This is a genomic window from Luteolibacter pohnpeiensis, from assembly GCF_016595435.1.
Taxonomy (GTDB): Bacteria; Verrucomicrobiota; Verrucomicrobiia; order Verrucomicrobiales; family Akkermansiaceae; genus Luteolibacter; species Luteolibacter pohnpeiensis.
In genome coordinates this window covers 57,066-97,641 of record NZ_JAENIJ010000018.1, presented here as the reverse complement: position 1 = coordinate 97,641, position 40,576 = coordinate 57,066, and the positions used below count along the sequence as shown (strand labels likewise).

The window sequence follows — 40,576 nt, the reverse complement described above, 5'->3', positions numbered from 1 at the left end:
GGCGGGCTTCAATTTCGTCGGCTCCACCACCATGTATGCCTTCATGCAAGCGGTCGGCATGGTGGAGGATCACACGGCAGATTGTTTCCGCAAAGTACAGCTAAACCAATGATCGGGCGGTCTGAAGGGTATCAATTTCCGCCGGTGCCTTATCGCGCCGGATCGCTTTGATTCGCGGAAACCGCAGCGCCAATCCGGAATCGTGTCGCGCAGAAGAACGGATGGCATCAAATGCGATTTCAAGAACCAGGTTCGGTTCGACGAAATGCTTGCGTCGCTCTTTGCGCAGGGTGAAGCGGCGGAAGTGATCGGTTAGATCTTCGATCTCGTCATCGGTCAGCCCGGAATAGGCTTTGCCGAGAATTTTGAGATCGCCGGTTTCCTCGTCACGAAGCGCGAAGGTGTAGTCGGAAAGCACGTCGGAGCGCTTGCCGTGGCCTTGTTCGGCCGCGACGACCACGCAGTCGAGCGTTGGCATGACTCCTTTCAGTTTGATCCAGGATTTGCCACGCCGCCCGGGTGAATAAGCGCTTTCCGGATCTTTGGCGATGAGCCCCTCGTGGCCATCCTGAATGGATTGCTTGAACAAGGATTCGATTTCGCCCGTGCTGGCTGCCGCTTGCACCTGGATCGCGGAAAATGGTTGCGATAGCTGCATTTGATCCAGCCTTTCGCGCCGTTCCCGGAGGGGGAGTGCGAGCAATTCATCGCCGTTTCGCCAAAGCAAATCGAACGCAATGAATCGGAGTGGCACCGAAAAATCGTGGCCTTGGTCGGTTAGAAAAAGATCGGAGCCTGCCATTTGCCGACCCAGCCGTTTTTGCAAATCCGCGAATCCGAGCTTGCGGCCTTCCGCATAGGCGATGAGCTCGCCATCCATCACGAAGTCGCCATCAAGACTGCGCGCAGCTTCTAACAAATCGGGGAATTCGCTATCGAGTGGTCGCAGGTCGCGCGAGAACAATCCGACCCAATCGCCCTGTTTGTGGAGCTGAGCGCGGATGCCGTCATACTTGGGTTCCAGCCAGATCGGTGCGGAAAATGGCAGCGACTCAAATAACGGCAGATCATCCTCCTCACCGCGCTCCAAGGGTGAGGCAAGCATGCATTTGATCGGGACCAGTGGACGCAAGCTGGCTTCATGAAGCCGTTTTTGGCGGGCGAGAATCGCGGTTTCTCCGATGTTCCCGGTCAGCATGTGCGCATGGCGGACTTCAGCAGCGTCAGCGCCGAATGCCTCGGCGATGGCGTCTTCGACCAATCCCTCCTTGAGTCCGATCCTCAGATCGCCGGTTAACAATTTCACCACGGTCTCGCCCTCCGCCGGGTGCAGGCTGGTCAGCCTTTCCGACAAACGGTTGATCCGCTCGATGGATCCGCTGGATTGGCTGAGCGCGATGAAAAACGCCTCCAGTCCGGGCAGGTCAAGCGGTTCCGGCCTGAGCGGGATTTCCTGAAGTACGAGACGTGCCGTACGAGCGGAGTCATTTTGTGAAAGGGAAATTTCCCGGTAGCGTTCTTCGCGAACGGCGGGGATTTCCAGCAACGCACGGCGAATGGTCGCCGAGCCAGCATGAAGCGGGCGGCGGCCGTTGTGGCGTGGCAGCGCTTCCCCTGTCAGCCAAACTGCGGCAAGTCCCAGGTCCTGTTCGGTTTCCAGATTTTTCAGGTAGTTCGAAAGGAACTCGGTCTTGGCAACGCGGCTGTTGGTTTCTCCAACCAGTCGGCAAAGGTCGCTGAAATCGGCGAGCGAGCAGATCGCCCGGTTGTGACGCGGAACCGTCTGGGTGATCAGGCGTTGTGCGGATTGAGCGATGGAAAGTTCGAGCTGGTCTCCGCCCATCGCGCACCAGGCATCGATGTTTCGCCCGCGCAACTCGGCGGCGAATTCCTTGGCAAATCCGTGCACGGTGAGCACCCGTTTGGGCCGGACACGCTGGATGCACTCCATCAGCCCGGGGTGGTCCGCATGATCGGACAGCGGGATGACCTCATCGACGCGGTAGCGGAATTTCGCGCCCGGCTGCATCGCCCAACCCGTCAGCATCGCCGTGCGTTTTGACTTCAAGCTGCGCATCAGCTTGGATCGTCCGGTGTTTGGCGGAGCAATGATGACGTGCCCCTCCACCGGGTGGCCTTCGAACTCAATCGGTTCCGGCAATCCACTGACTCCGGCCTCGCGGCAGGCCGCGGTCATTGCAGCCACGTTCGGGTGCAACAGAGCGGGAATCCCGTGCTCGGTCAGCAAGGCGAGCGCTTCCTGGGCTTTGCCGAGGGAATAGCCGAAAAGCACCGGCGTTTCACCATCGGCGAAGGTATCGTGAACAAACCGCAGAATGGAGGATTCGATCTCCATCGCATTCGGAAAAACGTAGCTGGGCAAACCGAACGTCGTCTCCGTGATCAGCGTATCGGCTGCCATGAAATTGACAGCTTCTGCCGTGCGGCCGCGCCGGGCTTTGAAATCACCGGTGTAGAGCAGTGAGGCGTTGTCCTTGATGCGGGTGACGTGGAGCATCGCCGATCCAGCGATGTGTCCTGCAGGCAAAAGCTTGATTCTGAATCCGTCGCGAATGATCGGGATTTGAAAGGGAACCGACTCGATGCGGTTTTCTCCGAGGTGAAAACGTTTTTGCACCAACGCAGCAGTGACTTCCGAACACAGGGCCGATTCGTGGCGGGCGAAATGGTCCGCGTGCGCGTGGGAAACAAAGGCACACGGCTTTGCATCCCAAGGGTCGAGCCACAGGTCGAGCTCGGGAAGGTAAAGTCCGCGGTTGAATTGAACGTCGATCAATCGGCGGGAAACTTAGCCAAGCTTAGAGATTTCGCCAACCGAATCACCCGATTCTGGATAAATCCCGAACATTTTTTCGCCCTTCAGAAACTGCGATGAGCTTCTGAATATGAGTGAGCGGCAAAATTGGAATCAGTGTTGGGCCAGGCGATTGCCAAAAGCCGTTCCGATTTTCTGCCAAAGCAGTATCAAGCACTGCCGAGGGCTAGCTTAATAAACCGGAGCGCCGTATTGCTGATCGCTTTGACCGGAACCTTGGATTTTCGATTTCGTCCAATTGTAGCCCTGCTTGATGTCACGGCCGACCCCGATGGTGGTGTTGCATGAAGTCAAGCAGGCGAAGGCCACCAACACGATGAGGAGTTTCATTGGCCTCTCATAGTGCCGGATTATGATTCGGGAAAGTTTAAAATCAGGGATGCTTGGCTAAAATTTCACCCCATCGGGTAAGGGATTTCGCGGCTGACTTGATCGATCGATTCCATGACTTCCGATTCGAGCTTCAAGTCCGCGGCGGCGAAAATCGGGTCGAGTTGATCCTCGCTGGTGGCACCGACGATGGTGCTGGCGACGAAGTCATGTTGCTTGCTCCAGGCAACGGCCAGGGTGACTGGGTGCAGGCCGGCATCGGCAGCGATTTTCATGAACCGCTTGGTCGATTCCTCACTGCGTGGATTGAAAAAGCGGTTGGCCATCGCTTTCTGGCGTGGTCCGCCGTTGGCGATGTAGTCGGAGAAGCGTGCGCCGGCTGGAAGTGCGCCATCGTTGTATTTTCCGGCAAGAACGCCCCCGGCGATCGGGCTGTAGGGCAGCAAGCTGACATTCTCGCGGCGGCAAACTTCAGCGGCCTCGTCCTCGAAGCGGCGGTTGTTGAGCGAGAAGTTGTTCTGGATGGTATCAATCCGGGTGAGGTTCTTTCGATCGGAGGTCCAGAGCGATTTCATCACCCCGTAGGCGTTGTCGTTGCTGGTGCCGATGGCGCGGATTTTGCCTTCGCGGACGAGCTCATCCAGTGCTTCGAGCGTGTCTTCGGGCCGCATTCCGTGGTCCGGCCAGTGGATTTGATAAAGGTCGATGTAGTCGGTTTGCAGGCGGCGCAGGCTGCCTTCTACCGCGATCCGGATGTGGCGGCGATCGAGCGCGGCCTTGCCATTGCGGACCGGTGGGTTGAACCAGCCGTGGGCGGCACCTGCGATTTTGGTGGCGATGATGACGCCGTCGCGCGGTTGGTTTTTCTTGATCCAGCGACCGACGATTTTCTCGGTATTTCCAGCAAGCTCGGCGGTTGGTGGAACCGGGTAAACCTCCGCGGTATCAAAGAAATCGATCCCGGCATCGATCGAGCGATCCATGATGCGGAACGCGGTTTTTTCATCTGCCTGCTGGCCGAAGGTCATCGTGCCCATGCAGATTTCGCTGACGACGATCCCGCTTGTTCCAAGTCTACGCTGTTCCATGCGCCAAGTCTCAGGCGTCAGACTTCCACTTTCCAAGTGAAATCCGTGCCTTTGCTGAATGCGTGGAGTGACTTGCCGTTCAGACCGATGTGGCTGAGGTAGAGCCGGTCTTCTTTAAACGAGAGATGGCTGAATCCGTGTTCGGATTTGGCAACTGCGCCTTTGCGCGGTTTGTCGATGCGGTAAATGCCTGCGCCACCGGCCCCGGAAATCACGAATGAGGTCCGCAGGCCCTCCAGCTCAAGATGCTGCATGTCATGATCGTGCCCGCCGAGGTAGAGATGGACGCCCGCTTTTTCCAGCAACGGACCAATGTCCTTGATCAGCTCGGGCGTATCACCGTGATTGCCATCGGAATAAAGCGGGTGGTGGCCGATGACGACCGTGAATGGAGCGCGTTTGGATTCCAGTTGCTGCTTCAGCCAAACCAGTTGCTCGGCCTGCTTTTCCGCGGAAATCCAGCATGGCGGATTGGCTCCGTGGGTGCGCCGGTTGATGGGTTCCCAGTTGGTATCAATCATCAGGAAAGTGACTTTGGGATCTTTTGCCGGGAGATCGACACGGTAGAAATTGTCAGGCATCGTCCAGCGCGTTTTTCCTTTGCGGAACGCGTTGTAATCCAACTGCATCTGGGCGCCGCCGATGGTGTCGTGATAATCGTGGTTTCCCAGAACCGCCCAGCATGGGTTCGGGAACCGCCGGGATGGATAGAGATCGGAAAATCCGGTTTTCCAGCGTTCGGATTTCACCCCATCGTGAACCGCACCGTAAAAGTTATCTCCCAGCAGGAACATGCCATCAGCTTTTTTGCCCAGGCGGCGCGCATACACGTCCATCGCCTCTGCCACCTTCTTCTGGTCGTTGTTTCCTGCGCCGAAATCTCCCAGCACCATGAAATCCAGATCGCCATTGCGCACCATTTCCGCCGATGCGGTGGAGTTCAGGTTGAGCTGCATCGCCAGGCTTGAGCAGAAAAGCGTCTTGATCAGGCGGCGGCGGGTGAATGTTGGTTCCAGAGGACTCATAGGGTTGGCCACGTATAGGAAATCGAACTTATCGGGTAAATCCGCAATTCCACAGAATGGTTTGAATTTCCGGTCAGCCAACTCAGTCTCTTATTCTTGATGAAATTGAGGATTTACGGATTGGCGGTCGTGATGGGTTGTTTTCTGGCTCCAGCCTCGGTCCGTGCTGAATCTTCGGATGCAATGATCCATTCGGATGATCCGTTCGCCGAGTCTCCGGCGAAGAATGTGGAGTCACGGAGGAACGAAACTCGGCAGGCCTTTCAACTTAGGCTCGAAGTTTGGGAGATGAATGCAAAACAGTTCGTTCGGCAACTTGATCGCATGGAGCAGGGCGCGGACTTCGCTGGATGGCGGCGTGAACTCCTGAAAGATGATTCAGTCTCGTTGGTTCAGGTTTATGCGATGTCCGCGACAGAAAAGTCAGAAAATACTTCATCCTCCCTGCTGGAGCTACTTTATCCGACGGAACACGAATCAGTTGAGATTCCAAGAAAATCCAAACCCTCACCGGGCGATCAAGGCGAGGCTGTTAAGAAATCGCCGTTGGATTGGGTCATGGCACCAAAAGATTTCGAGTGCCGCTCGTTGGGTACGACCTTCGAGGCAGAGGTCAAAGGCGAAAGCGCTGAGACTGGAGTTTGGCGTTTGCGTGTTAGTATGGATGAAACCCGATTGACCGGATACACCAAGTTTGGCGGGAAGGAGTTCGCCATGAAAATGCCAGAATTTTCAGACTTCAGAGCAGGCGGTCTGATTTGCCTCCCAGAAGGTCAATGGTGCTTGCTCACTGCTCAACCAACTCCACCCAAGTTGAAACATGAATCCTTAGATAAAGTTCGCCTGGTTTTGGTGCGCTTGGATCGGTTGAGGTAAACTTTTTTTAAATGGTTGAATAGATTTGATAGAAATGCGTCAGAGCCAATTAACATGAAAACCTATATCTCGCTTATTACGGTTGCAGTTGGATTATTATCTCCATGCACGAACCTCCTGGCTCAAGAGGAGGAAAAACCAAATGAGTCCACTCCCACGGAAGTTGTATCCGATCCGTTTGCGCCCACCCAGATGAGGTCCAATGATGAGCAAACGCAAAAAATACTCGATCAACGCTCTTCCGAGAAGCCGGTGGCATTCCGGCTGAGGCTCGAAATTTGGGAACTCGATACCAAGCAGTTTGCCCTACAATTGGACGATGTGAAGCCTGGTTCGAACTTCAACGCTTGGCGTGATGCCAGTTTGGCGAGTGATGCTGCTGCTCTTTTAAATACACCCGCTGTGAGGGTAGAAACGGGAACTAAGTCCACCGTAGAGTCGATTCTTGAGCACATTTATCCGACGGAATATGAACCGCCAGTCGGTGATAAAAATGAATCGTCCCCAGCGGCTGATACGCTCCCGATGCCACAATGGGCAGCGGTTCCTACGGCATTTGAGACTCGAAATACCGGCACTACTTTGGAAGCCGTAGTGCGTAGCGTTTCCGGTGAGACTAAAACGTGGGATATCTGGCTGTCATTGGAATCGGTGAAACTGGAGGGAGATTCTGAATATGGTTTTCCTCTGATGGGGATTAAGATGCCGGATTTCAGCTCATATCGCGCAGGTGGCATCTTGCGTCTGCAAGAAGGCGCCTGGCAACTGCTCTCAGCCCAATCAGCACCGCCCAACGTAGACGGCTCGCCGACCGGCAAAACACGGGTGTCGATAGTTCGTTTGGATCGGGTTCGGTGAACTTGCGATAGGTTGGCTCTTCGACAAAGAGCCAACCCAAATCGACCGGAGTGCCCAGGTCATGATATTAATTCGGTAAATAAAGGCGAACCCTCGAACCATCTAACACCTGAATATCTCCTCCATGGCTTCTGACAATGGAGCGGGCTATGGATAATCCGAGCCCGGCTCCGCCGGTGCTGCGGTTTCGGGAATTTTCCAAGCGAACGAATGGCTCGAAGACCCTTTCACGATCCTCCAGCGCGATGCCCGGGCCATCATCTGCAATGATGACCTGAAGTCGTTCGGGGGTTGTGATCAAGCTGACTCTTGCCCGCTTTCCATAGCGGATGGAGTTTTCGATCACATTGCGGAACGCCCGCCGCAACGCACCGGGACGGCAGCGATATACCACGCGTTCCACTTCGGTGAAATCAACCTGCCAGCCGAGTTCAACCAAATCCGCGCAAAGGCTGCCTAGCAAGGCATTCATATCAGTTGCTCGCGTCTCTTCCTGGGTGGCGTCCTCGCGTGCGAATGCCAGTGTTGATTCGGCCATGGCTTTCATTTCATCCAGTGCTGAAATGAATTGTTTCCGCATTTCCTCGTCCTCAATGAACTCTGCCCGGAGACGCATGGAAGTGATCGGTGTTCTTAAATCGTGACTGATGGCGGCAATCATTCTGGTACGATCTTCGACGAAACGGCGTAGCCGGGATTGCATGCGGTTGAAGGCGGTCGAAAGTCGGCGAATGTCATCCGGTCCGCTTTCTGGAAGCTTTGGTATTTCCTCGCCCCGACCTAACGATTCCGCCGCTTCTGTTAGACGACGAAGTGGTAGGCCGACTCTCCGTGCGGCCAGAATCGAGACCAAGGAAAGCAACAGGATGGTGATGGCGAGGGATCCATAATAGTCCGCTGCAGGCTGTGCGATCGCTTGTGGCTTTGCCGTTACCGCATTCAGCCAAGCTCCATCCGATACGGGAACCGTTAGGCCAAAGCCATTCCAGGGTTTTAATTGCATCAATCGGACATTGGCGGAGCCAAACTGGGAGGTGTTGGCCAGCATTTCCCATTTGATTTCAGGCTGAATCTGAACCTCTTTAGGTTCCGGCGGTCGCCATGACTCAAGCAAGTGGACGCGTGCGATTTTCTGCCATTCGATCGGGCTATCAAGAGGTTCGCTGCTGACCCAATAGCGCGTCAAACCGGTGCTGGTTGCCCGCAATATTTCCGCATGCAATTCCGGGGAGACCGTCTTGACCAAGCGTCCTACGGATGCCGATCGCGCTAGAAATTCATCGCGCCGGAGCTCGAACATCGATCTCTCCTGCTCTGCTCGGAAAATGAATGAATACAGAATTTGCGAGATCAAAAGGGCGAGCAGGATCAACGCCACCCACTGGCCTGTCAGGCTGCGCATCCAGAATCGTTTCATGCGCGCGAAACAGTTCCGGTGAAACAGTATCCATCGCCCCAAAAAGTTTTGATCAGGGACGGACTTTTCGGGTCCAGCTCGATTTTTTTTCGAAGTCGGCTCACCTGATTGTCGATGCTTCTGTCCCATACATCGGCTTCGCGGCCGCTGGTTAGATCCAGAAGTTCATCGCGGCTCAAGACTTTGCCGGGATGTTCCAGGAAGACACTTAATAGCCGGAATTCCGCGGAGCTGAGAGGTATCGAAACTCCATCGTCACCGGTTACTTCCTGGCGTGTGACATCCAGCACGCGATCTTCAAATCGGAGCTTGGTTCCATGTTCGACGGTGATTCGGTTCTCTTGTGATCCCGCTTGGGAGCGGCGGAGCACCGCGCGGATCCGCGCTAGCAGCTCACGAGGATTGAAAGGTTTTGTTAGATAGTCGTCAGCGCCGATTTCAAGGCCGATGATTCGATCCGCGTCCTCTGCCACCGCTGTCAGGAAAATCACGGGCAGCTGGGTGAATTGCCTCAACTCCCGGCATAGAGAAAAGCCGTCTTTTCCCGGCATCATGATATCGAGGACCACCAGATCGAATACTTCCGTCTCTAACAATTTTAGGAATGCTGCGGCGCTCTCTCCCTCCGTGACTTGGTATCCATGCTGTTCCAAATAGCGGGCGACCAGTTCGCGAATTTCCTGATGATCATCGACGACGGCGATGTGGGGAAGGGTATCCATGAAGCAATCGGTGGCAATTTAACAAGCTGTCCGTCAAACAGCCCGATTAATATTGTAGCAAAGTGTGTCAAGGTGGGGCCGTATGACTACAATTTGCGACAATAAATCCGCAGGACCGGCACGCATTCCACTCCGACCCATGTTAGAAATCGCGCGTCACGGTTCTTCCCGGAATTTGACGCGACTTGCTTGGTTTCCGCCTTACTGATCGATCATGAAAAAACGTTGGATATTGGTTGTCTTGCTACTCATTGCTATCGCCGCTGGCGTGTTTCTGCTGCCAGAGCCGACTGGTGGCAAAAGCCCCAAGAAGGCCGGAGCAAATGGGCCGATCGCAGTGGTGCTGAAGGATGCGGAGTTACGGGATGTGCCGGTTTGGCTATCGGGCATTGGCACGGCGCAGGCCTCTAACACGGTGGTGGTTCGCCCTCGTGTCAGCGGATCGCTGGAAAAGGTCAATTTTGTCGAAGGCGCCATGGTTCAAAAAGGGGACATTCTGGCGGAGATTGATCCACGCCCTTACCAATCGGCTCTAGCACAGGCGAAAGCCCAAAAAGCGCAGGATGAGGCGCGGCTCAACAATGCAAAACTGGATGCCGCGCGGATCAAGGGCCTGGCTCGGCAAGACGCAGCCAGCCAGCAACAGCTTGAGCTGGCGGAAGCGAACGTGCTGGAACTGTCTGCTGCGGTGCAGTCGGATGATGCCGCGATTCAAGCGGCCCAGCTGAATTTGGATTTCACCACGGTTCGAGCACCTATCAGCGGGCGGACCGGGGTGCGGTTGGTCGATGCTGGAAACATTGTCACCGCAAATCAAGAGGCGGGTCTGGTGGTTCTAACCGAACTCCAGCCGTTGACGGTGATTTTCACATTGCCGCAAAAATACCTCTCGTCGCTCGGCAAGAACATCCAGCCTGACGCCGCACCCTTGAAAGTCGAAGCTCTCAGTGAGTCCGGAGATCTTCTCGATGAGGGCAAGCTTGAGCTGATCGATAACCAGATCGACGCCAGTACGGGAACTCTCCGACTGAAGGCCACCTTCAAGAATGAACAGCTCACCTTATGGCCCGGCCAATTTGTGACGGCGCGGGTTTTGATCGAAACTCGCAAGGATTGTGTGGTAGTCCCCTCCGAGGCGGTGCAACCCGGGATTGATGGCGATTTCATCTATGTCGTGAAATCAGACCAGACGGTTGAAGCTCGCGGAGTGACTGCGGGCATCGCTGCGGATGACGACACGGTCATCGAGGTGGGATTGAATGCTGGCGAAAAAGTCGTGGTTGTCGGCCAAAGCAAACTGAAACCAGGCTCGAAAGTTTCACCGAAGGAGGAGGAACAGCCATGAGCATGTCGGCGCCTTTCATCAAACGTCCGATCGCTACCGCATTGATGACGGTGGCCATACTGTTAGTCGGGATGGTGGCATTTCCGCGGTTATCCATCGCGCCTTTGCCACAGGTTGAATTTCCCACCATTCAAGTTTCCGCCAATTTGCCGGGGGCAAGCCCTGAGACGATGGCGTCGTCAGTGGCGACTCCGCTTGAAAACCAATTTGCTAAAATTCCGGGCATCACTCAGATGTCTTCTTCCAGTGGACTTGGCAGCACGTCGATCACCGTTCAATTCGATCTCGGGGTCGATATCGATGGCGCCGCTCAAGAAATCCAGTCCGCGATCAGCGCGGCAGCAGGTCAGTTGCCGACGAATTTGCCGAGCCCGCCAAACTATCGCAAAGTGAATCCGGCTGATTCGCCGATTCTCATTTTGGGACTGAGTTCGGATGTACTACCACTCACCGAGGTCAGTGACTACGGCAATAATGTGATCGCCCAGCAGATTTCGCAAATCGCGGGTGTCGCCCAAGTCGATGTGATGGGGGAGCAAAAGCCATCGGTCCGCGTGCAAGTGGATCCGGGGAAACTCGCTTCACTCGGCCTTTCCATGGATGATGTGCGCGGCGTGATTGCTTCGGCGACCGTGAATTCACCGAAGGGCAGCCTCAACGGCTCAAAGCAGACCTTTTCCATTTATGCGAATGATCAAATTCTCAAGGCCGAGCCTTACAATGATCTGATTCTGGCCTATCGAAAAGGAGCGCCGATACGGGTGAGGGATGTCGGTCGCGCGGTGGACGGGCCTGAGCAGTTGAGATCCGGAGCACTGGTTCGCAACAAACGTGGCGTTGGCTTGATCATCCGCAAGCAAGCGGACGCAAACGTTATTGAAACCATTTCCCGTATTAAGGAAATGCTGCCGCAATTGCAGGCGGCGATTCCCCCTGCGATGAAGGTGGAGTTGCTCAGTGATCGCAGCCGCACCATTCGTTCATCGGTGGAAGAGGTGGAATTCCACCTGGTGCTGACCGTTTTCCTAGTCACGTTGGTGGTCTTTCTGTTCCTGCGAAATATCCGGGCGACCTTGATCGCCAGCGCGGTGGTGCCGATTTCGATCATTGCGACCTTCGCGATCATGTATGTTCTGGATTTCAGCCTGAACAATCTTTCACTGATGGCGCTCACCATCTCGGTGGGATTTGTGATCGATGATGCGATTGTGATGTTGGAAAACATTTATCGTTACATCGAGGAAGGAATGTCGCCGATGCAGGCTGCATTGAAAGGCGCGGGTGAAATCGGATTCACCATCCTTTCCATCACATTCTCACTCATCGCGGTGTTCATTCCGGTTCTGTTGATGGGCGGGATTGTCGGGCGCTTGTTCCGTGAGTTCGCCGTGACGGTGACGGTGGCGGTTTTGGTCTCTGGATTTGTATCGCTCACATTCGTTCCCATGATGTGCGGCAAATTCCTGACGCATCACTACGCTCCAGATCGTAAAAGCATCCGAGGATGGTTTGACCAACTTTGTGAACGATTTTTCCAGAGCATCGAGAAGATCTATGAACGGTGTTTGCGTGTGGTGTTTCGCCATCAACGAATCACCTTGTTCACGCTCCTGCTCGCGATCGGGTTTACCGGATATGCATTTGTCAAAATGCCGAAAGGCTTTTTCCCCCAACAAGATACCGGCTTGATGGATGTTACGATCGAAGCGGCTCCAGACACGTCATACGACCGCATGTTCAAATACACCCAGCAGGTCGGTCAAATCATTGAGGCGGACCCTGGAGTGATGGCCTTTCAGTGTCGTATTGGCGGCGGCGGGCGAGGTGGTGGCGGAAGTAACGCCAGCCGATATTTCGTGACCTTGAAAGAGCGGGGAGATCGCGATTCCGTCACGGAAATCATGGGGAGACTTCGCAAGAAAACTCAGGAAATTCCGGGTCTAACCGCTTATTTCCAAGCCAGACAGGATTTGAACGTCGGCGGATTGATTTCGAAAACTCAGTATCAATACACACTTCGTAGCGCGGACAGCAATGAGCTGAATACCTGGGCACCGAAAATATTGGAGCGCATGAAAAAGCTGCCTGAGTTGCGCGATGCTGCGTCTGATCAGGAGTCGGCAGCACCAGCATTAAATATCGATATCGATCGCCAGGCTGCAGCGCGTTTTGGCATCGAAACCAGTGCGATCAATGATGCTTTGTATAATGCATTCGGTGAGCGGCAGGTGACGCAGTTTTACACCGACATCAATCAATACAAAGTCATCATCGAGGTTCCGCCGGAGATGCAGGAGAACACGTCTGTGTTTGATAAGATATTCCTGACCTCGCCACTTACGAACGGCCAAGTGCCGCTCTCATCGTTGATACGTTTTGACAAAGGAGTGCCAAAGCCACTGTCCGTGAATCATCTTGGGCAATATCCGGCGGTCACCATTTCGTTCAACCTCGCACCCGGTGTGTCATTGGGTGAAGCAGTTGCAGCCGTCGACCGGGCGGAAGCTGAAATGGGGCTTCCCGCGAGTCTAACAGGTTCGTTCCAGGGAAGCGCGGAAGCATTCCAATCCTCGCTGAAATCACAGCCTTACCTCATTCTCGCTGCGATCATTGCGATCTACATCATTCTCGGCATGCTTTATGAAAGCTTCATCCATCCGTTGACGATCCTGTCGACTTTGCCATCCGCAGGATTGGGGGCACTGCTCACCCTCTGGATCTCAGGTCATGATGTTGGAGTGATTGCAATCATCGGAATTCTCCTGCTGATCGGAATCGTGAAAAAGAATGCGATCATGATGATCGACTTCGCGATCGAGGCGGAACGTGAACGCGGACTTGCACCCCATGAGGCGATATTTGAAGCGTGCATCAAACGTTTCCGACCGATCACCATGACAACGATAGCCGCCATGATCGGTGGTATTCCGCTCGCGCTCGGTCATGGTGACGGCTCGGAACTGCGGCAGCCGCTTGGTTTTGCCATCGTCGGCGGGCTGGTGCTCAGCCAGGCGCTGACCCTGTTTACCACACCTGTGGTTTATTTGTTCTTTGACCGTCTGACGAAACGGCAGAAAGCACAAGATTCCCAGACCGAGGCGCTGCCGGAGTTGGCATGATTTCGATCCAATAAAAAGCGGCAGTCCGATGGGTGAACATCGAACTGCCGCTGCAGTTTGTTAGGGATTGTTAGATGATCGGGTGATCACCAATCCGGTTTGGATTTGTCAGGCTTCGGCGGCGCTTGCGGCATCGGCCTCGGATCTTCGGCGATGCGTTGGTTGAGGTAATCCACTGCTGCATTCAACTGGGCATCGTTACCCTGGAACGTATCGTGCGGAAGATTGTCCACTTTCATGTCAGGCTCAACTCCGGTGCCTTCGATCAACCAATCTCCGTCAGGGCCATAGACACCGATTTCAGCTGCGGTGCACATGCCGTTATCGACGAGCCAGCGTTGCGAGTTCAGCCAGATTTGGCCTCCCCAAGTGCGGGTGCCGATGACCTTGCCGAGTCCGAGTCGTTTGACCCCTTCGGAGAAAGCCTCGCCATCGCTTGCGGTCCATTCGTTGCAGAGAACGGCCACATGACCGCGGAAAGCAAACTGCATGTTCGAGTAGGATTGCCCAGCCCGTGGGGACCAGTAGAACCACGCTTTTCTCATCAGTCGGCTGAGAATCCATGAGTCGGTATTTCCTCCGTGATTATTGCGAACATCGATGATCAAGCCCTGGCGGTTGAACACGGGGTAGAAGTCTCGTGCCCACTCAAGGATACTGCCACTGCCCATATCACGCAGGTGCACATAACCGATTTTTCCGTCGCTCTTTTGCTCAGTTTCCTGGCGGCGTGTGTATTCCCATTCGTTGTAGCGAAGATCGGCAGCTGAGCGCGGATCAAGTGGCTCGACGATGAAATTCCTGCGCGCTGCGCCCTGGCCCGCTTCGACTTCGAGCAGGACTTTCTGTCCGGCCTTCTGTTCTAACAGCTCTTCAGGGTGTTCGACGCCCGACAGATCGCGGCCATTGATGGCGGTGATGATGTCACCTTCGGAAATCTCAATTCCCGGGCTTGCCAAGGGGCTCGTCTCACCTGGGTAGTCTGGATCGGTTTTGAAAATGTGATCCACTTTCCAGCCACCGGTTGCCACGTCCTTGGAGAGACGCGCACCCAGGGAGGACGGCTGAATGTTATCCTCACCGTGGCGGGTGTCGCCGTAGCGGACAAAGATGTGCAGCGCGCTGAGTTCGCCGGCCATCTCGTATAGGATTTCGGAAAGATCGGAACGATCCGCCACACGATCTACGAGTGGCTCATACTTTTCCCGGATCGCCTGCCAATCCACCCCGTGCATCTTGGGATCGTAGAAATAGTCGCGCAACATGCGCCAGGATTCCTGATAGATTTGGTGCCATTCTTCTTTCGGATCGACAGCAAGTGACCAGGCATTGAGCGACACGGGCTGGTCCAATTTCGCTGGCGCTTCGGCTTCAGTTTTCGCAACGAATAGGCCGTTGCCCTTGTTGATGACGATCTGCTTGTGGTCGGTGGAGAACTCATAGTTCCGGTATCCGTCGGCGAAGACTTTGGCCTTCGGCGAGTCGGATGAAATATCAAGCCGCATCAGCCTGCGGTCGCCGCGGCTGCCGGTAGAGCGGGTTTGATAGAACAGGAATTTGCCGACTGCCTGCAGATCGGAGAGGTTGCCGGAAACGCCCGGGACTTCAAACAACCGGGTCGCCAGGCCATCGAGGTCGATGTCAATGGATGGTGCCTCATCCTGATCCGGTTTCTTTTCATCGTCCGGTTTATGATCCCGTTTTTCCTTGCTGTCCGCTGGATGCAGTTCATCGGGTGGAGTGAATGGAAAGCGTTCACCTGCCTTTAATGAGAGGGCGTAAATGCGGGTGCTCTCCGTGAAATATGGCTCCGGTTGACGCGGCCCCCATGGCGATTGCACCAAGGACCTGAGTTCCCGATCGCTCAGGAAGTAGAGCCATTTGCCGTCGCCCGACCAAGTCGGTGAACTGCTCATCACCCGATCCGAGGTGGCGTCGACGAGTGTTCCGTCTGCCGGACGATAAATGCGGATTTTCGGGAATGTGTTTTCAGCCGGCTCAACAAAGGCGAGCCACTTGCTGTCCGGTGACCAGCTCAGATCGCTGAATCCGCGTGATGGTGAAGTGCTGACCTTGGTGGATGTGCGCGCCGTGAGATCGCGGACCCACAGCTCCAGGTTTTTGTCTTCCCAGGCAATCCAGCGGCCATCTGGTGATACGACAGGCGCGAAACGGAAGATGGTGCCGTCATTGGTGAGCAGTTCTGGCTTGCCGATTCCATTTGCGGGAAGGCGCACCATTTCGATCTCACCGGTTTCGTCGGTTTGCGCGATCAAGGATTTGCCGTCCGGCATGAAGGTCGCCTCACGATAACGGCCACGATCCGGATGGGTGATTTCAACAAAACGGCCGCCAGGTTTTACCGGTGCGACGAAAACGGAGCCACGAGCTGTTAGAACAACCCGATCCCCATTGGGGGAAACGCTGAAGCGGGTCAGGTAGTCCATCGGTTTATCAACCCAGTTCAGCCGGGTTTGATCGAAATCCGACGGCAGTGTGATGGGGATTTCCGTGTCTTTGCCATCGACCAAAGTCAGCAAATGCAAGCTTCCGGCGTACTGATAGATCAATCGTCCACCGTCGAGATCGGCATTGCGGACTGCGAAATCGGTGTATTTCGTGATTTGCTTCAGATCGCTGCCATTATCGGCCATCGACCAGACATTCATCGATCCCGAGCGATCGGTTAGAAAATAAAGCCGATCGTTAGACCAGAGTGGATTTTCCGAGGTGCCGGTGAAATCTGCGGTCAAGGCAACCGCTTCGCTGCCGCCGGGATCATAGCGCCAAAGATTGCGGGCGGTTCCTCCGTGGTAGCGTTTGGTGCTGCTCGACTGGTTGCCGAGGCGGGTGAAGAACAAGCGGCCGGTTTCGTCCATCACCCCTTGGCTTGCCTGGGCCAAAGGCAGCAGGGATTCCTCGGCATTTTGAGGGTTGATCGCAACGAGTTGCTCGTTCGGCAGGGTGGAATAGGCGGTCGTCGAGCACAGGACTTTGCCATCAGCGGTCCAGGAAACTGGAATCGAACCTTCGCCGCTCCAAGTGAGCCGTTTGGGCAAGCCGCCGTCGATCGGCATCACGTAGACTTCAGTTGGACCTTCGTATTGGCCCGAAAAGGCGATCCATTTCCCGTCGGCGGAAATTTTAGCATTGGATTCAGTGCCGGGGTGGGAGGTCAGCCGCATTGCTTGGCCGCCATCGACGGGAACCTTCCAGAGGTCGCCTTCCGCCGTGAAAACCACTTGATCGCCATGAAGCGCCGGTGTTCGGAAAAAGCTCGGGTTCGCACCCCAGGCCGTAGCCGTGAGCGCTCCACTGAGCAGGAGCCATGTTTTTCGCATGGGTGAAAAAGGCATAGATGGCTCTTTAGGACAATGCGCGAAGTGGTGGCGATCGTTAAGCGCTGAGAATGAGCATGATGGGTGCTTGTTTTATGGGGTTTTCTTCCAGTCGGCATCAGCGAATCTCCGGTGTAGGCTGGAAAATCAGCCCCGACTCGTCAGCTGACCCTAGGCTTGTTTTTTGTCGCCATTGGACAGATGGTCGCCCGCAAGTAACCTGAATGATGGATTTTTTGAAATGGGCAATCGCCGTGACCGGAGCCTGTGTGGTGTCGGCCTCCGGGCAAGCGGTCAAGGTTTTGGCAATTGGGGACAGTTTGACCGAAGAATACCGGTTTGAGACGGTTTTCAGTGGCCCGACCTCGAATCCGGTGGATTCCAACACGAAAAACTGGGTGGAGCTATTGGCGGAAAATCGAAGAGCGGATCTAACCTTTGGGTCCTATGAAGCCAACCTTTTGTCCTACCCGGATTTTCGCGATGCCGGCTACAAATACAACTACGGTGTGCCGGGATTTACGACGGAGAACTGGATCGACGTCATCCAAAGTTCTTTTTTTGACACCTTGAGTGGCGATGCATACGCCATCGGCTGCTATGCCACCAAAACCGCGCTTGTCCGGCATTTGGAAGACGACGGCATCGGCGTGGTGGTGATTTTGTTAGGTGGAAATGACCTGAAATCCGATTACGACGGCATTTTCAACGATGATCAGCCGCCTGCACTTCTTACCGAGGCAGTTCAGAACATCCGCACGATCTATCAATTCGTTCGCTCGGAAAATTCGAGCGTCCCGGTGGTCATCTGCACCTTTCCGGATATTGGGGCAACGCCGGAGGTTTCAGAAAAATATACCGAACCGGATTTACGCGTGCGGGCCAGGCAGCGCATCGCGGACGCAAATGCGTCACTCATGGCAACCGCGACGTCATTAGGCGCCGAAGTGGCGAGAATCGATTCCGTGACAGCCAGGGTTTTCGATGAAGTGCCATTTTATCTGAATGGTACGCTCATGACTTATGAGCCGGACCCGGAAAATGCACCTGATCGCCTGTTCTGTCACGATGGCTTCCACCCCGCGACCATTGGCCAGGCGTTGATTGCGAACCAGATTGTCGATGCCATCAACCGGGCCTTGGGAACCACGGTGGAACCATTCGCCAATCGGGTGATTTTAGGGGACCTGCTGGGCTTGGACCCGGACCAGCCTTATCTCGACTGGGCAGGGAGTGCGGGTGCAATGGATGCCAATCCCGATGGCGATGCGAGTCCGAATCTGGTGGAGTATATGCTTGGTAGCGAGCCGCTTATGCCGGATTCTCCTTTCATTTTCGGGGCTGACGGCGAGTTGTCCTTTTTAACGTTGGAGGATCGATTTCGGTTTGCCAGTTTGCAGGTCCTGGAATCCGAGACCCTTGGCGACGATTGGCAGCCGGTGCCAGAAAATCGCATCCAGATCGACGCAAGCGGGCGCTGGCAAATCGAGCCGAGTGGCGATGCTAAAAATTTCTACCGCTTACAGGTCGTGCCCAATCCGTGAACTTTGGAGGAGGAATGGTGGGATGGGCTGAAGGCTTCTCATTTCACCGGAGAGCCTACTTGGATGCTGAGCTAATGAGCCAGCTGTCAGAATATGACAAAAATAGATTAAGAAAAAGATGGTACACGAGGACGGGATCGAACCGCCGACCGACCCGGTGTAAACGGGTTGCTCTACCGCTGAGCTACTCGTGCACGGCAGGGCGCGAAGTTGGAGGATTTCTGCAGAGTGATCAAGCCTTGAGTTGCAATTAAAGTTGTGGACTTGCCCGGACGAGGGGGCAGTGGTTTGTTTGCGGCACGAAATGCATTTACGTTTATCCGATCAGGAACTGGCGACGCTGGTGGAAATGGTGAGCCTCGCGGCCAATGTTTCCTCTTGGAATCAGAAGGAAGAAGCGAGGGATCAGGTGGCAGCATTCGAATCGCTGGAAAGCAAGATTCTGGAAAAAGCCGGCCACTCGGGATTCGGCGATTGGATTGAGTTCGATGAGGAAACCCAGCGATTCCGGGTGAAGCAGGAAGTCGAGGAAAAGCTGTTCTACCACGAATGCTACGACGAATTCCGCAATGAAAGTTTCTGGGACGAGCTAGCGGTCCGGCTTTCCGATCGGGATCTGGCCCGTGCAATCGGTTTTGAGGCCTGGGAGCGCCTGACTGAGGAACAACGGAGAGCCAGGACTGGCGCTTGGGAAAAACGCTACTGGGAGGAATTTTCCAAGCGCGGGGTCGAGCGGCTGGCGGTTATTTCCCCACCGAGCGAGGGTTAAAAAAGTGCTGCCAGGAAACCGCGACAAATCCGGACAAACTACCGTTGCTCCGATCAAGGCCTGGCGGGGTTCGTCTGCCGAACCTTCACGGCCCCTGACAGCGGCGTTAGGAAAGTCCAGCTGCGGCGTTCCTGCAATGTCTTTTTCACAGCAATTGCCGTTAGCCGGGACGGTTCATCATGAACATGTCCTTGGTCCGGCAATACCAGTTCGGGCTCTGCATCCGGCCGAGTGGATGGTAGTCGGCCGGATCGATTCGCCAGGTTTCGGTGTTGAAAATCCCTTCGCGGACATGAACCCGGAGCACTTCACCGATGATGAGCCGGTTGTGACCAATCTCGATGGTGCCGCGGCTCACGCACTCCAGACTGGCCGGAGCTTCTCCAATTCGAGGCGGTTTGACGACACTTGAGGCGACGGCGGTAAGGCCGGCGTGTTCCAATTCGCTCACTCCCGGCGGTAACGAAGCGGCGCAAAGGTTCATCCGCTCACCGAGGTCTTCATCGACCAGGTTCACCACAAACTCAAGCGTGGCACTGATGTTCGCCGCAGTGTCCTTGGGGACGCCGGGTTCACGATCTCCAGGGCAAATCCCGACAATCGGCGGATTGGCACCTAAGACATTGAAAAAACTGAACGGCGCAGCATTGACGCGGCCGTGGATATCGATCGTGGATACCAGGGCAATCGGTCTTGGGGTGACCAGACCGGCCAGGATGGCGTAGGCTGCTTCACGGTGAGTCGAAGTAAGGTCGAGTTCCATGGTCTCAACCTGAGACATGGCAGACAAATGTCCATGCCCCGGGTTGAAATTGTTTTTGAGAAGCAGCCCGTAAAAGCCCGGCTGATCAGCCGAGCAGGGTGGTGCGGGTGAAGAGCGGAATGACGTGGATGCCGCGGGCTTCAATGGCCTCGCGACCGCCTTCTTCCCGATCAACCAGCACGATCGCAAATGCGACCTTGCCGCCTTCGCGCTCGATTGCGTCGATGGCTTTCAGGGTGGATCCACCGGTGGTGATCACGTCGTCGACGACCACAATGGTGTCCCCGGATTTGAAATTGCCTTCGATCTGTTTGCCGGCGCCGTAGCCTTTCGGCTCTTTGCGGACGGTGAAAACTTGCAGCGCTTCATCGGGATGCTGGCGTGCAGAGGCCATGCCGATGGAAAGCGAGATTGGGTCGGCACCGAGGGTCATGCCGCCAATGGCGTCGATTTTCAGGTGCTCGGAATGGATTTTCGAACGGACGGCGTGCCAGCCGAGATCGCCGATGAGGGCGGCGCCGAATGGATCGAGCGCGGTGACACGGCAGTCGATGTAGAGGTCGCTTTGTTTTCCTGAGGCGAGGGTGAAAGTTCCGGTGCGGACGGATTTTTCGAGCAGGAGTTTTTTCAGGGCGGCGGCAGCTTCTTGCATGGGCTGATGGTGGAAAGGAGGAGGGCGGGAGGCAAGCGCGCAAGAAGACAGATACGGGACCTGATCGACGGTTCTTTTTGGTACTGGTCAGCGACGGGCGGGTGGGCGTAATTTTCGGGCCGCATGATGTTGGGAATGCTGGAACCACCGGGCTTGGTGGAACAGGGCGGGCCGCTGGTCTGGGTGCTGCTTGGGCTGGCGTTTGTCGGCGCGGTGTGCGTGGTGGAACGAATGTTCTTTTTCCACCGGGCGCGGATCAATGTGGGGGATTTGCTTGTCGGGCTGGCTCACCATATCCGGCGCCGCTCATTTGCAGAGGCCTTGCACGAGGCAGCACGGGCTCCTGGGCCGGTGGCGCGGGTGGCACATGCAGCGTTGCTCCGTTACTATCTGGATCGTCGGGATCTCCGGGATATTGTGCAAGAGGCAGGTCAGCTGGAGGTGCCGCGGATTGAAAAAAATATCCGTGCGATTCTGGGAACGGCGTTGCTGGCACCGTTGATCGGCATGTTGGGGACCATGGTGGGAATGGTGGAAACTTTCCAGAGAGTCAGTGAGCAAGGTGGATTTACCGGACCGGCGGAACTTTCCGGCGGAGTGTTTACCGCGCTGGTAACTTCGGTTTTAGGGCTGACCATTGCGGTGCCATTTTATTTGTTCTATCTCTACTTTCTGGGGCGCGCGAAGCGCTTGGTCTACCGGATCGAACGGGCGGGAATTGAAGTGGTCCATTTGATCGCCGATGCGCGGGAAGATGAGGAGTTTTCGCCCTTCCACGGGGAGGTGAATGCCGGGAAGAAGCCGATCAAACCAAAGGGTAAGACGCCGAAATGAAGTTGGAGCTGTCGTTGCCGGAGCGGCCGGGATTTCTCCATGCAGTGGCGGTGGTGAATCTGTTCGCGCTGCTGCTGATGTTCATCCTGCTTGGTCCGTCATTGACCTTGCGGTCCGGGGTGACGGTAGATTTGCCTCCTTCGCGATTTCAGTTGGATCGTTACACCAATACCCTGGTGGTGACTCTTGGGCCGGGAAATCCGGCACCACGCATCCATTTCGGACGCGATGCAGTGACCCAGGAAGAGCTGGGCGAGCGCTTGGAACAATTACGCGAGGGCGGGGCGCCGACCGATTCGATCGTGCTTCTGCAAACCGATGCGGGAACTCCCGTGAAGGTGGAGCGGGAAATCAGCGAATTGGCCTTGTCCAAGGGATTCCGGGTCGCATTGGTAGGCCAGGCGACGGAGGCTCCTAATCCAGATTGATCATGGCGCGGCACCACCATCATGGCCCGAAGCCAAGTGGATTTATTTTCCCGTGGCGTGGGCTGAATGCCCCCTTGATGCCCAAGGTGCTGGCAGCGGTGTTGCTGTTCGGGGTTTTCGCATTCGCAATCACCTTTGTCCGGGTGGATATTTCAGCCCGCCCGCATTGGCTGGAAGAAAAAGCATCCATCATCGACCTTCGGATGGGCAAAGATGCCGAGCTGTGGGCCAGACGGGCGCAGGAGGAAGGGCCATTTCCTTCCCGGGTGGACCCGGATTCATGGAATGTGATGAAGCAGCTGGAAAATCAGGTAAGCGATGCCTTCCGCACTCCATCCATGCCTTATGTGCCCCAGCTCCGGGATTTACCCCAAGGCGAGCCGGTATCGGGCATTCCGTTCACGGCCAAAGGCGAAAGGGTTTTTCCGAAACACCAAGCGCCGGAATGGGTGCAACAGCCGGATGCAGCGCGCTTGGTGCCGCAACTCTACCCACTGGTGGAGGTACCGATGGATGCGATGCCTAAAAAGCTGCCTGCCTTTGCGGGTGAAATCGCGCCGGAGATGACTTACACGCCGTGGCGATTCCTGATCCGTTTAACGCCGGATGGGGTGGTCAGTGATTGCGTTTCCCTCGTTGGAACATCGGAAGCCGGAGCCGGTTCTCTGGAAAAGTGGCTTCGCCAGGTCAAATTCGACCCTGGCTTTGCGGAAAAACACGAATGGATCGCCCTGGCCGTGACGTTCGTCAACCAACCTGCAGATGGAACTGACACTCATTGAATTTGTCCTGACCGTGATCATCGGCAGCTGCGGGTTCATTTTGCTCGCGCTGGTCATATCGCGTTCCATGCGCGGCCGCGCCGAGCGGCGCTCGCTCAGGCGGAGGATCATTTGCCGACTTTGTTTGCACGCGTTCGAGGCGAGAAATAGCGAACCAGTCGTCCGCTGCCCGGAATGCGGAGTGGCGAACGAGCATCAGAACCTGCGCCGCTGGAACTGATGGCCTGGCTGGCAGCGGGATTTAGCCTCCCATTTCGGCGATCGCCTTCCTGACCGCTTCCTGGACCTCAGGATTGGCGTAGCATGGCCCTGCCCCCGGACCACCGGTGGTATGGGTTTCAAGGAGGTGTAACTCCCCATTTTCCAACAGAAAGCTGGGATTCCCGGAATCACCAGGGATCAGGCGTTTGCGGAAAATCGGATCGAGATCTTGGTCAAATTTAAACCGGACACCCTTGCCGGCCGGAGCGGCGATTTCGTGCACAAATAAGCGTTTATCCTGATCACTGAGAATCACGGATCGGCCAGGTTTTGCGGCATCAGCCGAGGCGAAGGGGTAGGCTTTGATCGCCGGAGGCAGCGGAAGATTGAGTTTTGCCACCGCTACATCCATTCCAGGGATGCGTTCACATTTGTCGATGAAACGCTCGTAGGGATGACCGTGCCGGTCGTGAAACATCACCGGCACGTTGGCGGGGCGCACGAAATGGGCGGCCATGACCACAAAACTTGGGGCGATCAGGGTGGCAGTTCGGTCATCATTCCAGGATACGCCGGTGAGATCGAGCTGCGCAGTCCAGTTTTGCTTCCAGCGGGATTTGCCGGTTGGCTCGTAGAATAAAAACAGATCGCCACGGTTTTTTTCATGCGCGACCAGTGCTTGCTCGGGATTTTTCGAGCGGGCGATTTCGACCGGAACCCCGGTGCCGGAACTGCAGGAAAAAAGAAGAACCGCCGCTGGGAGCAGGAGGATGGCACGTTTCATCGCTAACAGCATGGCCCTTCCATCCCAGTTCGCAATCAAGAGCTGGGTAGTGCTTGGAAAAATCCAAGTCGCCAGGGTTCTACTGCGAGCAGGATTGAAATGCTTGCTCCGTCAGCACCGCGCGTGCTTCCCCGACCAGGAACAGGGATCCGGCAATGAGGACGGGGCTGTCACTGTTCATCGCCGCGGAGAAGGCCTCATCGAAATCAGGGAACAAATGATGCGGCGGCGCATCGGGGGGGAGGGCGGCGGCGAGCTCTTCAGTGGGCGTCGCCCGTGGAGTATCGACCGGGCAAATGCAGATTCTCGAAGCCAGTGGCGCGAGGTGTTCCAAAATGCCCGAAATATCTTTGCTTGAGACTGCGCTGAACAAAAGTGTCGGACGTTCGTCGCGGAATTTCAGCTTCCAGGTGTCAGCTAAGACTTTTGCGGCGTGTGGGTTATGGGCGCCATCCAGAACGATGATCTTGCCGTTCCTGTTGAACATTTCAAAGCGCCCCGGCCAGGATACCTTGGAAAGCCCGTATTGTATGGTGTCGAAATTGAGGTGAAGCCCGGCGCGAAACAACGCGGTGATCGCTACTGCGGCATTCCAGGTCTGATGTTCCCCCGAAAGCGCCATGGCGTAGCCCAGAAGAGGCTGATCCGTGAATTCGACCTCGCTGCGTTTTTCATTCGCTTCTTTCTCCAGCACCGAGCGGATGGATGCGTCTTGCGGTGACGAAATGATCGGTTTGCCTTCCACGAAAATGCCGGCCTTTTCGTAGGCAATTTCCTCGGGAGTATGACCGAGCCACTGGGTGTGATCCAGAGCGATCGGCGTCAGAACGCAGACATCGGCAGGCACGGCAGTGGTCGCATCCAATCGCCCGCCCATGCCGGTTTCCAGAATGATCAGTTCGCATTCACACTCGCGAAACCAGCGCATGGCCAGAGCCAGAGTGATCTCAAAGAATGTCGGATGATTTTCAAGTTTCTCGCAAATCCTCCGCAGGTCAGTGAGGCCCGCAGCGCACCGATCCTCCGGGATATCTTGCCCGGAGACTTTCATGCGTTCCCGATAATCGATGAGATGAGGCGAGGTGAAAAGACCGGTGCGCAGGCCGCTTGCGCGCGCCACGCTATCCATCATGGCGCAGGTGCTGCCCTTGCCATTGGTCCCGGCCACGTGGATCACCTGCACTCCCTTTAAAGGATAGGCCAGGTATTCCTTCAGCAGGGCACGGGGACCTTCCAAGCCCAGTTTGATCCCGAACAGCTGCGTGGAAAACAGCCATTCGATCGCCTCATCGTAATTCATATCCGGTTCGTGGAGAAATCAGAGTTCTTTGATCCACAAGTTCGCGAAATCAATCGCTTGGCCATGATGCTGCAGGCCGATTGGGCCTTCTTGGTTCACATCAGGCAGCTGAGCGTTTTCAATCACGACCCGTCCGTTGAGCACGACAGTGAGGCGGTCACCTTTAAGGGTGATCATGGTGCGGTTCCATTGGCCGACGGGGGCGTCCGCTTTCATTTTAGGGGTGACGCCAGCACGAACGGCAGGCGTTTGGTTCTTGTCAGTGCGGTAGCCGTAAACTTCGCCGGACCCGACGCTCCAGTTCCAGAGATTCACTTGGCTCTTTTCGGAGCCACGGAGGTAAATGCCACTGTCGAGCTCTTCGATTTCCTCGGTGACAGGCTCGCCCTTGTCATTGGTTTTGTTGTTGCCATCGGGAAGCACGATCGGGCGTTGCATTTTTTCGCCATCACCAGCCCAGCGCCAATCGAACACCAGGGTGAAATCCTTGTAACTCTTTTCAGTCCACAGATCGTTGGTCGCTCCTTCCTTGCCATCGTGCTTGAGCACGTCATTGGAAACGAACCAGTTGTGGGTATTGTCGGGGTCGTGCTTCCAGCCGTTGAGGGATTTGCCGTCGAAGATCTGTTTGAACCCGGCGGCGATCACTCCCTCGGTATTGGCGGCAGGAGGAACCTCAACAATGCCAATGTTTCTGAACGCGACCGGATCACCGTGGCCGAGAAATGCGATGTGTCCGGAACGTCTTTTAACTCCTTGATGCTCAGGATTGCGGGCGGCTAGGTCGTCCAGATTTTGGCGCAGGATGATCTCGCCATTCAATTCCACCATGACAGCGGGTCCGAGGACGGAGACGCGCTCGCGATTCCACTCTCCCACAGGCTTCAGGAAGCCTTTTTTGGCCGCGGCCAATTTGTAAATCGATCCATGATACTGGGTATCAAGGAGGTTCGCGTATTGAGGCGCGGTGTTATCAAGGATCTGCAATTCCATCCCGGTGTAGGCAGAGTCGCCGTAGCCTGGATAGTGAATCCCCAGGCCATTGTTTCCACCAGGTGGCAGTTTGAATTCAAAATCCAGAATGTAGCTGGTGTAGGTGCCCTCAGTTACCAGATTTTTACCGGCTGGGGTGCAGACAATCGTGCCGTCTTCTACAACGTATCCATCTCCGGTCCAACCGGTTAAGTCTTTTCCATTGAACAGTGGGCGCATCACCGGATCAGCGGCACTGGCATGGATCGAGAAAGCGGTAACGAGGAGTGGAACGAAAAGAAATTTCATGACTTTGAAGAATTTTGCGAACGGACGGATAGAACACCCTCGCGCCCCATCACACAAGTAGCAAGGAATGCCGAAGTGACTAGATGTCAAAATTCGCTTTCCGTTTGACGACCGGCGGTGAATGTAGGATTGGAGACGCAATGAAGTTGCGGTACAGTCTTAAGTTTGGGCAGCTGCTATTGGCGCTAGCGCTGATCTCGCCCATGGCGCATGCGGACAATTTCCGCATTTATAAAAGCCCTGACGGTGAAGGAGTAAAGGCCAGCTTCCAAGGGTTATCCAAAGGGATCGTGACCTTGCGACGTGAAGACGGGAAAATGTTCGACATGCCGCTCGACCTGCTCAGCGCGGAAGATCAGCAATACGTGAAGCAGCTCGGCGAACGACTCGCTTCGGAATCGGCTGCCCTCAATCAAGCTGCCGGTAAGGACATCTTTACACAGGAAACTTTCGACCTGATGGACGCCGAAAGCTTGGCGCAGAGGTTGAAGCTCAAGCAGGAGTCGCAGTCTAAATTCGGCAAAAGCTGGCGCCTCTACGCCTCCTTCGTGAAAGGCTACCGGCTGTTCGGCGCGATGCCCTATTCGGTAGCGCTTTATTCAGACGAGCAAGGGAAGGCGACCAGTATTTCCATCGTCTACGCCAACAAGGGCGACTTCGCCAGCACCGCCGGCTTTGCGGAAGACCACTTCAAGGGTGGCGTCAGCGAAGAGGAAGGTTCCTTGCAAGCCGCGATGGATCAGGACGACCAAACCGTTTCAGATGCTATTTCTTCCATTCTCGGCAAAGGTGCTGAAGAGCGCTACGGCGAAGGAAATACCCGTCGGAAAATCGTCCGCTGGGATTGGAATGGCAATGCCATCCTGCTTTCCAATGAACCGGGCGAATATGTCAGCCTGTCGATCATTTCCAGCGACACAGCGGATGCGGGTGGTAAGTCGACCCGGATCAAGGACTCGGATCTGAAAGCCAGGCTTTTGGCGTCCATCGCGCGGGAGAAAAATGGCGATGTTTACCTGACGCAAATTCCCATGGTCGACCAAGGCCCAAAGGGTTACTGCGTTCCTGCGACTTTCGAGCGCGCGATGCGGACGATGGGCATTGATGCCGACATGTATCTCCTCGCCATGGTCGGCGGAAGCAGCGCCGGTGGTGGAACTTCAGTCGAGAAGTTGCTCGAAAACGTCCGCTCCCAAGTTTACCGCAAAGGTCGCCGCCCGAAGGATGAGCACGTGAAGAATCTTAAAATCCGCGACGTGAAACGCTACATCGACGAGGGAATCCCAGTGATGTGGACGCTTTGTTCGGTGAAAGATTACAATAAAGTCGCCAACGAAGACACCCAGGCCCGAGTTGCAGTCAAAGATTGGCAAACCTACGCCGCCACCATCGCAGAAACGGCCAAGACAGTTGCGAAGCAAGACAAGCCATCTGAGGCTTACCACATCTGCATGATTGTCGGCTACAACGAGGCAACGAACGAACTGGCCGTCAGTGACTCATGGGGACCTTCCTATGAACGCCGCTGGGTTCCTGTCGGCGTGGCGGATTGGGCCAGCAACGGCGGATTGTTCATGATCCTGCCGTAATTTGAATTTCGCAGGCTGCGCAAAGTAGCCTGCGAGCTTGAATGCCCGAGCCAGAGGCTGGATCTCAATCATCCAGCCAGCGTGCGAGGGCATCTTCAAGCGAGCTGCCACGTTTGGCGCTCAACGAGGGGCCAACTTCCACCGTGGCACGTTTCCCGGCGCTGTTCTGAAAGTGCAGCAGGACCGGAGTCGGCCCCGGGTTGGCGATCAATGCCTCCCGGATTTCGTCCAAGTCTCGCTCACCGTGGCGAGTGGTCCACAGAGTCAGCTCGATCGGACCCTTTTTCGCCGAAGCTTTCCGCGCCTTGAGTTCGGAGAGTTCGTAACCGGTCATACGGCGGCCGCCGGTGCGATCGTCCACCTGGATCGCGCATTTGAGACGGATGGTTTTGCCTGGTTCCAGCAATCCTGCATCGCGGGCGGGAACAAATGTTTCGCCCCAAAGCATGATTTCCGAGGAACCCGTGAAATCCTCCAAAATCAGAACCCCAAAAGGTTTTCCGGTTTTCGTGGTTTTCGCCTCAAGCGAACGGACCATGCCTGCGAACGGATAACGGTCCCGCGGGTTGTTGATGACGATGTCGTCCACCAAACCAATTTTCCGATAGCGGTCGGAATCGATCACTTTTCGGAATTTATCCAGCGGGTGACCGGTGACGTAAAATCCCAGCAGCTCCTTCTCGTGAACCAGCCGCTCATCTTTCGGCCATTCCTCAATCGTGGCCTCACTGCGGCGCGTTTGTTTGTTCGGAGTTTGAGGAGCAAAATCCATCGCATCGAACAAGGAAACCTGGCCCGAGGCACGATCGCGCTGTGCCGATGAAGCGGAGGCCACGACCTGCTCCAGCCGGGCAAACATCCCTGCGCGGGTTTCGTTGGTCCAATCGAGCGCACCCGCCTTGACCAGGTTTTCCAGAATGCGCTTGTTCACGACCTTGGATTCCAGACGCGTGGCGAAATCGTCGAGTGTCGCAAACTCGCCCTTGGTCTCGCGCTCGTGAATGGCCGTCGCCATCGCGCCTTCGCCGACGTTTTTGATCGCGGCCAGGCCGTAGCGGATCGCATCGCCGCCGCTCGGTGTTTTTTCCGGGGCGAACCGGAGTTGTGAGCGATTGAGGTTTGGCGGCAGAATCTCGATTTTCATCCGATGGCACTCGGAAACGAATACGGCGATTTTTTCAGTGTTGTTGATTTCGTTCGAGAGCAATCCGGCCATGAATTCGACCGGGTGATTCGCCTTGAGATAAGCGGTCCAGTAGGAAATGTGGCCGTAGCAAGCGGAGTGGGATTTGTTGAATCCGTAACCGGCGAACATCTCGATTTTCTCGAAGATCTGATTCGCGAGTTTGGCATTGATGCCGTTGGTTTTCTCCGCGCCTTCAACGAATTTTGAGCGCTCCTGCGCCATCTTGGCGGGGTCTTTTTTACCCATCGCGCGGCGCAGAAGGTCAGCTCCACCGAGTGTGTAACCCGCCAGCAGCTTTGCGGCGTTCTGCACCTGTTCCTGATAAATCATGACGCCGTTGGTCGATCCGCAGACGGTTTCCAAAAGCGGATGTTCATACATCGGCTTGGTGCGACCTTTTTTGACATCGAGCATCTGGTCGATGAACTGCATCGCTCCCGGACGGTAAACGGCGATCAAGTCGATGATGTCATCAATACTGGCAATCTCGTACTTGCGGCAGGTTTCGACCATGCCACCGGATTCCAGCTGGAACACGCCCATCGTTTCGCCCCGGTTCAGGATCTCGAAGGTCTTCTGATCATCCAGAGGGACATTCTGGATTTTGAAATCCGGGGTGTGCTTGCGGATGTGCTCCACCGCATCCTGGATGACGGTAAGGTTTTTCAGCCCGAGGAAGTCCATCTTCAGCAAGCCGACCTCGGTGATCGCGCCCATGTCATACTGGGTTACAACTTCACCTTCGTTGCCGCGGGTGAGCGGGACGTGCTCATCGAGTGGGCGGTCGCCGATCACAACACCCGCCGCGTGCACGCCGACGTTGCGGTTGATGCCTTCGAGCTTGAGCGCGTAATCCCACAGCTCGCGATAGGTTGAACTGCTTTCGATGAGTTCACGCAGTTCCGGCTTTGCATCCCATTCCTTGGAAAGGGTGACCCCCGGCTTGGCCTCGATCATTTTGGCGATCCGATCGGCCTCGCCATAGGAAATTCCCATCACTCGCGAGACATCGCGGATCACGCTTTTCGCACCCATGGTGCCGTAGGTGATGATGTGCGAAACACTGCGTTCACCGTACTTCTTGCGGACGTAATCGATCACCTCCGCACGGCGGGATTGGCAAAAGTCGATATCGACGTCGGGCGGGCTCACCCGTTCCGGGTTGAGGAATCGTTCGAACAACAATCCGAACCGCAACGGGCAGATGTCGGTGATGCCCATCGCGTAAGAGGCGAGCGAGCCTGCGGCCGATCCCCGGCCAGGGCCGACTGGGATGTTGTTATCCCTGGCCCACTGAATGAAGTCGGCGGTGATCAAGAAGTAGGACGCAAATCCAAGCTGGTTGATGATGCCGACTTCGTATTTCAACCGGTCGACCACTTCGGGTTCTGCAGCTCGCTCGGGGCCGTAGCGCCTCACCAGGCCTTCTTCGCAAATCCGCATGATGTATTCCTCACGCGGTGAGCCATCCGGTGTTCCGAATTGCGGGTATTTTTCGGACGAAGTCGAATCCAGCTTGATCGTCACGTTGCAGCGCTCGGCGATTTCCAGGGTCGCGTCGCATGCGCCCGGAATTTCCGCGAACAGCTGGCGCATTTCCTCAGGCGTTTTGAAGTGAACTTCCGGCGTGTAACGCATCCGGTTTTCATCGATGAGCAAGTGACCGGTGCCGATGCAGATCATGACATCGTGTGCTTCGTGATCGGATCGATTCAGGAAGTGGACGTCGTTGGCTGCTACAGGTTTGAGGCCGAATTCTTGAGCGAGTTTGAGCAGCCCGGGAGTGACCTTGCGTTGTGGCTCCAACCCGTGGTTGTGGATTTCAACATAAACGTTTTCCTTGCCGTAAATGTCGACCAGCTCGGCCATCGTTTCACGGGCCTTCTCTTCGTCGTCGGCCAGCAGCCATTCGTTGACGGGGCCGGAAATGCAGCCTGTTAGACAGATGATGCCTTTGGAAAACTCGCGCAGGACCTCACGATCCACTCGCGGTTTCCCATAATAAAGTCCTTCGAGGTGCCCCTTCGAAACAAGTTTGCTGAGATTGTTCCATCCTTCGTTCGTTTCGGCCAGCAAGGTCATGTGGGTCGCCCGCTTGCGGCCCAGAATTTCCTTTTTGTCCTCCATCGAGCCTGGGGCCAGATAGATTTCGCAGCCGAAAATCGGTTTTACGCCTGCCTTGGAGCACGCTTGGTAAAATTCGATCGCGCCATAGAGGTTGCCGTGATCGGTCATTGCCACCGCAGGCATGCCAAGCTCCGCTGCTCGTTTCGCCAGATCCTTGGTGCGGATCATGCCGTCCAGCAGGGAGAACTCAGTATGCAGGTGAAGGTGGACGAAAGAATCGGACATGGGCTGGCCGCAAGATGGAACATCGTGCCCCGATCGGCCAATGCAGAAAAAACACGAATGTCGGATTCAGGGCGCTTGAAGCGCGGGATCGCTGATCAGGCCAGGGCCTTTTTCCAATCGATTTCTTTCGCGTCCGCCCAAAGTTCTTCCAAGGCGTAGAAATCGCGCAGCTCATCGTGCATCACGTGGACCATCACATCGACGAAATCGAGCACGACCCAGCGGGTGTCTGCCTTGCCTTCGGAAAAGGCGGGCTTGTTGCCGTAGAGTTCCTCGACCTGGCCGGCGATGTCGCGAAGGACTGCGCGAAGGTGCGGCATGGATGAGCCGGAGCATACCACCATGTAGTCCGTGATGCTGGAAACTCCCCGCATGTCCCAAACGCGGATGTTTTCCGCCTGGATGTCATCTGCTGCCTTTGCACATGCGAGTGCCAATTCTTCTCCGTTGATCGCCATATATTTTCCTTCGCGGGGCGGCCACCATAAACGACCTTCTCCCGCGCACCAACTTAAAATAGTCTCTTGCGCGGAGACGATGATTTATCCCGTCGCTCCACCTGTCCCGCATGTCTGCCCATCTTAGCCCATCTCTTGTCCCGCCAGGATCGTCTGCTGACGAAATTCTGAACGTTTTCCTCGATTTCCTTACGAAATCCGGCACCGAACCCTACGATCATCAAGAGGAGGCGATTCTGGAACTCTTTCAGGATAAGAATGTCATCCTCGATACGCCGACCGGTTCCGGGAAATCCCTGGTGGCGTTGGCGATGCAGTTCAAATCGATGTGCCAAGGGCGGCGATCTTACTACACGGTGCCGATCAAAGCGCTGGCGAATGAGAAATTCCTCTCGCTCTGCCACAGTTTCGGCGCGGAAAATGTGGGTTTGTTGACCGGCGATGCCACGGTGAACCCGGGAGCGCCCGTCCTGTGTTGCACCGCGGAAATCCTGGCGAACATCGCTCTCCGGGACGGAGCGGATGCGCGTGTGGACGATGTGATCATGGACGAATTTCACTATTATTCGGACCATTCCCGGGGTGCGGCTTGGCAAATTCCTCTCCTCACCTTGCCGAAAGCCCGGTTTCTTCTCATGTCCGCCACCATCGGTGATTCGTCGTTTTTCTCAAAAATGATGACCGAACTCACGGGCGCGGAGACGACTTTGGTGCAGTCGGATCAACGACCGGTGCCGCTTGAGTTTTCGTATTCCACCACCCAGTTGCAGGAAAAAGTCGCGGAGCTGAATGAGGACGGGAAAGCACCGGTGTATTTGGTGCATTTCACGCAGAAAGCCTGCGCGGAAACCGCCCGCAATCTCCTTTCGACCAATTTCTGCACCAAAGAGGAAAAGGCGGCGATCGCGGAAGCGCTGGACGCCGCAGATTTCCGTTCTCCTTACGGGCGCGAACTTTCGAAGATCCTGCGCCATGGAGTCGGCATTCACCATGCGGGATTGCTGCCGAAATATCGGCTGTTGGTTGAGAAACTGACAGCGAAAGGATTGCTCAAAGTCGTCTGCGGAACGGATACGCTGGGCGTTGGGGTGAATGTTCCCATCCGCACCGTGCTGCTCACGGGCCTTTGCAAGTACGATGGTCGTGGTACCAAAATCCTTGCTGTGCGGGATTTCCGGCAGATCTGCGGGCGCGCGGGACGGCGCGGGTTTGACTCGATCGGTTACGTCGTGATTCAGGCACCCGAGCACATCATCGAGAACCTGAAACTTGAGGAGAAAGCGGCTGCAAATCCCAAGAAGAAAAAGTCGTTTGTGAAACGCAAACCGCCGGAGAAAGGTTACGTTCATTGGGATGAGTCGACGATGCAAAAGCTCATCGTGTCTCCGCCGGAGCCACTCGTCTCGAATTTTTCGGTGACTCACGGCATGCTGCTCAATGTCCTGTCTCGCGAAAAAGAAGATGGGTGCGCAGCATTGAAAAAGCTCATCGCGGATTCCCATGAAACGGAGGGAAAAAAGAAATCATTGCGCAAACACGCCTTCACTCTTTTCCGCGGGCTGGTGCAGGCAAAAGTGCTGCACATTCTGCCAACTTCAAAGCGAACGGATGCTCGAAAGGTTCTGCTGGATATCGATTTGCCGGAGGATTTTTCTCTCAATCACGCGCTCGGGCTGTGGTTGTTAGATGCGATTCCCCAGCTCGATCGGGAATCTCCAGATTACGCAGTGAATGTGATTTCACTCATCGAGGCGATTTTGGAAAACCCGGACGCGGTGTTGCGCAAGCAGATTGATCTTTTGAAATCAGAACTGATGGCGAGGCTTAAAGACGAGGGCGTCGAATACGACGATCGCATCGCGGCTTTGGAGGAAGTTGAATGGCCAAAACCCGGTAAGGATTTCATTTACGATACTTTCAACGAATACAAAATCAGACATCCGTATCTGGCGAATGAAAATGTCCGGCCGAAATCGGTCGCACGGGAGATGATCGAGAATTTCCAATCGTTCGAAGATTATGTGAAGACCTACAAACTGGAGCGTGGGGAGGCGGTCCTGCTGCGACATCTAACCGAAGTTTATAAGGTTCTTTCGCAAACCGTTCCTGATACTTTCAAAACGGAAGAGCTACATGAGGCGGAGTCGTTTCTCGAACTCATCGTCCGCCATACCGACTCAAGCTTGTTGGATGAATGGCAGAACATCCAGCATCCGGAAGCGATCGATGAGAATGCCGCAGAGAAAGCCGATAAAGCGGCCGAACGACTTGCGGAATTCAAAGCGAAGATCCCTTACACCAAGGACAAGCTGAGCTTCACACGCCAACTCCGGAATCATCTCCTCACGCTGGTTACCGCGCTGGCTCGCGATCAGATCGAAACCGTGCTCTCGCTCATTGAACCAGCAGATTCAGAAGGCAAGCTGTGGACGAATGAGAGACTGATCCGACAACTTGATTCATACTATGAAAGTCATCAGCAAATTCGGCTCGATCCCGAAGCCCGGAATGCCCGGCACACGCATTTGTCGGATGATCTAACCACTATCCATCAAACTCTGATCGATCCCGATGAATTGAATGATTGGAATTTGGTATTCACCCTGGATATCGGAAAATCCAACGAATCGAGAACTCCCATTCTGCGTTTGGAAGGTCTGGAACCAATCGTGAGTTGATGGAGAGTTATTTGTTGCCATCACCCAGTCATGAAGAATTCAAGGCATCTGTTCCCAGTTCATGCATTGAAATGGATCACGCTGATCATGCTGCAGGTTGTTGCTGTGATCCAACTTCACGCCGCTGAAACCGGCAGTGAGGTCGTTTTCAAACCGAAGGAGATCACTCCATCGCCATTAGGGGATTTTTATGTCGGATGGTTTCACTTCGAGAATCATAGCGAGAAACCGATTACTTTTACCGGGTTTGGTGAGCCGAAGGATGGTCAGTTCGAACCACGGTTCGTGCGATTCGAGAAACAGGTTGGCGGTAAATGGGTCGATCTCCACATCGGCTATGATGGTGCCGGTCCTGTCGAACACTCCTTTGAACCGGGAGCGAATGGTGATTTCTGGATTTCGTTAGATGATTTCGCTGAACAGGATGCGCCACTGACGGTCCGGGTCGGGTTGGATGATGGCCATACTTCTTCAGATATTACCACCCATTGGTCTGAGCCGTTTGTGCTGGACTGGAAAACCGATCGCTCCGCTGGAAAGTTTGCTGAAGCTAGGGCTGCTCATATCGCGAAGCTGCGGCAAGCCTACCTGGAAGCGGGATTCAAGAAGGAGTTGCTGGATGGCGATGACTTTCCCGGTCGGTTAGTGCAAGCAATCATAAATGCGGCTTCCACCGAGAATGGCCCTTCACTCAAGCCATTGAAAGAAGACCTTGCCAATCTAACACCTAATCTGGAATTGGATGGTTATGTGGATATCCGACTCGGCTTCAATGGCGCTGACGGAGACAGTCAGTATATGGGTTGGCTATCCTTTAATCCCAAATACAAGCTTCGGAAATGCCTGGATCGGGCGAAACAAGGGCACATCGAAATCAACCGGGGTGAGTATGTCCTTGAGATGGAAATTCGAGATGAAGAGCCTGATTCAGAGTTCAATGATCGATTTCATTTCAGTCTGCAGTACATTCCACTGCCTGATGAATCCTCCGTGACCGAGGATGAGGCGCGCGTGATTTTTATGCGAATGCTGGATGTTCTCGAGTCACAACTCGAACCCGGATAAGGCATTGAAATATCGGTGTTCTGAAGTTAGAAATGGTCGTGTTGTGAAACAAGGTTTCGGTCATTACTGGAGAGTGCTGATGTCGATCGTTCTGATCGTTAGCGGAGTTGCTTTTGGATTATCGAGCTCATGGGCTGCTGAACCAGCCGGGTTGAATCGCTATGTTCTTGAAGCGCTCAAAACCATGCCTAGCGGAAAAGGCTATGATGCTTCGCAAACGGCGGTCGATCGATTGGCCTCTCATGTGACAATCCAAGACGGCGTCATCCAGGAAGACCTCAAGGGGACGAAGGCAACTTTTTGTTCCGGCGCCACTTATGTGGTTTTTCTCAGAACGATCGAGATGCTGCGCAAAGGCGGCAACGTGACGCTATCGACAGATGCGCTGCAACGGCTTGCAGACCTTGGTGTGAAGGATGGGGAACTAGTATTCGGTCGATGGAATGCGAATGGCCCAGGCACTGCAAAATTATTTCAGGAACTGAAGTGCGGCAGGAATTTCACTGATTACACCCAAGCGCAGCCGGGCGACTTCATGAAGATTTGGTGGACCGATGAAATCGGCGGCAAGGAGCGTGGTCATTCAGTGGTGTTTCTTGGTCAGGACCAAACCTCTGTTCGCTTTTGGTCGGCGAATCAGCCCGAAGGATACGGTGTTAAAGTGGTTCCCAAAGAAACCATTCGTCGAAAATTGTTCAGCCGATTTGAAAACTTGGATGCTCTGAAACATGTCACCAAATTATCTGCGAAGAATGGTTTCCTTGCGGATATGCTGCACCAATCTTTCACCTGGGAACAAGTGGTGAAAGAGTGCTCAGTGAAGGAATGACGGAGCATGTTTGAGGCGAAAAAAGCGCGGAGCCGATCGCTGGCAAGAATGAGTGATCTCTTCATGGTGTCCTATGCGGCGTTATTGAAATGAAATCATTCTTGCCGCGTTGGTTAGTTTGCTCTGAAGGCTAAATCGTTGAGATCGGGCTTGCGAAATCAGGAGGAAATCGCGTGATTGGATACAGGCCATCTGCTGATCGGACGGCTATGAATCATGTCGGTGAATTCTCCAAAATCGATTGTGACCGGTGGCGCTGGATTTATCGGCTCCAATCTGGTGAGGCATCTTCTTGGCAAAGGTCACCGCGTTCTGAATATCGATAAACTGACCTACGCCGGGAATCTAAGATCTCTGGACGATGTGGCAGCTCACCCGAACTACGAGTTTCTCCAAGCTGACATTGCTGATGCTGCAGCCATGAATCAGGCGTTTTCCTCGTTTATGCCAGACACAGTTTTTCATCTGGCGGCGGAAAGTCATGTGGATCGTTCAATCCATGCTCCTCTCGATTTCGTGCAGACGAATGTCGTCGGGACGGCGGTTCTATTGCAAGCGACGTTGCATTTCTGGGAAAATCTAACAGCAGAGAGGAAGGCGGCATTTCGATTCATCCACGTATCTACGGATGAAGTTTTCGGCTCGTTGGGCGAGGCTGGCAGTTTTTCGGAATCGAGCTGCTATGACCCACACTCGCCCTACTCCGCAAGTAAGGCAGCGAGTGATCATTTGGTCCGTTCCTGGCATGACACTTATGGTTTACCGGCGATCGTAACCAACTGCGCAAATAACCATGGTCCACGTCAGTATCCGGAAAAATTGATTCCATTGGCGATCATCAATGCGATCAGCGGTAAATCGATTCCGATTTATGGTGATGGGATGAATGTCCGCGATTGGATCCATGTCGAGGATCATTGCGAAGGCTTGTTAGCAGTCGCCGAGCGTGGAATTTGCGGTGAAACCTATTTGATCGGAGCCAATGCGGAATGGCGGAATATCGATCTTGTTAGAAATTTATGTCAGCATCTGGATGAGCTCCATCCTTCTAACAACGGGCTTTCATATGCCAATCAAATTCAGTTCGTGAACGATCGGCCTGGTCACGATTTTCGCTATGCGATTGATTCATCGAAAATACGTCGCGAGCTTGGATGGAAACCAAGGCAGAGTCCGTCGGATGCCTTTCGTTCCACGGTGCAGTGGTATCTCGAGCATGAAAATTGGTGGCGGCCACTCCTCCGCTAAACTCGATCCGTTACTTATCCAGAAGCAAGCGCACTGCTGCTGCATCGAGTCGCGCGGAGATGTCTGCATTGGCTAGGAGTCCCGCAGCAAGTTTCGCCTTCTCCTGCTGCAGTTTGTGGATTCGTTCTTCAACGGTTTCCTGGCACAGGAGTTTGTGAACAAATACCGGCTTGTCTTGGCCGATCCGATAGGCGCGGTCCGTCGCTTGCGCTTCAGCGGCTGGGTTCCACCAAGGATCGTAATGAATGACCGTATCAGCAGCTGTTAGATTCAACCCGGTGCCACCTGCCTTGAGAGATATAAGGAAGACCGGGATTTTGCCTGACTGGAAATCCTCGACCAGTTTGCCGCGATCTTTTGAACCTCCGGTGAGCTTGAGATAAGCGACGTTTTTGCGAATCAGATGCTGCTCAATAAGAGCCAACATGGTGGTGAATTGGGAAAACAAAAGAATGCGGCGTCCTTCTTCGATCAGTGTGGCGAGTAGATCTGTTAGATAATCCAGCTTGGCCGATTCGTGAACTTCATTGCTGAAATCATCGGGGAGAAGTCGCGGATCGCAGCAGATTTGACGCAATTTAAGCAAGGCATCCAGGAACACAATCTGTGACTGCTCGATTCCTCTGGCGGCAATGGCTTCGCGCACGCGTTTATCCATGGTGGCGCGCACCGTCTCGTAAAGATCCTTCTGAGCGGTATGAAGCTCGATCAAGTGAACGAGTTCGGTTTTCGGCGGCAGCTCCTTGGCTACCTGGTCTTTGGTGCGCCGCAGGATGAGCGGGGCAACGCGTTCCTTCAGCAGTTCATTTCTTTCCATGTCGCCATCTTTTTCGATCGGCTTGCGGAATCGGGTGTTGAACGCGTCTTCCGTTCCAAGGAAGCCCGGGATCAAAAACTTCATCAAACTCCAGAATTCCCCCAGATGATTTTCGACGGGAGTTCCAGAAAGGCAGAGTCGATGACTGCTATCCAATTTGCACGCAGCTTGCGCAACCTTGGACCGAGGGTTTTTGATGTGCTGGGCTTCATCCAGGACAACGAGGTGAAACGGATAAGCCCGAAGTTTATCAATGTCGCGTTGGAGCAATGCGAAAGACGTGAGCACAAGATCCGCATGGGGAATCGAGCGGAAATATTTTTTCCGCTCAGGGCCATTCAGCACGAGCACGCGTAGATCTGGGGTGAACTTGGTCGCTTCTGCCCGCCAGTTCGGAACCACCGAAGTCGGGGCAATCACCAATGTAGGAAGACCGCGCGAGGCACCGGATGACTTCTCGGTTAGTATGTGAGTGAGAGTTTGCAGGGTTTTTCCAAGCCCCATGTCGTCAGCCAGAATTCCATGCAGGCCATGCCTTGCGAGAAATTGCATCCAGCGGAAGCCGGCGAGCTGGTAGTCGCGCAATGTCGCTTGAACTCCTTCGGCGGGATCGATCGGATCAATGCCTGAAAAATCAGCGAGTTTTCCGGCTAATTCTAACAGATCCGGAGGTGTTCCCAAACCAAGCTCGCCGAGCCCGGCTAGCGCGACCGCATCCAAGGCATGAAGGCGAGCCCGGTCCGGAAACTTGGGGTCGATCAGTGCAGCTAAATGATGCAGAATCCGCCGGACTCTGCCGATTGGCAGGCGGAGCGCATCCCCATCAGGCAGCGGGGCATACACGTGTCCATTGTCCGGTCGATCCAGAGTTTCTTCGAGAAAATCATTTTCTAACAATTCAGCGAGAATCGGAAGCAGGTCATATCTCTTGCCGCCGACATCGAAACCGACAGAAAGGCTGAACCAACCGCCATCTCCGGGTGAAAGGGAATTGGTCCAGCGTTCGGGATCTGCTTGGTGAACCCGATGCCCAACGTTGTCAGCCACGATGACATTCCACCCGGCCAGCTCCAAGCGCTCCACCATTTCACCGCGGAACTGATGCCAGAAAGCGTCGATGGGAACACGGCCGGGGTCAGGGAACCAGCGATCTGGCGTCTTCGTCCCGCCGGATTTCTGCTGTAGCAAAAACCGCCAGGAGGAGTTCGATTGCAGGGAGGAAAGCCCAGTGTCGCGGAGTTGTTGTGCGGCTGCGGCTTCGGCTCCGGAATCGTGCTGGATCAGAGCTGGTTGGCCATTTTCCAGCGTGATTGGGCTTACCCAATCGGGGGCGGCTGAGCGTAGTGAGCTACGATGTTTTCCGTAGATGACCGTTGCTTCCGCACTGATCCAGAAATCGGGTTCTTTTTGGCCGAGCGATTTGAGCAGAAGCTGGATTTGCCGATCGGTGGGCTCGCGGGTGACTCGCAGTTCGAATCTCGGCTCGAATGAAATCCTCTCCAGGTCCGGCGGTGGATTTTTTAGAAGATCTCTCGCGCTTGGGAGAGTGGCGGCGAGTTGAGTGGGGCTGGATTTGCCAATCAATCGTGAGGCATCCCGCTCCTTCGCCGCCCGCAGAAGCAATGCGGCAGAGTGATGGCAAAACGAGCCGAGCTCACAGCTGCAGCTGGTTTCGAAATCTGAAACTCCGTTGGTTTGCCACCAATCGATCTCGGTTTCTTCACCCGCAATCGTGGCGGACAGGTGGGCACCGTCATCCATCACTGGATCTATTTGCAGATTTTTGACCTTCCCGACAAATGACTGGGCAACGGCGAGAATTTCGTCGTCAAAGCGGTCTTTCCATCGCGATTCGCTGAGAAAGGTTTGAATGTCTTCGGGGTTGGGCAAGGCGATGCGACATCCTTAAACAACACGGGTCTAACGTCCAATACCAAGCTATAAAAAACCCGCCGGACCATATCGATCGGGCGGGATTTTTTGAGGGGAAGTGAATGTGCCGGCATTAGCTCAATTTGAGGCTGCGCAGGGTGCGGGTATCAAGGCGTGCGGTGGCTGGCAG

Annotated in this window: 32 protein-coding genes, 1 tRNA gene and 1 other RNA gene (1 of these 34 running past the window's edge); 16 read left to right on the top strand and 18 right to left on the bottom strand. The window is 55.0% G+C overall.

From position 1 onward, the window contains the following. Positions 1 to 112, top strand: a 112-nt coding sequence (locus JIN85_RS22115) for a DNA-3-methyladenine glycosylase I (protein ID WP_200271104.1), incomplete at its 5' end; no start/stop codon positions are given. On the opposite strand, the gene JIN85_RS12310 is transcribed toward JIN85_RS22115, so the two are convergent. The 4 genes from JIN85_RS12310 to JIN85_RS12295 form a co-directional block, all read right to left on the bottom strand. Then, positions 101 to 2,797 carry an ATP-dependent DNA ligase gene (locus tag JIN85_RS12310; RefSeq protein ID WP_200271102.1) on the bottom strand — a complete coding sequence of 899 codons (2,697 nt, stop codon included), beginning with the start codon at positions 2,795 to 2,797 and terminating at the stop codon, positions 101 to 103. The genes JIN85_RS22115 and JIN85_RS12310 overlap by 12 nt on opposite strands. Positions 2,798 to 3,007: 210 nt before the next feature. Continuing rightward, the gene (locus JIN85_RS12305) at positions 3,008 to 3,166 is read right to left on the bottom strand and encodes a hypothetical protein (RefSeq protein WP_200271101.1); all 159 of its coding nucleotides are present in this window, start codon (positions 3,164 to 3,166) and stop codon (positions 3,008 to 3,010) included. A 65-nt stretch (positions 3,167 to 3,231) separates the two neighbouring features. Continuing rightward, positions 3,232 to 4,254, bottom strand: coding sequence for an aldo/keto reductase (locus tag JIN85_RS12300; RefSeq protein WP_200271099.1), 1,023 nt, complete (start codon positions 4,252 to 4,254; stop codon positions 3,232 to 3,234). A gap of 17 nt (positions 4,255 to 4,271) precedes the next feature. After that, complete coding sequence (locus tag JIN85_RS12295) at positions 4,272 to 5,291, bottom strand: metallophosphoesterase (RefSeq protein ID WP_200271098.1); 1,020 nt, start codon at positions 5,289 to 5,291, stop codon at positions 4,272 to 4,274. 87 nt (positions 5,292 to 5,378) lie between these two features. Here JIN85_RS12295 and JIN85_RS12290 point away from each other — a divergent pair, with 87 nt between their 5' ends. Continuing rightward, positions 5,379 to 6,155 carry a hypothetical protein gene (locus JIN85_RS12290; protein ID WP_200271096.1) on the top strand — a complete coding sequence of 259 codons (777 nt, stop codon included), beginning with the start codon at positions 5,379 to 5,381 and terminating at the stop codon, positions 6,153 to 6,155. Between the two features lie 54 nt (positions 6,156 to 6,209). After that, on the top strand, positions 6,210 to 7,013 hold the full coding sequence (locus JIN85_RS12285; RefSeq protein ID WP_200271094.1) for a hypothetical protein: 804 nt from the start codon (positions 6,210 to 6,212) through the stop codon (positions 7,011 to 7,013). Between the two features lie 67 nt (positions 7,014 to 7,080). On the opposite strand, the gene JIN85_RS12280 is transcribed toward JIN85_RS12285, so the two are convergent. Together JIN85_RS12280 and JIN85_RS12275 are read right to left on the bottom strand one after the other, a co-directional pair. Then, on the bottom strand, positions 7,081 to 8,430 hold the full coding sequence (locus JIN85_RS12280; protein WP_200271092.1) for an ATP-binding protein: 1,350 nt from the start codon (positions 8,428 to 8,430) through the stop codon (positions 7,081 to 7,083). Next, on the bottom strand, positions 8,427 to 9,152 hold the full coding sequence (locus JIN85_RS12275) for a response regulator (RefSeq protein ID WP_200271090.1): 726 nt from the start codon (positions 9,150 to 9,152) through the stop codon (positions 8,427 to 8,429). Before JIN85_RS12275 ends, JIN85_RS12280 begins: the two co-directional genes overlap by 4 nt. Before the next feature lie 214 nt (positions 9,153 to 9,366). On the opposite strand from JIN85_RS12275, the gene JIN85_RS12270 reads away from it, so the two are divergent. Both JIN85_RS12270 and JIN85_RS12265 read left to right on the top strand, forming a co-directional pair. After that, positions 9,367 to 10,497, top strand: coding sequence for an efflux RND transporter periplasmic adaptor subunit (locus JIN85_RS12270; RefSeq protein ID WP_234047393.1), 1,131 nt, complete (start codon positions 9,367 to 9,369; stop codon positions 10,495 to 10,497). Beyond that, entirely contained in the window at positions 10,494 to 13,616 is a 3,123-nt protein-coding gene (locus tag JIN85_RS12265) for an efflux RND transporter permease subunit (protein WP_200271088.1), read from the top strand. Before JIN85_RS12270 ends, JIN85_RS12265 begins: the two co-directional genes overlap by 4 nt. 86 nt (positions 13,617 to 13,702) lie before the next feature. Here JIN85_RS12265 and JIN85_RS12260 read toward each other — a convergent pair whose 3' ends face one another. Next, positions 13,703 to 16,957 carry a S41 family peptidase gene (locus tag JIN85_RS12260; protein ID WP_200271086.1) on the bottom strand — a complete coding sequence of 1,085 codons (3,255 nt, stop codon included), beginning with the start codon at positions 16,955 to 16,957 and terminating at the stop codon, positions 13,703 to 13,705. A gap of 221 nt (positions 16,958 to 17,178) precedes the next feature. Between JIN85_RS12260 and JIN85_RS12255 the strand changes: the two genes are divergently transcribed. Continuing rightward, the gene (locus tag JIN85_RS12255) at positions 17,179 to 18,498 is read left to right on the top strand and encodes an SGNH/GDSL hydrolase family protein (RefSeq protein WP_200271084.1); all 1,320 of its coding nucleotides are present in this window, start codon (positions 17,179 to 17,181) and stop codon (positions 18,496 to 18,498) included. Between the two features lie 119 nt (positions 18,499 to 18,617). Here the strand turns inward: JIN85_RS12255 and JIN85_RS12250 are convergent. Continuing rightward, positions 18,618 to 18,692, bottom strand: a tRNA-Val gene (locus tag JIN85_RS12250). A gap of 110 nt (positions 18,693 to 18,802) precedes the next feature. On the opposite strand from JIN85_RS12250, the gene JIN85_RS12245 reads away from it, so the two are divergent. Further along, positions 18,803 to 19,267 (top strand): hypothetical protein, encoded by a 465-nt coding sequence (locus JIN85_RS12245; RefSeq protein WP_200271082.1) that lies wholly within the window; start codon positions 18,803 to 18,805, stop codon positions 19,265 to 19,267. 5 nt (positions 19,268 to 19,272) lie between these two features. On the opposite strand, the gene ffs is transcribed toward JIN85_RS12245, so the two are convergent. The 3 genes from ffs to pyrE all read right to left on the bottom strand — a co-directional run bounded on the left by ffs (position 19,273) and on the right by pyrE (position 20,682). Further along, positions 19,273 to 19,367, bottom strand: an RNA gene (gene ffs / locus JIN85_RS12240) — signal recognition particle sRNA small type. A 60-nt stretch (positions 19,368 to 19,427) separates the two neighbouring features. Further along, positions 19,428 to 20,048, bottom strand: a complete 621-nt coding sequence (locus tag JIN85_RS12235) for a flavin reductase family protein (RefSeq protein WP_234047392.1) — start codon at positions 20,046 to 20,048, stop codon at positions 19,428 to 19,430. Positions 20,049 to 20,115: 67 nt separating this feature from the next. Continuing rightward, entirely contained in the window at positions 20,116 to 20,682 is a 567-nt protein-coding gene (pyrE, locus tag JIN85_RS12230) for an orotate phosphoribosyltransferase (RefSeq protein WP_200271080.1), read from the bottom strand. A 123-nt stretch (positions 20,683 to 20,805) separates the two neighbouring features. Here pyrE and JIN85_RS12225 point away from each other — a divergent pair, with 123 nt between their 5' ends. The 4 genes from JIN85_RS12225 to JIN85_RS12210 are packed head-to-tail and all read left to right on the top strand — an operon-like array spanning position 20,806 to position 22,946. Continuing rightward, the gene (locus JIN85_RS12225) at positions 20,806 to 21,516 is read left to right on the top strand and encodes a MotA/TolQ/ExbB proton channel family protein (RefSeq protein ID WP_200271078.1); all 711 of its coding nucleotides are present in this window, start codon (positions 20,806 to 20,808) and stop codon (positions 21,514 to 21,516) included. Beyond that, positions 21,513 to 21,944 (top strand): ExbD/TolR family protein, encoded by a 432-nt coding sequence (locus JIN85_RS12220; protein WP_200271076.1) that lies wholly within the window; start codon positions 21,513 to 21,515, stop codon positions 21,942 to 21,944. The genes JIN85_RS12225 and JIN85_RS12220 overlap by 4 nt, the downstream gene beginning before the upstream one ends. Before the next feature lie 2 nt (positions 21,945 to 21,946). Beyond that, positions 21,947 to 22,726 carry a hypothetical protein gene (locus JIN85_RS12215; RefSeq protein WP_200271074.1) on the top strand — a complete coding sequence of 260 codons (780 nt, stop codon included), beginning with the start codon at positions 21,947 to 21,949 and terminating at the stop codon, positions 22,724 to 22,726. Further along, positions 22,707 to 22,946, top strand: a complete 240-nt coding sequence (locus tag JIN85_RS12210; RefSeq protein WP_200271072.1) for an FmdB family zinc ribbon protein — start codon at positions 22,707 to 22,709, stop codon at positions 22,944 to 22,946. The genes JIN85_RS12215 and JIN85_RS12210 overlap by 20 nt, the downstream gene beginning before the upstream one ends. 21 nt (positions 22,947 to 22,967) lie before the next feature. Here the strand turns inward: JIN85_RS12210 and JIN85_RS12205 are convergent, their stop codons facing one another. From JIN85_RS12205 to JIN85_RS12195, 3 genes are all read right to left on the bottom strand, one after another. Next, positions 22,968 to 23,711: a trypsin-like serine peptidase gene (locus JIN85_RS12205; RefSeq protein ID WP_200271071.1), complete on the bottom strand. Its 744-nt coding sequence runs from the start codon at positions 23,709 to 23,711 to the stop codon at positions 22,968 to 22,970. Between the two features lie 79 nt (positions 23,712 to 23,790). Next, complete coding sequence (locus JIN85_RS12200; protein ID WP_200271069.1) at positions 23,791 to 25,011, bottom strand: bifunctional folylpolyglutamate synthase/dihydrofolate synthase; 1,221 nt, start codon at positions 25,009 to 25,011, stop codon at positions 23,791 to 23,793. 18 nt (positions 25,012 to 25,029) lie between these two features. After that, on the bottom strand, positions 25,030 to 26,292 hold the full coding sequence (locus tag JIN85_RS12195) for a 3-keto-disaccharide hydrolase (protein ID WP_200271067.1): 1,263 nt from the start codon (positions 26,290 to 26,292) through the stop codon (positions 25,030 to 25,032). A gap of 140 nt (positions 26,293 to 26,432) precedes the next feature. On the opposite strand from JIN85_RS12195, the gene JIN85_RS12190 reads away from it, so the two are divergent. Further along, a complete protein-coding gene (locus JIN85_RS12190) occupies positions 26,433 to 27,881 on the top strand; it encodes a hypothetical protein (RefSeq protein ID WP_200271065.1) in 1,449 nt (482 codons plus the stop codon). A 64-nt stretch (positions 27,882 to 27,945) separates the two neighbouring features. On the opposite strand, the gene dnaE is transcribed toward JIN85_RS12190, so the two are convergent. Together dnaE and rsfS are read right to left on the bottom strand one after the other, a co-directional pair. Next, a complete protein-coding gene (dnaE, locus tag JIN85_RS12185; RefSeq protein WP_200271063.1) occupies positions 27,946 to 31,419 on the bottom strand; it encodes a DNA polymerase III subunit alpha in 3,474 nt (1,157 codons plus the stop codon). Positions 31,420 to 31,514: 95 nt separating this feature from the next. After that, positions 31,515 to 31,877 (bottom strand): ribosome silencing factor, encoded by a 363-nt coding sequence (rsfS, locus tag JIN85_RS12180; protein WP_200271061.1) that lies wholly within the window; start codon positions 31,875 to 31,877, stop codon positions 31,515 to 31,517. 110 nt (positions 31,878 to 31,987) lie between these two features. Between rsfS and JIN85_RS12175 the strand changes: the two genes are divergently transcribed. The 4 genes from JIN85_RS12175 (at position 31,988) to rfbB (ending at position 37,697) form a co-directional block, all read left to right on the top strand. Next, positions 31,988 to 34,555: a DEAD/DEAH box helicase gene (locus JIN85_RS12175; protein WP_200271059.1), complete on the top strand. Its 2,568-nt coding sequence runs from the start codon at positions 31,988 to 31,990 to the stop codon at positions 34,553 to 34,555. 30 nt (positions 34,556 to 34,585) lie between these two features. Further along, entirely contained in the window at positions 34,586 to 35,620 is a 1,035-nt protein-coding gene (locus JIN85_RS12170) for a hypothetical protein (RefSeq protein WP_200271057.1), read from the top strand. A gap of 43 nt (positions 35,621 to 35,663) precedes the next feature. Continuing rightward, a complete protein-coding gene (locus JIN85_RS12165) occupies positions 35,664 to 36,449 on the top strand; it encodes a hypothetical protein (RefSeq protein WP_200271056.1) in 786 nt (261 codons plus the stop codon). A gap of 216 nt (positions 36,450 to 36,665) precedes the next feature. After that, the gene (gene rfbB / locus JIN85_RS12160; protein ID WP_200271054.1) at positions 36,666 to 37,697 is read left to right on the top strand and encodes a dTDP-glucose 4,6-dehydratase; all 1,032 of its coding nucleotides are present in this window, start codon (positions 36,666 to 36,668) and stop codon (positions 37,695 to 37,697) included. A gap of 10 nt (positions 37,698 to 37,707) precedes the next feature. On the opposite strand, the gene JIN85_RS12155 is transcribed toward rfbB, so the two are convergent. Both JIN85_RS12155 and JIN85_RS12150 read right to left on the bottom strand, forming a co-directional pair. Next, a complete protein-coding gene (locus JIN85_RS12155; RefSeq protein WP_200271052.1) occupies positions 37,708 to 40,404 on the bottom strand; it encodes a DEAD/DEAH box helicase in 2,697 nt (898 codons plus the stop codon). Positions 40,405 to 40,519: 115 nt separating this feature from the next. Next, positions 40,520 to 40,576 carry the 3' end of a peptidoglycan-binding domain-containing protein gene (locus tag JIN85_RS12150; protein WP_200271050.1) on the bottom strand. Its footprint extends 270 nt past the window's final position, so only the last 57 of its 327 coding nucleotides appear in the window; its start codon lies beyond the right edge, outside the window; the stop codon is at positions 40,520 to 40,522.

Bases quoted from the DNA above. Each gene is read 5' to 3' on its own strand.
- JIN85_RS12205 (WP_200271071.1), bottom strand. From the start codon at position 23,711: ATGAAACGTGCCATCCTCCTGCTCCCAGCGGCGGTTCTTCTTTTTTCC.
- rfbB (WP_200271054.1), top strand. From the start codon at position 36,666: ATGTCGGTGAATTCTCCAAAATCGATTGTGACCGGTGGCGCTGGATTT.
- JIN85_RS12190 (WP_200271065.1), top strand. From the start codon at position 26,433: ATGAAGTTGCGGTACAGTCTTAAGTTTGGGCAGCTGCTATTGGCGCTA.
- JIN85_RS12200 (WP_200271069.1), bottom strand. From the start codon at position 25,011: ATGAATTACGATGAGGCGATCGAATGGCTGTTTTCCACGCAGCTGTTC.
- JIN85_RS12305 (WP_200271101.1), bottom strand. From the start codon at position 3,166: ATGAAACTCCTCATCGTGTTGGTGGCCTTCGCCTGCTTGACTTCATGC.
- JIN85_RS12170 (WP_200271057.1), top strand. From the start codon at position 34,586: ATGAAGAATTCAAGGCATCTGTTCCCAGTTCATGCATTGAAATGGATC.
- rsfS (WP_200271061.1), bottom strand. From the start codon at position 31,877: ATGGCGATCAACGGAGAAGAATTGGCACTCGCATGTGCAAAGGCAGCA.
- JIN85_RS12210 (WP_200271072.1), top strand. From the start codon at position 22,707: ATGGAACTGACACTCATTGAATTTGTCCTGACCGTGATCATCGGCAGC.
- JIN85_RS12270 (WP_234047393.1), top strand. From the start codon at position 9,367: ATGAAAAAACGTTGGATATTGGTTGTCTTGCTACTCATTGCTATCGCC.
- JIN85_RS12275 (WP_200271090.1), bottom strand. From the start codon at position 9,152: ATGGATACCCTTCCCCACATCGCCGTCGTCGATGATCATCAGGAAATT.
- JIN85_RS12195 (WP_200271067.1), bottom strand. From the start codon at position 26,292: ATGAAATTTCTTTTCGTTCCACTCCTCGTTACCGCTTTCTCGATCCAT.
- JIN85_RS12290 (WP_200271096.1), top strand. From the start codon at position 5,379: ATGAAATTGAGGATTTACGGATTGGCGGTCGTGATGGGTTGTTTTCTG.
- JIN85_RS12235 (WP_234047392.1), bottom strand. From the start codon at position 20,048: ATGTCTCAGGTTGAGACCATGGAACTCGACCTTACTTCGACTCACCGT.
- JIN85_RS12300 (WP_200271099.1), bottom strand. From the start codon at position 4,254: ATGGAACAGCGTAGACTTGGAACAAGCGGGATCGTCGTCAGCGAAATC.
- JIN85_RS12225 (WP_200271078.1), top strand. From the start codon at position 20,806: ATGATGTTGGGAATGCTGGAACCACCGGGCTTGGTGGAACAGGGCGGG.
- JIN85_RS12255 (WP_200271084.1), top strand. From the start codon at position 17,179: ATGATGGATTTTTTGAAATGGGCAATCGCCGTGACCGGAGCCTGTGTG.
- JIN85_RS12265 (WP_200271088.1), top strand. From the start codon at position 10,494: ATGAGCATGTCGGCGCCTTTCATCAAACGTCCGATCGCTACCGCATTG.
- JIN85_RS12220 (WP_200271076.1), top strand. From the start codon at position 21,513: ATGAAGTTGGAGCTGTCGTTGCCGGAGCGGCCGGGATTTCTCCATGCA.
- JIN85_RS12285 (WP_200271094.1), top strand. From the start codon at position 6,210: ATGAAAACCTATATCTCGCTTATTACGGTTGCAGTTGGATTATTATCT.
- JIN85_RS12245 (WP_200271082.1), top strand. From the start codon at position 18,803: ATGCATTTACGTTTATCCGATCAGGAACTGGCGACGCTGGTGGAAATG.
- JIN85_RS12175 (WP_200271059.1), top strand. From the start codon at position 31,988: ATGTCTGCCCATCTTAGCCCATCTCTTGTCCCGCCAGGATCGTCTGCT.
- JIN85_RS12260 (WP_200271086.1), bottom strand. From the start codon at position 16,957: ATGCGAAAAACATGGCTCCTGCTCAGTGGAGCGCTCACGGCTACGGCC.
- JIN85_RS12215 (WP_200271074.1), top strand. From the start codon at position 21,947: ATGGCGCGGCACCACCATCATGGCCCGAAGCCAAGTGGATTTATTTTC.
- pyrE (WP_200271080.1), bottom strand. From the start codon at position 20,682: ATGCAAGAAGCTGCCGCCGCCCTGAAAAAACTCCTGCTCGAAAAATCC.
- JIN85_RS12280 (WP_200271092.1), bottom strand. From the start codon at position 8,430: ATGAAACGATTCTGGATGCGCAGCCTGACAGGCCAGTGGGTGGCGTTG.
- dnaE (WP_200271063.1), bottom strand. From the start codon at position 31,419: ATGTCCGATTCTTTCGTCCACCTTCACCTGCATACTGAGTTCTCCCTG.